The following is a 57671-nucleotide window of genomic DNA, read 5'->3' on the forward strand; positions in this document are numbered from 1 at the left end:
AAAAAGAGGAAACCTTGGTATATTCTGACTATAAAAAAGTTGGAAATCTGGCAATGCCTTTCAGAATAGAGTCTTCTAGTGCCAAAAAAGACGGTGATTATGTTATGTTAATCAACAGAATTGACATTAACAAGGTATTTCCGGCAAATACTTTTAAATTTTAATCCATTGCAGATCAGCTGCAAAATAAATAATCTAACATGAAAAAGATTTTTTTACTCATGCTTTCATTTGTAGCTTTTTTACAAAGTTGCATGAATCAGAAAAGTGAAGCGTCTAAAGCTAAAACCACCGAACTTATGGGAAAAACAATATACGACTTTAAAGTAGAAAGCCTTGATGGAAAGGAAATTAACTTTGCAGATTTTAAAGGGAAGAAAATCCTTATTGTAAACACGGCGTCAGAATGTGGATTTACTCCTCAGTATGCTGATCTGGAAAAGGTTTCTGAAGAGTATAAAGATAAAGTAGTGGTTGTAGGCTTCCCTGCCAATAATTTTGGGGGTCAGGAGCCCGGAACAAATACTGAAATCGGTGCTTTTTGCCAGAAAAATTATGGAGTTACTTTTCCTTTGGCAGCAAAGGTATCTGTAAAAGGAGATGATACTGCCCCAATCTTCAAATATTTAACTGAAAAAGAACTGAATGGCGTAAAAAACACAACCATTCTTTGGAATTTTACAAAATTCCTGGTTGATGAAAACGGTAAATTGATCGATACTTTTGTAAGTACAACAAAACCTACGGATAACGCAATTACGAAGTATTTCAAGTAGAAAATATAATAAAATAATTGCTTCAACAGGCTCAGCGTGACTTCCTATATTAATTTTAAAGTTAAAACGGGGTCAAGCTGAGCCTGTCGAAGCATTATTATAGTATTTATTATCACGCATTAGTTTTCTCAGCAAAGCAAAATATATTCCCCAGCTTAATACTGGAATAGCCATTGCTCTTAATTTTGGAAGAATTAATCATTGCTTTAGCTAAAATATCGGTAGGAAGTGGCTTCTGACTTTCCAAAAGGCCTAATTTATTTGCAAATTTTATGATTCTGCTTCCTAAAACTTCTCCAGTCCGGTCAGAATCTTTTCTTTCCAGCATACCGGGTTTAAAGATGGTTATTTTGTTGAAATGTAGCTGTTTTACAGCTTCTTCCAATTCACCTTTCATTTTGGAATAGAAAATTTTAGAACCTGGATTGGCCCCATAGGCAGATACTAAAATATAATCATCCACCTCATTTTCTTTGGCTGCTTTTGCAAATTCATATTGGTAATCAAAATCAACTTTTCTTTGGGCTTCTTTACTTCCTGCAGTTTTCAGCGTTGTTCCCAGGCAGGAAAATGCGACGTCACCCTTTACAGAAGCTTTCCATTCTTCAGGTTTTTCAAAATCTACAACATGTATTTTTAGTTTCTGATGATCGATATTTAATGGTTTTCTTACAAAAACATCCACCTGCTCGAAATCTTTATCGTTAAGTAATTGATTGACTAAATCTTTTCCTGTAGCACCTGTTGCGCCGATTACCAAAGCTTTCATAATTTATTTGTGATTTTGGTTTAAATAATTCAACAATTTGTCTCTTAAATTTACAAAATTTTAATAATATTGATACTTCTAATTTTTAAACTAATTAACAAAACATGGACACAAATGAAATTCTGGATTACTGCCTTGCCAAAAAAGGTGTTACTGAAACATTTCCTTTTGATAATGAAACACTTGTAATGAAGGTTGATACGAAAATGTTTTTATTAATGGGATTAGAAAGACAACCTTTAAGCATTAACGTAAAAACAGATCCGGAATGGAGTGCCGAACTTCGTGAAAGACATCCGCAGATCACAGGCGCTTTTCATATGAATAAGACTCATTGGAATTCCGTATCAGTAGATGGTTTAAAAAGAGAACTTATTCTGAAACTCATTGATCACTCTTACGATCTCGTTTTTAAATCCTTAACCAAGAAAGTTCAGATTAAAATTAATAACTTATAAAACAAACTTAAATTAAAATATGAGGAAAGTACTTATTTCCGCAGTCTACTTTTTGTCTGTAAGCGCTTTCGCACAAACAAAAGACCATACTAAAACCTGGGAACTATTACTGAATAATAAAAGAGATGAAGCCAGAAACTTTTATGACAAATCTTTAAAAGAACAAAAATTAAAAAACTTTGAATCCCTTTTTTTGGATGCTGTTATTAATCAGGAACAGGGTGAGATTATTTTTGATGAAACCTTCGTTAAAAATTTCATAAGCATTACGAATGATGAGACGTATCTGTATCCTGCTTTACGGGAAAAATTTATGCTCGGTGATACTGATGAAGAGGGTGTAGATGATTATACTTATAAAAAAGTCGATCTTTTATATGACAGCAGCTTTGGTAATCAGAATGCTATTATCGAATGTAAGGCTCATTTTGATAATATAAGAAAGAACGAACCCGGAAATCTTGCAGCCTTGTCAAAACTGGCAAGAATTGATAAATGGCAGTTTGCCGGAGTTTTTGAAAATTTAAATGGCAGTGGTCTCGATAATGAATATGAGCCTGAAACCTATGCTAAAAATGATAAATTATTTAATGCCAATAGTTTCGGAAAGGTAGGTTGGTATAATAGGAGGTATAGTGATAATGACGGATTCAGTTTTTTTCTGAATGAAATGGAATATGGAAGGGGAATTATTTATGCCCAATCTTTTATAGAAAATCCTGCAGAAAGAAAAATATGGCTTGAAGTTGATGCGAATAATGAGCTCAAAGTATTTTTAAATGATGTAGAAATTCTTTCCAGTACCAAGGATGGTTATACGTCTACGGGATCCCACCTCGTGGAAGTAACTTTACCGAAAGGAATGAACAGGCTGCTTATTAAAAATGATTCGCAGACAGGAAAAATGGCTGGTTTTATGGTTGTTCCATATGATACCAATTATCAGAAGATTACAGATCTGAAATATTTTGATACTTATAAAGAGTACTCAAAAAGTACATTTGCACAGCTTCAGCCTAAAGAGTTAGAATTAAGATTTGAAAAAAAATTAAAGGAAAAAATTGCTCAGAATTCTGATAATTTTGTGTACGAATATCTTTTAATATTAGGTTATCTTAATAATCAGCAATTTGAGAAGGCGAAAGAAAAAATAGATGTTTTTACTCAGAAATACCCGAAATCATCTCTCGTTCAGACCCTTCTGTCACGATATTATACAAGTATTGAAGATAAAGAAAAAGTATCTGAAGTACTGAAAAATATAGAAATGAATGATCCTCAGTATTATATTGTTCCGGTCTTAAAAATGGCGGATGATGAACTGATAAAAAATATGAGCATTCAGGAGCTGGAAAAGTATAAAGCTATTCTGGTAAAAACGAAGGCGAAATCTATGGCTGAGATTTTTGATATGATGATATCTGCCAGAAATCATGATATAGATAAAATGAAAACGCATATCAATAATTTAAAAAATACTTTTGCAAATAATGAGAAATTCTTCGTTCTGTTCAGCTATCTGGAAGATGTGGAGAAAAAAGATCAAAGCGGGATCATAAAAAAGCTGGAAGATTTTCTGGATAAGAAAAACAACATAGACGTTATGTCTTCACTGTTAGGTTATTATGAAAATGCAAACAGGGTAGAAGATCAAAAAAAACTGTTACAAAAATATATCACACTCTATCCATCTGTAAATATTTTCAGAAGTAAATATATTGCTCTCTTACAGGAGAATCCCAAGGATCCGGAAATTAGCCGCCAGCTTGATGAAGGGTTGGGTAATTTTCCGTATTCATATTCTTTAATGGCTTTGAAAGCGCAGATTGCTGCTTTACAGAGTAACAAGACAGAGGCTGTGAAATTTGCCAAGGAATCTCTTTCCCATAATACGGAAAACGAGCAGATGCATAAGCTGATCAAAGATTTAGATAAAACTCAGGACGAAATTGATCAGGTTTCTATTAAAGACCTTCATAAACTGGTTGCAGAAAGAAGAAATAAAAGCATAAAAGGTAAAAAGGGAGTAACAACACTTCTGGATGAATATATTGTGAACGTCTATCCTGAAGGAGGTTTGAAAAAAAGAAGCACCTATGCCTATGAAATTACTTCTGAAAAAGGAATTGAAGAAATAAAAGAGTATTATGTCAATTATTACGATCAGGTACTGAAATCTGAAATTATAAAGCCTAACGGAAGTATTGTTCCCGGGGAAAAATCTGAGGATCAGATTGTTTTCACTAATTTGGCCGTTGGAGATGTCGTTCTTATTCAAAAAGAAAGTCTGGAGAGAAATGGAGGAAGATTTTATAAAGATTTTAATTTAAGTTCGTATTTTAACTCTGAATATCCTGTTGTTGAGTCTATTTTTACGGTTATTACTCCTGAAAATTTAAGTTATCAGGTTAAAAGTAACAATAAGGAAGTTTCATCAACAAAGAAAAAAATCGGAGACAAATTATTTCAGACGTGGAAACTGAATGATCTAGCCGAAGTAAACCTGGAAGAATATTATGCACCAAGTTATTACGATGCCACTATTTCCGTCACCGCCAATTCTATTAAAACATGGCAGGAAATTGCCAATTGGTATGCTGATCTTACCAAAAAAAGTCTTGTTTCGGATGGGGTTGTAGAAAAAGCTTTCAAAGAAATATTCCCGAATGGTACTGCAGGGATCAATGATATCCAGAAGGCAGAAAAAATTTATAATTACATAGAAAAAAATGTTACATATAGCTCTGTAGATTTCCGCCAAAGTGGTTATATTCCTCAAAAGCCATCAAAAACGTTGGTTACAAAGCTGGGAGACTGTAAAGATCTATCGACATTATTCTTGATTTTAGGAAATCAGGCGGGTTTAAAATCGAATCTTGTGCTGGTTCAGACCAATAATAATTCTTCACAACGTCTTTTACTTCCGAATCTTAGCTTTAATCATTGTATTGTAAAGGTAAATCTGGACGGAAAAGATACTTTCCTGGAAATGACAGATAAATATTTACCGTTTAATTCAGCCGTTAAATCCAATTATAAGGCAAAAGGTTTGGTAATTAATACGGATAAAAACAGTGGTTCTACAGATTTAATTGATCTGTCGATTGATAATAATGTTAAAAGTATCTATAAGACCATCAGTGATGTAAATATTAACGGAGAGAATCAGAATTTTTCAACCAAGCAGTATGTGATGGGAGAAACAAAGAGTTATTTCAACGATTTCTTTCAGGACAACCAGTCAGACGACAACAGAAAGAAAAATATGGAAGAGCAGTATGGTTCCGTACTTGATAAAGTGATCAGTGTAAAATCTGTAAAACTGATTGATGGTAAAGATCTTACGTCAAATCCTCTAACCTATGAAGTTCAGTTTAATGTCAATGATAAACCTCAGTCTGTCGGAAGTTTAAAAATTATGAAAATTCCTTTTGTGACGAAGCCTTTTACAAAAGAGATTGTAGCCACAGAAAACAGAAATACCGATATTCAGTATACAAAATACGAAAAACAGAACGAATATGTAGAAGAAGTATATCTGAACATTCCAGAAAGTATGAAGTTTATAGAAATCCCGGAGAATAAGGCGTTGGCTTATAATAATTTCAAATATTCGATTAATTATGAGTTGCAGAAAAATAATAAGCTTAAAATTACACGAATAGCCAATACACCTTGGGATAATATTAAAAAAGAACAGTATCCTGAATTTAAAAAATTCGTTGAAGATGCTATAAATACTGAAAACCAAATTTTAGGTTATAAATAGACCAAAAGAAAAGCTTACAGATCTCTGTAAGCTTTTTTTATGTTAAAAATTAAACGCCTGCGTTAATTTTTTATCCTCATCAAGTCTTTCAATCAGTTTTTCAAGACCTTCAAATTTTATCTCATCATGAAGAAAATCTCTGAATTTCACTGTGATCTTTTCATCATAAATATCTCCTTCAAAATCAAGGATATAAACCTCGACCGTTAATTTTTCTCCGTTTACAGTTGGGTTTGTTCCTACACTCAGCATTCCTTTATACTGTTGGTCTTTTACAAAAACTTCAACAATATAAGCACCTTTTTTAGGTAAGAGTTTAATAGATTCAGTCTCAATATTAGCAGTCGGATATCCGATTGTCCGTCCGATTTTCTTGCCGTGAACAACAGTTCCGGAAACAGAGTAGGAGTAACCAAGCATCTCATTGGCTTCCTGAATATTACCTGTTAAAAGAGCATTTCTTACTTTAGTGGAACTGATATTATTTTCGTGAATATTAATGGCTTCCATTTGTTCAACCTCAAAATCCAGTTCTTTTGATAATTTTTGAAGCAGTTCAAAGTTTCCGCTTTTATTTTTTCCGAAAGAATGATCGTAGCCAATGATTAAATATTTTACATTAAGTTGATCCACTAAAATCTGACGCACAAATTCTTCCCCCGTTAAGTTTCTGAATTCTTCATCAAATTCTTTAAGAAATAAATTTTCAATGTTATATTTTTCCATCAAAAATTTCTTCTCATCTATGGTATTCAGAAGTTTAAGATCCTCATTCGGATTAAAAACAAATCTCGGATGTGGCCAAAAAGTAAGTACGGCAGTCTCCAAATTGTTCTCGGAACCTACTTTAATTAATTCATCAATAATACTTTTATGACCAAGATGTACTCCGTCAAACATGCCTAAAGACAACGCTAAAGGCTTTTGAGAAGTATAATCTTTAAAATTTTTGAAAACTTTCAAAACGAAAAAATTTTGACTGCAAATATAAAGCCTTTAAAATTATCTATGATTATATCCTGAGAGTTATTTTTAAGTTATAATTTTTTACATGATCTATCATATTAGGATGCTTATTAATGAAAGTGTATCTTTGAAATGCATTATTATATTAAAATCAAAGGAAAATTCAAAGAAATTAACATAAAAATTTGCATTTAAAATTCTTCAAAAAGCATGATAAAAATCTTTTTTTTACCAATTGCGGGTTAATGAAGAATCATTATATTTGCACCAAGAAAAAATTTAGCAATGGCAAACCAAATTAAAGGTAAAATTTCTCAAATTATTGGTCCGGTAATCGACGTTGTCTTTACAGATGTTGAATCTGTTCCAAGTATTTATGACGCGTTAGAAATTACAAAAGAAAACGGTGAAAAAGTAGTTTTAGAGGTAGAACAACATATTGGAGAAGATACTGTAAGATGTATCGCAATGGACGCTACTGATGGTCTTAAAAGAGGGCAGGACGTAATCGGATACGGAAATCCTATTACAATGCCAATCGGTGAGGCTGTAAACGGAAGACTTTTCAACGTAGTTGGGGATGCTATCGACGGACTTCAAAATATTTCTAAGGAAGGTGGTCTTCCAATTCACAGACCAGCTCCAAAATTTGATCAACTTTCAACTTCTGCAGAAGTTTTATTTACAGGTATTAAAGTAATCGACTTAGTTGAGCCTTATGCAAAAGGAGGTAAAATTGGTTTGTTCGGTGGTGCCGGTGTAGGTAAAACAGTATTGATCCAGGAGTTGATTAACAATATTGCAAAAGGACACGGAGGTCTTTCAGTTTTTGCCGGAGTAGGTGAAAGAACGAGAGAAGGAAATGACCTTTTGAGAGAGATGTTGGAATCAGGAATTATCAAGTATGGTGATGATTTCATGCATTCTATGGAAAATGGAGGTTGGGATCTTTCTAAAGTAGATTTAGAAGCTATGAAAGATTCAAAAGCTGCATTCGTTTTCGGACAGATGAACGAGCCACCTGGTGCAAGAGCGAGAGTAGCACTTTCTGGTCTTACACTAGCTGAATACTACAGAGATGGAGGTGAAAGCGGACAGGGTAGAGACGTACTTTTCTTCGTAGATAACATCTTCCGTTTTACACAGGCTGGTTCTGAGGTATCTGCACTTCTTGGTCGTATGCCATCTGCGGTAGGTTACCAACCAACGCTTGCTTCTGAAATGGGTGCGATGCAGGAAAGAATTACTTCAACTAAAAATGGTTCAATTACTTCAGTACAGGCGGTTTACGTACCTGCGGATGACTTAACTGACCCGGCTCCTGCAACAACGTTTGCTCACTTGGATGCAACAACAGTACTAGACAGAAAGATTGCTTCATTGGGTATTTATCCAGCGGTAGATCCATTGGCTTCTACGTCAAGAATCTTGGCTCCGGAAATTATCGGTGAAGAACACTATAACTGTGCTCAAAGAGTAAAAGAAATTCTTCAAAGATACAAAGCGCTTCAGGATATCATCGCGATTCTTGGTATGGAAGAACTTTCTGAAGAAGATAAATCAGTGGTTTACCGTGCTAGAAAAGTTCAGAGATTCCTTTCTCAGCCTTTCCACGTAGCTGAACAGTTTACAGGTATTCCAGGATCATTGGTAGATATCAAAGATACAATCAAAGGATTCAACATGATTATGGATGGTGAATTAGATCACTTACCGGAAGCTGCTTTCAACTTGAAAGGAACGATCGAGGAAGCTATCGCAGCCGGACAAAAAATGTTAGCTGATAACGCTTAATAAAATTAATTAGACACAAGATGTCAGATTCTAGACATGAGACTGTTATGTCTGAAATCTGAATTCTGAAATCTTTAAATCTAAACTAATGAATATAAAAATTTTAACACCAGAATACGTAGTTTTTGAAGGGGAAGTAGAATCAGTATTATTGCCTGGAAAGAATGGTGAATTTCACATCATGAAAAATCACGCAGGAATCGTTTCTTCTTTGATCGGTGGTAAAGTAAAGCTTTTTGCTAAATCTATTGATGAAGCTTATGCTAAGAACTTAACTAAAGAAAATGAGAAAGACTCAGTTTTTTCTTATTCTATCAAAAGCGGTGTTGTAGAATTTAATCATAATAAAGGAATCATCCTTTGTGAATAATTAAATGAAAAGCTAAATATATTTTCAAGAAAGTGTAACTTTGGTTACACTTTTTTTATGCATGTAAAAATCTGATTTTATGAGGGATAGTATAATCATGTTGTTTACAATTTTAAGCGTCTTATGCAATGCTCAGATTATTAAAACTAAAAGAGGTATTGTAAGCCTTGACGGAGTGCATGTGGCGAAGATTTCCAATAAGTCAAATGTATATACTTTTATGGATTTGAAGGAAACTCCGATGTACACAATAGAATTTGTTGATAAAAGTATTGTTGATTCTGTAAGAGACAGCTATATCAGACTCAACAGAGTGTATAATAGGGATAAAGTTTTAGAGCTTGACTATATTTCTCCATCAGCATTTTCAGGAGATGAAAAATCGGCTGTTTACACTTGTATAAAAGGGCTTAAAATCATTGATAATAAAGGAATTAATATCAAGTCACTGGATGAACTTTTTAAAAATGTTCCTAAGCGGAAGCTTGATACAAAAACAAAAGAGGCCTATACCACCAGAAGTAAAATTGATAAGATGAATATTACGGTGAATAATGTAGGTGAAATTTTAAGTAACGGAAAGCCTGTAGGATATTTTACTAATTTACCCGTAAGTTTTGGATCTGATAATACGATTTCTGAGAAAACATTTGTTGATATTGAAATATATGATGCCAACAGTAAGTATATTGGAAAGTATATTACGACAACAAAACAACTGAAAACAGCTGGTGGGAAAACGTTTACGATTTACAAAGAAATGTCAGGACGTGCATCTATTTTAAAGTTTCCGACCTATCAGGCCATCGCAGAAAGAATGGCTATAATGGATCCCAATTTCATCAAAATCCAGGAAAAAGTGATTGTAGGTGAAGTCACAAAAGATAATGCTCAAAAATAAAATCATCAATAGGCATAAAACCCGCTTACAGAAAGATATAAATTCAAATGGCTCCAGCCGAAAAATATAAAAAATCTCCTGAAATTTATTTTTCAGGAGATTTTTATTATTCTATGTTTTTAAAAATTTGTCATTCTGTAGAAATCTTCACATAGTTTTGCTAAAATTCCAGCTTAGGTTCCTACGGAATGATAAACTGAGTGGGAATTTTTTTGAGTATAAAAAATCGTAAAAGAGAAATTTACAGACTCAAAATCACGCCATTTTCTTTCAACTGTTGGATTGGTTTCGAAAACCAGAATAATTCAAAATCTTCAAAATTTTCCTCAAAATTTGTCTTAAGTTGTTGGAGAGTCATTTTTTTAGATTGATCTGTAGAATTTTCTTCAAACATTTTCATCAGCCAGCCAGCCTGTTCCTGTTCCAAATCGATGCTGACAATATTGGTTTTTAAATGGATTGTAATTTTAGTGTACGGATAAATATATTTCTTTTTTGTTTTTACGCGATTCTCAGCGATTACGTTTTTTGTTAAAAAAATGATTTTTGAATTTCCTTTAAATTTAAAATCATCATCATCTAGCAGAGAGTCATGAATATAATCCGGATGAATTGTAGTTCTTGGAATTTTAAAATCAAACCATTCCTGAAGAGACAGTTCAAAATTAATTCCGTGCATATAATTGAAAAGTGATTTCTTTAATCCAAAACTAAATTGACTGTGATCGATTCCGGTTTTATCTGTAAAATCGATATCATTGTGGGCAAATAAAATTTCCTGCTTGATCGGAGTCACTCCAAATTCTTCAGGATTGATTCCGACAGGAGAGTGAGCGGTCATCGCAAACTGATGCCAAAATCCACTTTGTAAAATTCCCATCTCAAATAATTGACGAACCATTTCTAATGAGTCAATTGTTTCCTGAACAGTCTGTGTCGGATAGCCATACATTAAATAGGCATGAACCATAATTCCGGCTTCTGTAAAATTCCGGGTGACTTTGGCAACCTGATCTACAGAAACTCCCTTGTCTATCAATTTTAATAAACGATCGCTGGCTACTTCAAGTCCACCAGACACGGCGACACAACCTGAAAGTTTCAATAAAAAACATAAATCCCGGGTAAAGCTTTTTTCAAAACGAATATTCGTCCACCAGGTTACGACAAGATTTCTTCTCAAAATCTCCAAAGCTACTTCGCGCATTAAGGCAGGTGGTGCTGCTTCATCTACAAAATGGAATCCTGTTTCACCCGTTGTCTGGATCAGTTCTTCCATTCTGTCGACCAGAATTTTTGCGGAAATTGGTTCGTAAATTTTTATATAATCTAAAGAAATATCACAAAATGTGCATTTCCCCCAGTAGCAGCCATGGGCCATTGTCAGCTTATTCCATCTTCCATCGCTCCATAAGCTGTGCATAGGATTCGCAATTTCGATTACAGAAACGTATTTATCTAGTTGTAAATCAGTATAATCGGGGGTGCCGACTTCTGCTTGTTTATAATCGTGTCTTTTAGAATTATTTTTATAAGTAACTTTTTGATCTTCAATTAAGAATGTTCTTTTAAATTGCGACTCGTTATTTTTCTCAATATGAAAAATATTTTCATACAGCAATTCGATCGGAAGCTCGCCATCATCTAAGGTAATAAAATCGAAAAACTCAAAAACCCTTTTATCTTTGATTTCCCTTAATTCTGTGTTTGGAAAACCACCGCCCATTGCTGTTTTGATGTGAGGATAATTTTCTTTAATAAATTTTGCACAACGGAAAGCGGAATATAAATTTCCTGGAAAAGGAATAGAAAAGCAGACCAGTTTTGGCTGCACTATATCTAGTTTTTCCTGAAGAATTTTTAAGGTAAAGTCATCTATAAAAGTTTGATTTTCTGATAACTTTGAATGTAATTCATCAAAAGAATTGGCACTTTTTCCCAGCCTTTCAGCATATCTGCTGAACCCAAAATCTGAATCTATATTTTCAATAACATAATCAGACAGATCTTCTAAATATAAGGTTGCCAAATGTTTAGCCTTATCCTGTAATCCCATATTTCCAAAAGCGAACTCCATATCATCCAACTGATTGAACCTTGATGCTTCAGGTAAGAAATTCATGGAACAGATTTGTCTTGCCAGTGTTGGATTTTTTCCCTGTAAAAAAGAAATAACCTGATCAATCGTTTTTATATATTCGTCCCTTAACGTAAAAATTCTTTGAGAATTTTCCGAAATGTTTTGAATAATAATTTCTTTGTCAAAAATTTTCTGAATTCCTTCTTTAGAAAATAGTGCTAAAATTACTTCTATCCCCAGATCAATTTGATAGCTTGAAATATTTTTGGTATTTAAAAAACCTTTAATATAAGCAGTTGCAGGATAAGGAGTATTGAGTTGGGTAAAAGGCGGAGTGATAAGAAGCAGATCTTTCAACAGAGAATTTTTATAATTATTTTAAAATGAGTTTTTATTAAAACTCGTGTCAAAGATATAAATTTTTCAGCTATTTGTTGGTTTGTTATTCTCCGTTTTAAATTAATTTAGAATTAAAAAAAGATCTGTAAAATTGCTTTAAAACTGCCTGTTCAGGGGTATTTTTTGGAAAATAAAAAGAAATCTATTTTTATTGAATATTTATAATTTTATCAATTTTGATATTTTTTTATTAAAATAATTAATTAAAAATTAAATTTATATTAAATAAATCACTATCATTGCAATAGTAATATTTCATTATGTGAAGAATTATGATACTTGGTATATTTAAAAATTTGACAGGACTCAACATTTTACTGTGTAAGTAATATAAAAATAAAATAAGGAGTTTATGAAAATAAAGAGAATATATAAGTAAGGTAAACCGAAACCTAAACATCGGTAAAAAAAATTAATAACAAATTCAAATTTTAACACCATGAAAAAAGTTTTCTTAACCATTGCTATTGCAATGACGGGATTAGTTGCACAAGCTAATACAACAGTAAATACAATTTCTACGCCGACAACATTAAATGATGACATCAAGAATATTGATTTGGAAAAAAATATGGTAACGTCCAAAACAAAACTTCCTGAAGCAGAAGTCGCCGCCAGAAAACTTGTATACCTTGGACTTTATAATGTGTATTTAAATGGTCAGTATATTGGGACATACCATGTATATTTAATTACAAACTAGAAATAATTCAATTAAAATAGCTGGCATAATATTGTAATTTTATTACATATTATGCCAGCTTTTAAATTATACAGGTAATGAATAAATGTATACTTTTCCTAACAGGAATATCTTTTTTCACTTCTAATGCACAGTCATTAATGGTACATTATGAAGAGAAAGCCAATATAGAAAACCAGTTAAAACATGTAACAGATCCTCAGATAAGAAAAAATGTTTCAGCTCATTTGTCTCAACCCAGAAATTTTATCCTGTATTACAAAGATGGAATCTCATTATATCTTCAGGATAATGAACTGATAAAGGTTAGCGGACTTAGTCTGGAAGAAATGGGAAATACCAGAAAAGCGAATATTGATCAAAACAGCGGAGGGTTATATAAAAATCATAAGACTGGTGAGTATGTGAGTGAAGCAGATATTTTCGGTAAAAAATTTCTGGTCATAGATCGTATGAAAAAATATGATTGGATACTCACGAATGAAGAGAAAAAAATAGCTACATATAAAGTAAAAAAAGCCAGTGCTATGATCAATGGCGAAAATATAACTGCATGGTATACTGAAGAGTTACCGATAAAAGAAGGCCCTGAAGATTATTATGGCCTGCCGGGATTGATTATTGAAGTGAGTACCAATAATAAAACCTATATTGCTGTTGACTCGAGTACAGTAGATCCTAAATTTAATATTACCAAACCCTCACAAGGAGAACCTATCAGTAAAGAGAAATATGATAAATTAGTTAATGAAACAATCAACCGACTTAAACAACAGGGAATGGGAAAACCTCCGGGAAATTAGGTGAAAAAATATAAAAAAAGAGACTGTCTTGAAAACAGTCTCTTAATTTTTTATTATAATGGTTTAAAACTTAAACCTTGTTCTGCCAGTAGTTTTTGCTCCTGCTCTTTGTAATAACCATTCACCAGTTTATCGTGAATAGCTTCAAATGCAGCAAGCGTTTCATTGATTTCAGAATCTGTATGCGATGCTGTTGGAATTAATCTTAACAGGATCATTCCTTTTGGAATCACAGGATATACCACAACAGAAGTGAAAATTCCGTAAATTTCTCTTAAGTCTTTTACCAAAAGCGTAGCTTCTACAGGAGTTCCTTGCATCATTACCGGAGTTACGCAGGTATTGGTATCGCCGATGTTGAAGCCTCTTTCTTTAAGACCATTTTGTAATTTATAGGTATTTTCCCAAAGTTTTGCCTTGATTTCAGGTCTTGATCTTAACAGTTCAAGTCTTTTTAAACCTCCGATTACCATTGGCATCGTTAAAGATTTAGCAAAGATCTGAGATCTTAAGTTGAATTTCAGGTATCTGATAATATCCTTATCTCCAGCCAAAAATGCTCCAAAGCCAGCCATAGATTTTGCAAAAGTAGAGAAGTATACATCAATCTGATCCATACAGCCTTGCTCTTCACCTACACCGGCACCTGTTTCACCAAGTGTTCCGAATCCATGAGCGTCATCCACTAAAAGTCTGAAGCTGTATTTTTCTTTAAGAGCGCAGATTTCTTTAATTTTTCCCTGCTGACCTCTCATTCCGAAAACCCCTTCAGTAATTACTAAAATTCCACCTCCGTTTTCTTCTGCTACTTTAGTTGCTCTCTGAAGATTTTTTTCAAGACTTTCAATATCATTATGTCTGTAGGTAAATCTTTTTCCTGCATGAAGTCTTACACCGTCTACGATACAGGCGTGAGAATCTACGTCATAAACGATAACATCATTTCTGCTTACTAAAGCATCGATGGTAGAAACCATTCCCTGGTATCCGAAGTTCAATAAATATGCTGAATCTTTTTTTACGAAATCTGCTAATTCTCTTTCCAGCTGCAAATGCTGATGAGTTTCCCCGGACATAGCTCTTGCTCCCATAGGGTAGAACATTCCGAATTCAGCAGCAGCTTTGGCATCAGCTTCAATTACTTCAGGATGATTACAAAGTCCCAAATAATCATTAGCACTCCAGAAAATTACTTCTCTTCCTTGAAACTGCATTCTCGGGCCAATAGGTCCTTCTAATTTTGGGAAGATAAAATAACCTTCACCATAATCTGCAAATTGTCCAAGAGGTCCCGGATTTTCTTTTATTCTTTCAAAAATATCCAACATTTTTCTAGTAATTTTTTAAGTAAAAAAGCCTTTTATGATCTACAAAAAAGGCTTGATTTGTATCGTGATTTAATTAATTCTATTTAATAAATTCTGTCTTGAAAACTTCATCGTAGTTGTGAACACAGTTATTCACAAAACCTTGCTCAGCCATCCACTTGTCACTGTATACTTTTGTAATATACCTTGATCCGTGATCCGGATAAATCAAAACAATCATATCATTTTCTGAGAAAGGATGAGCCTGGGCATACTGAATCAGTCCCTGGGTTACAGCTCCTGTAGTATAACCACCCATAATAGCTTCTTTCAAAGCGATTTCACGGGTTCTGTATGCTGACATTTCATCATTTACTCTTACAAATTCATCTACTTTATCAAAAAGAAGGGCCGAAGGGATTAAATTTTTTCCCATTCCTTCTATCTGATAAGGGTGAACATCCTCTTTGTGAATCTCACCTGTCTCATGATAGCTTTTAAGAATTGATCCGTCTGCATCCACTCCGATGATCTTGATGTCCGGATTTTTTTCTTTTAAAAACTTTGCTGATCCCGATAATGTTCCACCAGTTCCAGTACAAGCAAAAAGGTGAGTGATCTTACCTTGTGTTTGTTCCCAAATTTCAGGACCCGTGGTTTGGTAGTGTGCATCAATATTTAGCTCATTAAAATACTGATTGATGTAAACTGAATTTGGTGTTTCTGAAGCGATTCTTTTAGCGACTTCATAATAAGACCTTGGATCATCTGCAGGTACATTTGCAGGGCAAATATACACGGTAGCACCCAATGCTTTAAGGTAGGCAATTTTCTCTGGTTTGGTTTTATCACTTACCGCAAGGATACATTTATATCCTTTAATGATGCAAACCATTGCAATTGAAAATCCTGTGTTTCCTGAAGTAGTTTCTACAACTACGGAATCTTCTTTTAATAAACCTTTTTTCTCAGCGTTGTCTATAATATGAAGTGCGATTCTATCTTTAGTGGAATGTCCAGGATTATATGATTCTAACTTGGCATAAACGGTTGCAGGAATATCTTTTGTAACAGTATTTAGCTTCACCATAGGAGTGTTCCCTATTAGGCCAAGGATATTATCGTAAACATTACTCATTATTTGTTATTTTTCAATAAAAATCTGACCGCAAAAATACAAAAAAATAAATAATTACTAAACTTTTGTTTGACTTGTACGCTATGAATAGATAAAATTTATTTTTTTCATGCAATCTCAAGGACGAAAGTTTTCAAAAAACGCGCCAAAATTTTTAAATTTTGTTAAAAACAGCATGAAATAATATAAAAGCCTTATTTTCGCGTAATTGATATTAATACTATGAAAAATTGGACTTTCAGGCAATGGAACACCGTCGTAGGATGGGTGGTTTTTGTCATTGCATTTTTCACGTACTTGTCCACCATTGAACCCAATTTCAGTTTTTGGGATTGTGGCGAGTATATCTCTTCTGCGGTAAAACTTGAAGTAACGCATGCTCCCGGAGCTGCATTGTTTCAGATTGTGGGTGCTGTGGCAGCCATTTTTGCTTTAGGGAAGGGTGAAAATTATTCTGTCGTAATCAATGCAATGTCTGCATTGTTTAGCGCACTTACGATTTTGTTTTTGTTCTGGACGATTACACATTTCGTAAGAAGACTTTTAAACAAGGATTTCGAAGATGTTACCAAGCATCAGGAGATCTCAATTTTGTTTGCCGGAGTAGTCGGCGCTTTGTGTTTCACATTTTCGGATACTTTCTGGTTTTCGGCAGTGGAAGGTGAAGTATACTCGATGGCTTCTATGTTTATTGCACTTTTAGTCTGGTTGATCACAAAATGGGAAAACGAATACACAGCTCCGGACAGCGAAAGATGGATTATCCTTATCTTTTTCATTCTGGGACTTTCAGTAGGAGTTCACATGATGTGTATGCTGGCGATTCCTGCAGTATGTCTAGTGTATTATGCGAGAAACTACACTTTTACATGGAAGAATTTTATCTGGGCAAATTTGATTACGCTGTTTATTTTAGCAATGGTTTTCAAATTTATTTTCCCATTCATCATGGCGATGTTTGGTAAGCTTGAAATTTTCTTTGTTAATGGATTGAATTTACCTTTCCACTCAGGAACTATTGTAGCATTTATAATTCTGGTAGCTGTTTGCTATTTCATTATTAAATATGCAAGAAAAGCCCAAAAGAAAGTATATCAGACGGTTGCTCTTTCGCTGGTTTATATGATTATCGGTTTCTCTTGCTGGATGGTAATTCCTATCCGTGCGAATGCAAACCCGCCAATGAACTTAAATGATCCTGATAACGCCATCGGTATGTTGGACTACTACAACAGAGTACAATATGGAGACTGGCCTACAGTTTACGGGCAAAACTATACTGCTTTCCTTGATGCCAACGGAATTGAAAAAAATGAAGACGGAAGTTTCAAGACTGACAAAACCGGGGAAGTTTACGAAAAAGATGAAAAAACAGGAAAATACCTGAAAACAAATGACAGGTTCAACTATGTCTTCAGCAAATCTCAGGTAAGCTTTATGCCGAGAATGTTTAATGAGGATAAAAGTGTAATGGCGAACTACATTTCAATGTATGGCGCTCCTGATTTTACATTTAATTATGATAACGAGGATGTAGCTGACAATCCTCAGGCTAAACAGATTTTTGAGGAATTAAGAGGTAAATATGAAGATAAGTCAATTACTGCAGCTGATTATCTGAAGGTAAAACCTTACAATCTTATTAAAGTTCAGAGACCTTCTTTAGCTCAGAATATGGATTATTTCTTCACCTTCCAAAACGGATATTATTTTGTAAGATATCTGATGTGGAACTTTGTAGGAAGACAGAATGATCTTGAAGGAAATATGGAAAGTACAAGAGGTAACTGGGTTTCAGGGTTCTCTTTTATAGATAATACTTTATGGGGAAATCAGGATAAGATGCCTGCAAAATTCCAGAATGAAAGTACTGTGAAGTTCTTCTTCTTACCATTAATTTTAGGATTAATCGGATTTTTCTTCCAGCTGAACAGAGACTTCGGCAGATTTTATGCCTTATTATCACTATTTGTTTTAACGAGTGTAGGAATTGTTTTCTATACAGGGGTGAAACCTTTCGAGCCAAGAGAAAGAGATTATGCAATGGTAGGTTCATTCTATGCTTTTGCGATATGGATCGGTTTGGGAGCAGGAGCTATTTTATGGTTTCTTCAGTCAAAAGTAAAATCAAACGCAGCAAATATTGTTGCCGGAGTTGTTTTACTTGGAGTTCCTTTCATGATGGGCTTCCAGAATTATAATGTACACGACAGAAGCAACAGATATACGGCTTATGACTATGCATATTCAATGTTGAAATCATTACCAAAAGATGATATTCTTTTTGTATATGGTGATAACGATACCTATCCGGTTTGGGCAATTCAGGAGACTGAAAGATTCAGAGATGACGTGAAAGTAGTTAACTTTACGCTGGCCTCAACTCCTTGGAATATTGATCAGGTAAAGAGAAAAACGTATAATGCGAACGCAATTCCAAGTCAGTTAAATCATGATGATTACAGAGATGGGGTAAACGACCAGATCTATATGATGAAAAAAGATGACTGGGAAGGAGTTTTCTCTATGTTAAAAGAACAGGGAGCTCCTGAAACTGAATTTGCTGAGTTCAGAAAATACCTTACTCAGGATTCTATGACATTAAAAGAAGCGATGAGCTTCATTAAACATAAATCTCCTGCAAAAGACGAGCTTTTAAAGATGTATTTCGGTGAAGAAAAGTATGAAAAATATAATATCCTTCCGGTAACGAAATTTATCCTTCCTGTCAATAAAGACAATGCTTTAAAAGCAGGAATTATCAGTCAGGCAGAGCTTTCAAGCACAGTGAACCAGATTATGATTACTTATAAAGGAAATACACTTTTCAAAAATAATCTGATTTTAATGGATCTGTTGGCGAATTTCGACTGGAAAAGACCAATCAATTTCTCTTCAGGAGGAATATACGACAGCGAAAATATTTTCTATCTTGACGAATATCTTCAGTTTGACGGTTTCAGTTATAGATTAATTCCTATTCATACCCCTCAGACTCCGGATGGTGAGATGGGAAGAGTAGATGCCAATTCATTGTATAATGTTGTTAAAAACTTCAGATGGGGTAATTTTAAAAATCTTAATGTACATTTTGATGAAACAGCTACTTCGAACATTATGAGCTACAGAAGTTCAGCAAGCAGAGCTGCTGCTGCGTTGGCAACAACGGGACAAAAAGCAAAAGCAGTAGAATTATTGGATCTTGCAGCAAAAGAAATTCCTGCTGAAAAATATAATGACCCTCGCTCTTTAAGTTCAATGGTTTACGGATATATCGTAGCAGGACAGGAGCAGAAAGGTCTTCAGTTGGCGGAAGTTCTTAAAAAAGGAATTTTTGAAGAATATGACTATTACGCAGGCCTTACAAGAGAAGAACAAAACTATCTGAAGAGACAGATGAGATCCAAGCCAATGGAATACTCTCTGGTAGTTTCAGCTGTTACAGATGCTTACAAGAGACTGGGACAAAATGATAAAGCATATGCTTATCTTGTAAAATCCATTGAGCCGATTGATAAAAAGTTCAATGTCTTTATAAAAGATCTTCAGCAGATGGGCAAGGATAAAGCCATGAAGGAATCTGAAAACGTTCAGAAGATCACACCATTCTACCAATATTTATTTGATATTATGGCGCCTTTTGATTCTACTTATTCGAAAGAAAAAGAAAGCCAGATTACCAATGCGATTATCAACGCAACAAAATAAAAATTAAACGGAACTTCGGTTCCGTTTTTTTATTGGGATTCAAAAATTTTAGAATTATATTTGTGCAACATAAATAGGCACGATGGCTGAAACGAAAAATAACAAAATCCCAATCTATGCTGTAAGTTTTACAGTTCTTTTTAAACTTCTTTTTTTATTAACGCATTATATTCAGGAAGATGCTTTTATCACCTGGCGTGTTGCTCAAAACCTTTTGGATTACGGAGTAATAGGTTTTAACGGCGATACTAAAATTTCTGCTTCTACTACCCATCTGTATGTGTTTGTTTCCTATTTATTTAATCTGGTTTTTGGAAAAGAACATTTTATAGAACCTATTCTTATTTTCAATTCAATTCTTTTTACCATAGGAACACTGTTTTTATCTCATTTGGTATTAAAAAATCCATGGCATAAAGCTATTTTTATATTTTTAATCGGAATTTTACCGCCGGCTATTAAAATTTCTATTTTAGGAATGGAATACGGAATTCTTTTCTTTTTAGAAATGGCCTTGCTGTATTATGGCTTTAAAAAAGAAAAAAAATGGGCATTCATCCTATTGCCGATACTTATATTATTCACAAGGATAGACACGGTTATTTTCCTTGGTATCGTATTTTTAGTTGACCTGTTCTGGACAAAGAAAATCAAATGGAATTATATTATCGGAGGAATTTTGGCTGTTTTATTTACCGTTTCTTTCAACTGGTTATACTTTGGGGAACTTGTTAATAATACAATTGTTGCTAAAAAACTTTTGTATGATCACAATTTTACATTCATGCAAAGCCTGGAATATTTCGGGGTCAACTTTGGGAATTTCTGGGGAATGCTGAAGCTTCCGGGAGATTTTAATCCTTTAACAGTACTTTTGTTAATTTTTGAATTGCTTTGTTTCATTTATTTAATCAGACAACGCGAAAAGAGGAATTATTTCTTATGGATGATCTTTATGTTCGGATGGGTAAAACAATTGATTTTCCTTTCGCAGAAAAGTCTTTTTGACTGGTATTACTGGGTTCCGCAATTACTGCTTTTTGTTCCTGTTTTAATTTTTATTTTAGAACAGAAAGAAAAAAGAAATCTTTGGCTGTCTTTGCTGATTGTATTTTATATTGCTCCAATGCTGGCTTTCCAGACCGTACATTCTATAGCAACCGGAAATGGTGAATGGAATTACAGAAGAACAATCGGACTGTTTTTGAATCAATATGAAAAAGATAAAAAACAATGGATCCTGTTGGAGCCTGCAGGTTATGTTCCTTACTTTTCAGGATTGAAAACGATCGATGAAGTAGGCTTGGTTGATAAAGAAGTTCAGTCAGAAATCGCAAGGGATAAGACAAATTACTGGGTGAATACCGTTAAAAAGAGAAAACCTAAATATCTTCTTTCTTACGATGATCTGTTCGAAAGAAAGGATGCAGAATATTATAAAGTTCATTACAAGTTACTGAAAGAATTCCGTGTAAAAGATCATCTGAAAAGTAACAATAAAATTTTAGAAAAAATCTATATTTTAAAACCTTCAGGAACGGATTATAACTTGTATGAACGGATTGATTAATTACGCCGAAAGATGGAATCAGGAGGTTGGAAGTTTACAATTTTGCGTATATTTTTCTAGCTGAATAAATATAAGATAAAGACTCTCAAACTCTAAAATAAACTCATAAAAATGAAATACTGTGCTTTTCTTCGTGGAGTCAATGTAAAAGGAACTAATATGAAAATGGCTGATGTCTGTCAGGTTTTCAAAGATGCCGGTATGGAGAATGTAGCGTCGGTTCTGGCTTCCGGAAACATTGTTTTTTCATCGGGTAAAACTACGGACGAATTAAAACAAATCCTTGAGAAAGCAATGTCAGAGCATTTTTCTTATGAAGCTTTCATATTTATAAAATCCCAGCAAGAAATAGAAAACTTTTGGAGCTCAAATCCTTTTGAAAAAAATGAAGATCTTCATTCCTATACATTTGTGGGAAATGAAGGAATTGAAAATATTTTGATGCAGGAATTCGAGAATGCTACAAAAACAGAAAATGAAGACGCAAAAATTGTGAATAATATTTTCTATTGGCAAGTTCCGAAGGGAAATACATTAGATTCTACTTTTGGGAAAATTTTAGGTAAAAAAAGCCTGAAAGACCAGTTTACAAGCAGAAATATCAATACGTTTGAGAAGATTCTAAAGAAAATTTAAATTAAATTTTATACGAAACAGAGATGCTTCGACAGGCTCAGCATGACAATGTTATCAATATACTACAAAGTAGTTAGTATTAACGATGTCATACAGAGTCTGTCGAAGTATTTTTAATAAACAGGATTTAAATAAAATCCAAAAGACTATAACTATCGTAACAATACTCATCAAAGCCATTAAATAATTTCCAATTCTAAAACTTTATAAGTATTTTTACTGAACTTTTAATTTACAATAAAAATGATTCAATATTTAGATAATATTCACCACAAAGACTCAAAAAACTTTTTCTTAATCGCAGGACCTTGTATTATTGAGGGCGAAGATATGGCATTGAGAATTGCTGAAAAAGTAATTGAACTGACCAACAAATACAATATTCCGTATATTTTCAAAGGAAGTTTCAAAAAAGCTAACAGAAGCAGAGTAGATTCTTTCACAACAATTGGTGAAGAAAAATCTTTGGAAATTCTGAAAAAAGTAGGGGAGACTTTTAACATTCCTACCACTACAGATATTCATGAGAACGAACATGCTGCTTTGGCTGCTCAGTATGTTGATGTATTGCAAATTCCTGCCTTTTTAGTACGACAGACTGACCTTTTGGTGGCTGCGGCTCAAACAGGAAAATGTGTAACCTTGAAAAAAGGGCAGTTCCTTTCTCCGGAATCGATGAAATTTGCGGTTCAGAAAATTACAGATTCTGAAAATCAAAAAGTGGCGATTATTGAAAGAGGAAATTCTTTTGGTTATACCGATTTAATTGTTGATTACAGAGGAATTCCTACGATGAGAGAGTACGCTCCGGTAATTCTGGATGTTACACACTCATTACAACAGCCGAATCAAAGCTCAGGAGTGACAGGAGGAAGACCGGATCTAATTGAAACGGTAGCAAAAGCAGGCATCGCTGTTGGTGCAGACGGTATTTTTATCGAAACGCATCCAACGCCTGAAACAGCATTATCCGATGGCGCCAATATGTTAAGACTTGATTTATTGGAAGATTTATTGCAAAAACTGACAAGAGTCAGAGAAGCCATTCTATAATTTTTAAGCAGATCATCAATAAGACCTATTTAAATTTCTATTTAATATCATCAGATAATTTTTATAACTTTTTTCTTATTTCTTAAGGAATGCACAAAAGTTATGAAATACAATGAAATCATTTTAATAAATGTTAAATAAAGTTTAAATAAGTTAAAATAAAATGTATATATTCACGTTTGAAATTTTAAAACATTTCTTTTGAAAAAACTAGTTTTACCGCTGAGCCTTATGGTTCCCATGTTAGTGTTCTCTCAGACCAAAAAGAAAGACACGACAAAAGTCACCGATATTGAGGAAGTTGTTTTCCAGAAAAAAATAGTAGGAAAAACAACAGATCTTACCAATGTGAAAATTTCTGCAAAAGATGCAAAAAATGCAGCAACTATTTCAGGAGGTATTGAAGGTGTTCTTAAAACTCTTCCCTCTGTAAACTCAAATACTGAGCTTTCTTCACAATATATGGTGCGTGGTGGAAACTACGATGAAAACCTTATCTACATTAATGATATCGAAATATACAGGCCTTTCCTGATCAGAAACTCTCAACAGGAGGGGATGAGTATTATCAATCCTGACATGGTATCTACAGTCAATTTCTCCGCAGGAGGTTTTGAACCGAGATATGGGGATAAAATGTCTTCTGCATTAAATATCTATTACCGCGAGCCTGAAAAATTTGAGCTTTCGGGGGAAGGAAGTTTGATAGGCGGAAGATTGACGACCGGTTTTGCCGGTGGAAAAACAGTTGATGACAAAAAAAGATTTACGGCACTATTCTCAGGAAGGTATAGAAATACCAATCTGGTTCTTAATACTTTAAAAGAAGATACCAACTTTAATCCTACCTATTGGGATTTTCAGACGTATTTAAATTATCATATCAGTCCTAAATTTTCACTTTCGTTCATCGGATATTATTCCAAGAATGATTATGAAATGATTCCTAAAAGTCAGAGTGTAGATTTCGGAAGTCTTCAAAGACCTCTTAATCTTACTGTCTTTTATAATGGAAAGGAGGATGATAAGTATAAAAACATGATGGGAACTTTCTCCATGAATTATAAACCTTCAGATAAGTGGAGATTTACATTAGACAGCTTTTCCTATCAGAACCGAGAAAGAGAATATTATTCAATTGCCTCGGCTTATATTTTACAGACTTTTGACCCTATTACGGGAGCTCCAATCACTTCTTATGATACAGGAGGACAGATTGAACATGCCAGAAATGATCTATTTGTAAGAACTTACGGAACCCAGTTCAGAGCCCGTTTTTCACCTGATGTGAATACCGATATCGAAGTAGGTTTTAAGTATGAGAAAGAAAATTTAAAAGATCTTACCAACGAGTGGAAACTTAAAGATTCTGCGGGCTACAGCATGCCAAGACCAATTGATGATCCTAGATTCGGAACACCTGGAGATCTTGATCTTTTATATCATATTTCTGGAAACAATCATATCGAACCAACAAGAATGTCGGCTTACGCGCAGTATTCTAAAAAGTTTTTCTGGGGAACCAACAAAGTATTTGTGAATGCCGGAGCCAGAGTTTCAAACTGGAGTTTCAATAAAGAAACTATTTTCTCACCGAGATTTCAGGTTGCGGTGAAGCCGGATTGGGATACAGATATGCTATTCAAGCTTTCCGGAGGAGTATATTATCAATCTCCTTTCTATAAAGAAATTAAAGATCTTGAAGGTAATTTTAACCAGAATATTAAATCTCAGCGTTCTTTGCAGATGATTTTGGCTAATGATTACGAATTCGAGATGTATGACCGACCGTTTAAATTGACTACGGAAGCCTACTATAAAAAGATGGATGATCTGATTCCATATTATATGGATAATGTCAGAATCCGTTATTCAGGTCAAAATAACGCTTCTGGATATGCTTACGGACTTGATACAAGATTATACGGAGAATTTGTTCCCGGAATAGATTCCTGGCTATCTGCAAGTTACGCGAGGGTTTATGAAAATATTGACGGAAGAGGAGATATTCCAAGACCTACAGATCAGAGGTTCAGATTTGCTATGTTTTACCAGGATTATATGCCGGCTTTCCCCCAGATGCGTGTCAATTTAACTTTAGTGTATGCGATGGGATTGCCTACAGGAGCACCGGTTCTTACCGATCCTTATCAATATCAGAAAACACTGCCTTCCTATAAAAGGGTGGATTTAGGTCTTTCCTATGCATTCATAGATCCTAAAGAAAAAAATAAGGCCTATGGTTTTTGGGGCAATTTTGATGAATTAACTCTTGGAGTTCAGGTTTTCAATGCATTTAATATTAGAAATACCGTTGCTAATCAATGGATCACTGATGCGAATACCAATTTGATGTATCCGGTTCCGGTTCGATTGACAGGGCGTTTCTTCAATGTGAAATTAGAGTTTAAAATTAAATAAAAAAGTATTATAATTTGTGGGATAGTTTCATTCTGCAGGTTACCATAATAGATAAAGCTCCTGAATTTCTCAGGAGCTATTTTATTTCCTAATTTTATAACAACAATACAAAATTCTGTAACATCTGTATCAAAGATATTTTTAACTTTGTCCTGTAATGAAAAAGATTCTGGCCATACTGTTCTCTATTTTCTACTTCGGTTTTTCTTCCGGAGCAGTTTTTAGCGTTCACTACTGTATGAAGGAATTGGTTTCAGTGAGCCAGAAAGTTGATGATATCTGCAGTAAATGCGGAGTCAAAACAAAAAAAGACTGCTGTAAAACAGAAATAAAAATTGTAAAAGTTGATGATTCTCAAAAATCTGATTTACTTAAAATTGATTTTTTGCAACAGATTTCCGGAATTCAAAATCAGGAATTTTTCTTTATAGATAAATCTTTTTCGACTACAAAATTTACCCAGATTCAAATTAACGGTCCTCCGGAAACACGGTCGGTTCCGATCTTTATCAATCATTGTAATTTTAGAATTTAGAATTCGTCAGTCGTTTAATACCGTTATTATTACGGACGACATGTGCTGTCGCATGATGCGATATTATTTAACAAATTCTTTATTAATTCTAAAATATAAAACAATGAAAAAGTATATCATTACAGCAGTTTTCTCTGTATTCTCAATCATTTCACTTTCTGCACAATCCAAAAAAGATGCACAGGTTACAAAACTGTATCAAAATTATATCGCTATAAAGTCTGCTTTAGCTTCTGATGATGCGGATAAAACCTCAAAAGCAGCTACAGAATTTATAAAAACAGCCTCTGCGATTGATGTAAAATCAGTTTCTGAAGGCAATTTAAATATTCTCAGAAAAGATGCCACAGCAATTTCAGAAGCGAGAAGCATCAATGCTCAGCGAGAGACTTTCTATAACCTTTCGGACAATATGATTGCTTTAACGAAAGAGTTTAAACTTTCTGAAAATCCGATTTATGTTCAGTATTGCCCAATGGCAGACGGAAACTGGCTAAGCGACGAGTCAAAAATCGTAAACCCTTATTACGGAAAATCCATGCTTTCTTGTGGAAATGTAAAGTCAACGATTAAATAATCTAGGATAAAAGAATAAGCATATTCTATTTCAAATTCATAAGTTATATAGTTTTATTAGAATTAATTTTAATTTTTCAAGAATAATCTAAACTATACAACTTAAAAAAACTTCGGAATATTATGAAAAAAATAATAGTATTTCTGATGTTTTTATTCTCTGTTTTCAATTTTTCACAAGTAACAAAAACATATTTTACATGTCCGATGGATCCGGAAGTTGTGTCTTCAAAGCCCGGAGATTGTCCAAAATGCGGAATGACGCTAAGGAAAAAAACGGTAGTCATAAAGCCAAAGGTTATTGCAAAACCTGAAGTGAAACCTATCCCAAAAACAGAAATAAAATCAAAAGAAAATAAAAACCAGATTAAGGCTAAAGCTAAAGTTAAGAAAAAAGAGACTGTTAAAAAGATAAAGAAAGATAAGGAATCTGATCAGGTCAAGACTAATTCGAGTTCTATTAATACAACTCAAACTTCATCTAAGTCTCAATCCCAACTTCAAAAATTAAAATATAGCTGTCCTATGCATCCGGAAGTTATTTCCGACAAACCCGGAAAATGTCCGAAATGCGGAATGGATTTAGTTGAAATTGAAAATAAGTCTGAACCTTTATCTGAATCTCAAAATTCTGTTTTAAAGAGAAATTCAGAAAACGGAAAACTAAGTTTTGGCGGAAAAACGGTTCGCTATGATTTATACGTAAAAGATACGATTGTAAATTTTACTGGGAAAAACCGCCGTGCTATTGCTGTAAACGGGAAATTGCAGGCTCCGACTTTATATTTTACAGAAGGAGATACCGCAGAAATTTATCTGCATAATGGGCTGAAAGAAAATACAGGATTTCACTGGCATGGTGTGATTTTACCAAATGAGCATGACGGAGTTCCATATTTGACGACAAAGCCTGTAAAGCCCGGGGAAATACATTTATATAAATTTAAAATTTCTCAAAACGGGACCTATTGGTATCATTCTCATGAAGGTTTGCAGGAACAGATCGGAATGAATGGAATTTTGGTTTTCAATAAAAGAGAAGGTGAGCCCAAGGTGAATTATACAAAAGAAATTCCTGTATTATTAGGTGATTGGAGCGATGAAGATCCTATGCAGATTGCCAGAAGGCTTCACATGGCCAATACAGATTGGTATGCGATTAAAAAAAATGCTGTCCAGAGTTATTGGGAAGCCATAAAATCCGGAAACTTCGGAACAAAAGCTTTAAATGAATGGAAAAGGATGGAAGCAATGGATGTGAGTGATGTATACTATGATAAATTTCTCATCAACGGACAGCCGAGTTCAGAATATGCCGGTTTAAAAGCAGGTGATAAAGTAAGGCTGAGAGTTGCAAATGGAGGCTCGTCCACTTATTTTTGGCTGAATTTTGGAGGCGGAAAAATAAAAGTTGTAGGGAATGACGGAAATGATGTTGTCCCGGTGGAAGTCGACCGTCTGATTGTCGGTGTTTCTGAAACCTATGATATTGAGATAACAATTCCTGAAAATAAGAGTTTTGAATTTCGGGCAACCTCAGAAGATCGAATCGGACACGCCTCGCTCTGGCTGGGTTCAGGTGAAAAAATTGAAGCTCCGAACCTACCGAGATTAAAGCTTTTTGAAGGCATGAAAATGATGAATGGTATGATGGAAATGAGCGGAAACATGAAACCGATGAATATGACGATGAGCAATCAGATGATGGATATGAATGAAGTTATGTATCCTGAACTTCCTGAGAGTCAGAGAAAAATGACTATGAAACACATGAATGAAATGATGGGAATCAAAACTAAAGAAAATGAAGACCATTCCAATCATTCAGAAATGAATATGCAGGAAGAAAAATCCATTAAAAGATTATCTTACAGTATTTTAAAATCTCCTGAAAAAACAATTCTTCCAACGGAAAATGTTCGCGAATTGAAATTTACGCTGGAGGGAAATATGAACCATTATCTATGGACTCTGGATAATAAAACAGTTACAGAAACAGATAAAATACTGGTTAAAAAAGGGGAGGTTTTAAGAATTACCATGTATAATAATTCGATGATGAGACATCCGATGCATCTTCACGGTCACGATTTCAGACTGATCAATTCAAAAGGTGAATATTCGCCATTGAAAAATGTGGTAGATATTATGCCAATGGAAACCAATACGATCGAATTTGTAGCTAATCAGGATGGAGACTGGTTTTTTCACTGTCATATCCTGTATCACATGATGGCTGGAATGGGAAGAATTTTCAGTTATGAAAATTCAAAACCCAATCCTCAGCTTCCAAACAGAAAGTTAGCATGGAAAGATTTTATGAAAGACAACAGAATGATCAGCTCAATGGCCATGCTTGATATTCAATCTAATAAACTGCATGCAGAAACGATGACGATGTTTGGACCAAGATGGGCAAATCTGAATGAATTTCATTCGAATTGGGACTTCAACCATTTTGACGGAAATTTTAAAGTTGGAAGGTTTTTAGGGAAATTTCAATGGGCTTTACCTTATGCAGGTTTTAGAATTCAGAAAAATCATGAAATTATGGAAAGACAAATGGCAGAAGATATGGGAATGGAATTTCATGGTAAGAAAACCTGGTTTGGACAGCAGAAAGCTTCTAAAAACAGAGCCGCATTTATTGTCGGGATGCAGTATCTTTTACCGATGTTGGTGACTGCAGATGCAAGTGTAGATCAAAATGGGAAAGTCTTACTGGAATTAAGCAGGGAAGATATTCCTCTTTCCAGAAGATTAAGAGGAAATTTCAGCGTTAATTCTGACGGTGAATTTACCACAGGATTACGATATATTTTACAAAAATGGCTATCCGTTTCAGGAAATTATGATAATGAAATGGGATGGGGAGCCGGACTTACTTTGACTTATTAAATAAAAAGACTGTTTCAATTTTGAAGCAGTCTTTTTTATTTTCACCCACAGATTTTCACAGATGTTTATGTTTAATTTTTACAAAATATGCGCAATCATCTGTGAAATCTGTGGGAAAATAAATCAAATTTCCAATTTTATAACTTTTTCAACCATCTTCTGATGTATGCTTTCAGGAACTAATCTCATCATCAAATTTCTTAAACGAGTTCCTTTTTCCCATTGAGAAAATTTTCCGAGTTTCCAGCTTGTGTCTACAACATGATCAACTTTTTTCTTTCTTATTTGTTGAAATTCTTTAAAAATAGTATTGAAATCCTTATTATCTCCTAATAATTTTCCAATAATATATGAATCTTCAATCGCCTGACAGGCTCCTTGTCCGAGGTTAGGGGTTGTAGCATGTGCTGCATCACCGATTAGACAAAGGTTTTGAGTATGCCATGTTGGAATGGGAGAAAGGTCAATAATATCGTTGAAAATAATATTTTCCTCTAAAGTAGATTCAATAATTTCAATAATTAATGGATGAAAACCTTGAAAATTTTCAGATAAACTATGATAACGTTTATGTCTTCCTTTATTAATGACCGCGTACCAATATATTTTCCTATCCGTCATTCTTACAAAACCAAAACGTTTTCCTTTTCCCCATGTTTCAATAGCTTCCTGATAGAATTTCTCAGGCAAATCAAAATCTACCAATCCCCGCCAACACATTTGTTGGGTATGACGAATTTCCCCGGTTTTAAAGATTTGATTTCTGATTTTGGAATGAATTCCATCTGCTCCGAAAATTATTTTACTCTCCACTTCATTTCCGTTTTCAAATTGTAAAAGATAATTTTCCTGCTTCTTAATTTCTTTTAGAGAATGGTTCAGTTTAATGTTTTCGAAACCAATTTTTTCGGCTAAAATCCTTTGTAAATCAGCTCTGTGAATAGCTACATTACAGGAATTGTATTTCTTTTCTAGTTCGAGTACGTTAGTTTTTGAAATAAGCTTCAGATTTTCATCAGTAATAGAAATTCCATGAATTTTATTTCCTGCCTTTTCTATTTTTTCTTTTAGACCTAAGGTGTCAAAAACCTGCATCGCATTGATCGCCATCATAATTCCTGAACCGACAGGTTTTATTTCAGGCGCAGATTCGTAAACCGTAAAATCGATATTGTACTGTTTTAAGATATTTCCAAGCGTTAAACCTCCAATTCCTGCTCCAATGATTGAGATCGAGTTCATTATTTTAAATTTTTCAATTCGTTCAATAATTGATTCTGTTTCTTGATAAAATTCTCTAAACTATCTGTTTTCAAAGGGTGTGCATTTTGATATTTTTCAATTTCGGGAAGGGTTTTTCTGATTTTAAAGATTATATAAGTATCACGAATTGTTTCTCGATTCTTATTAATTTTCTCTATGATATCTTTTGTTTGCTTTGTTTTTAATTTGTATTTCTCTGAGCTGGTTTTAATAACTTTTTCTATTTCTTTTTTCGATATAGAATCAGCAACTGATTTTGCCAAGGATTCAGCGTCATTATAATAAGTATCAGATTTATTAATAATAGACTCGTATTCAGATACTGCTTCATTGGTTTTATTATATATATCATTTACTTTATGATCAAGAACTTGAAGGGCTTTGTCGTTTTTGATAATTTCATTATAAATCTGATGAACCAGATCGGGTTCTCTTGAAGAGAGTCTTGTATTTTTTGCAATGGAATTTGAAACGGATGACTCCACGTTATCAACAGCATTTTCTACAAGTGGCTTATTTTCAGATTTATTTTCCCCACAAGAAGTAAGCATTAAAAGTAGAGTAGAAGCAATAAGTAATTTTTTCATGGTTATTATTTTTTATGAATGAGGGTATTTTAAATATTCTTCCAGATCAAAGTTTTTATCTTTTAAATTTAAGTATATTTTATAGTCTCCCTCTATAAATACTTCATTAAAAGTTCCTTTTATTTCCAACCGATAATTAACTTTTCTTTTCGATTGATAGGTAAATCTTTTGAAAACACCTGGAAATATCTCCTGACTTTTTCCAATCTGTATTGTAGATTTGTTATGCGTAAGAATAAAAATTTCGTCATCTAAAAAGACAATATTTGATTTTCTGTATAATAGCTTGGTATTGATTTTAGAATATCTTTCAATATCTGTTTCTACTTTATCAATTAAGATATAGTTTCTGTTTTTGATATAGTTGAAAAATTTTTTATGCTGATTTCTAAGATAAAAATAAAGAACAGCGTTGACCGAAATAAAAACGGTGACAAACCCAATGATTAAAATATAAAAGTCATTCATTGTTACAAAAATAAAAAAGCGGAGCCTGAAAATCAAGCTCCGCCTATAAATTGTTTCGTTAAAATTATTTACCTAAATAAGATTTCAAAATCTTACTTCTGGTATTGTGTTTCAATCTCTTGATCGCTTTTTCTTTGATCTGACGAACTCTCTCTCTTGTAAGATCGAAAGTCTCACCGATTTCTTCAAGAGTCATCGGGTGCTTTCCGTTCAGTCCGAAGTATAATCTTACCAGGTCAGCCTCTCTTGGAGTCAAAGTATTTAATGCTCTTTCGATCTCAATCTGAAGAGATTCAAGCATTAAATCTTTATCAGGACTTGGAGATTCTCCTGAACGCAATACATCATAAAGGTTAGAATCTTCACCTTCTACCAAAGGTGCATCCATAGACAGGTGTCTACCGGAGTTTTTCATAGATTCTTTAATATCCTCCTCGCTCATGTCAAGAACTTCAGCCAATTCTTCCGGAGAAGGTGGTCTTTCATTTTCCTGCTCAAGGTGAGCGTATGCTTTGTTGATTTTATTGATTGATCCGATTTTGTTCAATGGCAATCTTACAATTCTTGACTGTTCTGCCAAAGCCTGTAAAATTGATTGACGGATCCACCAAACCGCGTAAGAGATGAATTTGAAACCTCTTGTTTCATCATACCTTTTTGCCGCTTTCATTAGTCCTAAGTTACCTTCATTGATCAAATCGGGTAAAGAAAGACCTTGATTTTGGTACTGTTTAGATACAGATACTACGAAACGAAGGTTGGCTTTGATTAATTTCTCCAGTGCTGCTCTGTCGCCCGCACGTATTCTTTGTGCCAATTCTACTTCTTCGTCCGCAGTGATTAGTTCTACCTTACCAATTTCCTGCAAATACTTGTCTAATGAAGCAGTTTCCCTGTTGGTAACCTGCTTAGTGATTTTTAATTGTCTCATCTATTTTTTCCTCAAAAAAGAGTTACTATACATTATACGTTTGAAAAGATAAAAAGGTTACACAGGTTTTAATTATTTTTTATTTATTTAAAATGAAATTGAAAAAATAGTTGTAAATTATAGCTCTCACGCTACAGGGGCATGATTTTTCCTATTCCGTGAATTCGAACAAATTTTTGAAAAAACTATTTATAGAGGCCTTTTATATGTTGAAAACTTTTCAATTGGAGCTTGATCCTGCTTTTCACTATATCTTTTTGGCTGCGGCTGGAACGAAGTGAAAGCCGCAGCCAAAAAGGATGCCGTTTCAATCAGGGCTAGGATCGCGATCTTTTACTTAAAATCAAAACCTATGAGGTTTGCATAAAAAAAGCGAAACCGAAGTTCCGCTCATATAATTAATAATGAATGATTAAAAATTAATTTAAAATATGACAATCAACAAAAACTGTCAACCACCAACCAAATTAAAACAAATCATTCAAGAATTTCGCCAGTCTCAAACCTCCGTAAAGAAGCTGTCTTTCCATAGTATCATTGAATCTGTACTGATAATCGAAAGATAACTTTGAGTCATTGGGAGTCTGTGCATAAATTTTGTTTGCAATTTTGTGAGAATCATACAACCAGTCTTCTAAAGTTCCTGTCTGAATCTGCTTTACTTCGTCATTTGATTTGATATCAAGAAGTTTTGCATATTCTGTATAGCTGTATTTTTGAGAATCTACCAATTTTCCATCCCAAACTGAGTGTAGGTTTGTTTTTTCTCCAAAATAAGTAACATTAATTTTGTTTCCACCTAAATCTTCAGATCTACCAACGTGTAAAGGCTGTGCAAGATCTCCCATAATGTGAATTAAGAAAATTAAAGCGATTTTTCTGTCTTTTTCAGAAGTTTTTTCATCTTTGATCTGGCTCGATAAAACTTTTGCCTGAGTATATAAACTCGGACCTGCCTGGGCTTCCAGATTTTTCTCAAATGCTTTGAAATCTGTCTGTGGATCGATGTTTACATAGTGCCACGCTGAAGCCTGCTTCCATACTCCTGTGGTATCAGACTTGATGAAATCCGGCCAGTTCGCCCAGTACGCAAGACGCTCTTTCCCCATAATCTTTTTGATCTCCCTTCTAGCCTTTCCCGAAAGGTGGTTTTCTGCAATTTCTGCAATAATTCTGTGCCCCGTCAATCCCCATGCATACGAATAAAGCGAAGATGTAATGAATGCTAAAATCAGAATTTTAGAATAAATACTTTTCATTGTAAATAACATTTTCAAGGTGCAAAGATACGGTTAATTTAAAGTTCAGATTAATGTTAAGGTGAGGATTTAAAAAATTAACTAAATCTTAAAACCAGACGTAATTCCAAACTCTAAAATATATTAATTACCGTATTTTTACGGTTTTTGCTGAATATTATTCTTTTTAATGTTAATAAATTAGTATTTTTAGAATAAAATTATTGAGAAAATACTTTTTCAATAATTAGAGATATATTACCTTTACAAGCCAAATCGCGGAAACACTATGTATGAGAATAATATTGTAGAGATGAATTACAATAAGCTTCAGACCGACTTCAGGGCAGAAGCTGTGGCAGTTAACCTTTTGAAATATCACAGGGCAGTCAGTAATATTTTTATTGAAAGAATAGGAATAAATGACCGTGCTTATCTGAAAGATATCAAGAGTATTTCGAGTAATTTTCTGGGCTTTGATGAAGAAGTTTTTACGATAGAAACATATCGGGAAGGTATTTACGACTATCTTCCGGAAGGCTTGTTTCATCCGCCTTCATTAGGAGCTTCGAGAAAAAACGTAGATACGGTTGTTCGTGAAATCCGAAAACAGAAAAGGGTAGAAGAAGATGCCCGGAAATTTTTCCGTCCTTTTGAACTGGAGATTTTTTTTACAGAAATCAGTGCATTGCTTAAAGAATTTGATTTTGAAATATCCAGTGATACCGATGCATTGCTTGACACGATAAGCGAACTCTGGCCTCTGATAAAAATGCTTGATCAGCAGAATGCCTACATATTTATTTATATATTACCGTTTTTTCATCAGATAAGAGGAGATAAAGAATGGTTTGAACGTTGTATGAGTGCTTTTTTGCAGGTGCCTGTAGAAGTTACTTTTGCCCCTAATATTATCGATGGTATTGAAGAAAATGACGATTCCCTGTTATTGGGAAACTCAAAATTGGGCGTAACGTATATTCCAAGCGGAAGACACATGGACGGGCTGAGAAACTGGGTCATTAATATCGGACCTATTCCTTATAAAGATATGAAAAAGTATATCGACGGACATCCTTTCCGAAAAGTTCTTCAGGCATTATATGATTATTTTTTACCTGTAAATGTAGATGTGGAAGAAAATTTTATCACCGAAAAGAAAGAATATTCATTCGCTCTGGAAGATGATGAAAGAAATGCCAGCCGCCTCGGTTACTCTACATTTCTGTAAAATATTTTGCTATATTTACAAACACCAATAAAATATAAATTTGAAAAAAGACAAATGGAAATTTCTTCAGTAAAAGGTATCTTTTTAAGGTATATTTTAATGCCTTTATTTGCAGTGATCATGATGGTGATTTTAGGATTCATCAGAAGGAATAAACCTGCCATAAAAATCAAAACCATTATCATATACGTGCTGCTTTGCAGTTTGTGTCTTGCAATTCCCGGAATTTTCGGATTTGCCGGAAATCTTTTTAATCCTTACTGGTACCTGATTGCGCAGATCGTGTATCTTATTTTAGGAATTATTCACGTTAATTTATTAGATATTTATTTCAAAAAACATTTTGAATCGCAGTCTAAAAGCATATTATTCGAATCTGTTCTTACCATAACATGCATTGGCTTCGGAGGTTATCTTTTTTATCTCATATTCAACTGGATGAGTAAAGGGATGGGGTATCCTATCATGGCGGCAACCAGTATGTTTATCTTTGTGGTTCCCATGGTATTCCATTACTGCTATATTCAGTTTATCAGTATCCCTGTTGATATTTATAAAACGTGGCGATACTCTCCAGAGCAGAGGCTTCCGGATTTTGAAGGTGCCGATTTCGACAGATTAATGGTTTTAAATGTTGAATTAAGCAAAAATCTTGAAGATACCAACAGATTTAGAATTAAAGCAAAAACATTACCGACAGGAGTGACTTACGGAGACTGGTTTTACAGAGTGGTAGACGACTACAATCATAAAAACCCCAATTCGATTATTCATCTTTCAGATCAGGAAAAAGAACCATATTACTGGATATTTTACACAAAAAAATCGTTTTTCAGCTTCCGGAAATATATTGATTTCGATCAGGACATTTCAGCAAATGATATTTCAGAAAATGAAGTGGTTATTTGTAAAAGAGTGATCCAACATGAGGAAGAAGGACTAAGAAAAGCATAATCACACAAATTTTAAAAAGTATTACTATGATACAGTCTATTAAACATTTTGCAATCAACTGGGTAGATGGGATGAAAGTTTCCCAGCGCCATTTGAATGATCAGGATAATTTTTTAATCGATACCATCAGAGATGCCAATTCATTGGGAATTGCAACATATAATTACGGATTATTACCTATTTCAAACGAATTTACGGACAGAACTATTTTTGATGTTCATAATACCGCAACGAATGATGTTCAGCTGGTGATCAAACACTGCAGTGCTGTTACGATGGCCGGTTACAGAATTGAGCTTAATGACAGGAGGGTAAGCGTAAAGTCATTGGCAAAATCCATGAATGAAGAGCAGGCAGACGGAGACTATTACATCTTAATTTCTGTAAACCCTTTTGATAAAGTGCCTTTTGGAGATATTGATCCGGAAGAAATTCCGCCGCGTCATCCGAATACACAATCCAATCACCATATTGAATTACTTCCTGTAACTTCTTTAAACAGCAGTTATTCAGGAGGGAATTATCTGATTATCGGAAAGGTGGATTTACGCGGAAATATAGCTCAGGTAGATTCTAATTTCATTCCTCCATGTACCTCTATTCAAAGTCATCCTGCACTGTTGGATTTTTATAATAGTTTTGCAAAATCTATTGGGAACCTGCAGCAGTATGCTTTTAAAATTATTCAGAAAACATCTCATAAAAACCAGAATACGGCTTTAGCACAGAACGTTAAGTTTCTATGCAATACCATGATCGATACATTTGGTGATATGTATTTTCAGTTCAGAAATGTTACTCCGTATCAGCCGCCGATTTTTTTGATTGAATCTTTTGCAAAACTGGCTCTTCGTTTATATAATGCAACCCAGGTGCTGGTTCCTGCCGAATTGGAAGAAATGTTGAATTACAGTCTCGAGTGGAGTGAAATTGCTCCCCATACTTTATTGAATCAGCTGTCGATTGTTGCTGAAACTAATTATGACCATCATAATTGTGGTGAGCCATTGATGTATATTCAGCAGATGCTTAGAAGTCTGGAAACTATTTTCTCAAAACTGAGCGAGCTGGATTATATTGGTCAGAGAAAAGAGAATATCATTGTTAATGAACAGGAAGTTTCTTCAAACAACAACCCGAAAAGAGGCTGGAGTGTTTTAGATTAATATCAAGCTTAACGCAAAATAACCTTAATTCAGGTAAAAAATATAAATCCCGCTATCGAAATTTCGGGATTTTTTGTGTAAAATTGTTTTAAAATCTATAAATAAAAAATGAACTTAGATAAAATAAGACAGGATATCAGAGGATTGGAAGACGGTAAAATATTCCTGAACAATGCAGGATCTTCATTGATGTCAAAAGTTGTGGTAGATTCAATGGTTGATTATTTACAGCAGGAAGAACAATCCGGAGGATATGAGGTAGCCAACAGAAATGCGGATCTTTTAGAACAGTTTTATGATGAAACAGCTCAATTAATCAACTGTAAGTCATCGAATATCGCCTTTGCAACCAGTGCTACAGATGCTTATGCAAAAGCTCTGTCCAGTATTATTTTCAAGGAAGGTGACTACATTATTACAACAGTTGATGATTATATTTCCAATCAGATTGTATTTATTTCGTTACAGAAAAATCTGAATGTAAAAGTCATTCGTACGAAAAATCTTCCCGATAACGAACTGGATCTTGAAGATCTGGAAAATTTAATCAGGAAATATCAGCCAAAATTGGTTGCAGTTACTCACATTCCTACCAATTCCGGATTGATTCAGAATGTTGAAGCAGTAGGTAAAATCTGCAGGCAGCACAATGTTTTATATCTGGTGGATGCCTGCCAGTCTGTTGGTCAAATGGTCGTAGATGTTGAACAAATAGGCTGTGATTTTCTTACGGCAACAGGAAGAAAATTTATGCGGGGACCAAGAGGAACAGGATTTTTGTATGTTTCAGACAGAGTATTAGAACAGAATTATGCTCCTTTATTGCTGGATATGAGGGGTGCTCATTGGTCGGAGTACGACGATTATGAATTATTTAAAACTGCAAAAAGATTCGAACACTGGGAAATTTCTTATGCTTCATTATTAGGTCTTACGGAAGCTACAAAATATGCAAATACTGTAGGAATGCAGAATATTGAGGACTACAACAGAAAACTATCAGAAAATTTAAGGCATAATCTACAGAATAGTGGTTTTCAGACCTGGGATATTGGAACCCACCTGAGCAGTATTATTACTTTTTGCAGTCCGGATGGAGATCTTGAAAAGATTCAGAAAGTTCTTAGAGAAAATAATGTGTTTTTTTCAGTAACCTATAAAAATTCTGCTTTAATAGATTTTACAAATAAAAATATCAATGGAATTGTCCGGTTATCACCGCATTATTTCAATACGTTGGAAGAAATTGAAAAGGTTTCTCAAATACTCAAGTCAGTATAAAAGTAATGAATCCCGGACATTCTCTGCCCGGGATTTTTATTCAAGCTGAGATAAAATATCGATAGGAATTTCTAATCCCGACTTTACATTATCCATTGAAATTAATGTTCTGAAATGCTTAATATTCTCATTATTATAGAATATTTTCCGGGTAAGCTGTTCGTAGTCTTTCATAGATGATACGATGATCATTAATATAAAATCAGATTCTCCGGTTACATAGTAGCATTGCTGAACTTCAGGAGCAGCGATGAAGACTTTTTTTACGTTATCAATTAATGCAATCTTATCACTTTCTAGAAAAACTTCTACAATAAGTGTGATTGAATGTTTAATTTTCTCAATGTCAATAACTGAAATATCAGCTTTGATTACTCCTGTTTCGCGCATTCTTTTAATACGTCTCTGAACCGCAGCGGCAGATAAACCGATTTTTTCACCAATATCTCGTTGTGGCGTCATATTGTCTTTCTGTAGGATCTTGAGAATGGAAATATCGAAATGGTCTAGATTTTTCAAAATTTTTTAAACTGAATAATTAATGAAACAAAATTGCAAATTACAATTCAAATTTCGTAAAAAAACAACAGCTTTTTAATGCATTTTTGCAAAAAAAATAAATCATCAATTTTATGCAGGCTGGTATTTTAAAAGGTTTCTTTCTTGCGGTTGCTGCCGCTTTACTTTGGGGAGTTTCGGGAACATTCGGTCAGTTCTTATTTCAGCAGAGAGGTATTAATATCGAATGGATGATTACCGTCCGTATGTTGATTTCGGGTATTTGTTTATTGCTTTTTGCAAAATTCGGTGAAAAGCTTGATCTTTTTGAAATCTGGAAACACAGGAAAGATGCAATCCAGTTATTTATTTTCAGTATTACCGGAATGCTGGCCGTTCAGTATACTTATTTTGCAGCAATTAAGCATTCCAATGCTGCTACAGCAACAGTTCTGCAATATGCAGGACCTGTTATTATTGCAGTTTATCTGGCCTTTAAAAATAAAAAAGTTCCTATTCTTATTGAGTTTTTAGCCATTATCTTAGCGGTTCTGGGAACATTTCTTTTAGTGACTCACGGTAAAATTGATACGCTTTCTATTTCTGCTACGGCATTATTTTTTGGAATAGCTTCCGCTGTTGCATTGGCTATTTACACTTTACAGCCTGTAAAACTGCTATCAAGATACAAGTCTTCTATTGTCATAGGCTGGGGAATGCTTTGTGGAGGAATTGTTTTCAGTTTTGTAAAAGCACCTTGGAATATCGAAGGAACCTGGGATTTCCAAACATATTGGTACACAGGATTTATTGTTATTTTCGGAACTTTAGTAGCATTTTATGCTTATTTAACAGCTGTTCAGATGATTGGAGGACAGAAAACAAGCCTGCTGGCTTCGATGGAGCCTCTTTCAGCGACAATTTTGGCTGTACTTTGGCTTAATGTTTCCTTTACCACAATCGACTGGATCGGAAGCGCTTTTATAGTTTCAACAGTATTTCTACTGAGCACGGCGTCAAAAAAGCCAAAATCCCAGAAAATAGAAATTTAATATGATGGACGGAAAAAATTATTTCTTAACCAGAATTTTTTCCGTTGCCTTTCTGCTTAAAACTTCCTGCTTACCATCTACTTCCACTGTGATAGATTTGTCAAAATTCTCTATTTTAACGACTTTTATTTTAGTGTTTAATAACAATTTTCTTTCTGTCAGATAGTTTAGAAACGCATCATCAGAAAGGGTAACGGAAGCAAAGATGACATGTTCGCCCACTTCACAATTGCTCAGTTTTTGTAAGTCCTGGGCAATAATATTTCCGTCTTTATCAGGAATAGGCTCTCCATGAGGGTCAAATTTCGGATAATCTAAAATTTCATCCATTTTGTCAAAGAAAACCTGAGAATGTACATGTTCCAGCTGCTCGGCGATCTCATGAACATTTTCCCAGCCAAAGTTCATCTTTTTTACCAGAAACATTTCTGTAAGCCTGTGTTTTCTTACTACCAAAGAGGCTTCCCGTCTTCCTTTTTCAGTGACAATGAGAGGTTTATAGGTCTCGTAAATAACCCAGCCTTTTTCAGCAAATTTCTTCATCATATTATTAACGCTCGGCATTTTTACATTTAAAAATTTGCTGAGTTCATTAATCGTTACTTTCCCTTCATTATCAACCAAATGAAACAAAGCCTTCAAATAATTTTCTTCTGTAAGTGTTGTTCTCAAAATGTTAGATGATTTTCATTACAAATCTAACAAAATATTATTAATTATTAATGCTTGTTCGTTTAACTTTTTTTAATTTTACTCTATGAAATTTTCATTTAAAAACGACTATTCAGAAGGTTGTCATCCCAATATTTTAGAAGCACTTTTACTTCATAATCTTGACCAGCAGGCAGGTTATGGTGAAGATGAATATTCTTTACAGGCTAAAGAATTAATTAAACAAAAAATTAAAAATTCAAACTCAGAAATTTATTTTGTATCCGGAGGAACTCAGGCCAATTTGATTGTCATTTCTGCTGTTCTGAGACCTTATCAGGCTGCAGTTTCAGCTTCTACTGGACATATTTTAAATAATGAAACCGGTGCGATTGAGGCGACAGGACATAAAGTTTTAAGTATTGAAAAGGAAGATGGGAAGCTCACACCGGAAGATATTATTCCTGTGTTGGAAAATCATCGAAATGTTCCGCATCAGGTAATGCCGAAATTGGTTTATATCTCGAATTCTACTGAGTTGGGAACTATTTACAGTCTTAAAGAATTAGAAGAATTGTCAGCATTTTGTAAAAAGAATCATCTTTATCTTTTTATGGACGGGGCAAGAATGGGGCATGGACTGACTTCAGAAATCAGCGATTTGACTCTTGAAAAAGTAGCGGAGCTTACTGATGTTTTCTATTTGGGCGGAACCAAAAACGGAGCATTGATTGGCGAAGCCATTGTTATTAATAATACGGAACTTCTGCAGGATTTTGCTTTCAATATAAAGCAGAAAGGGGCATTGCTTGCAAAAGGCAGGTTACTGGGCATTCAGTTTTTAGAGCTGATGAAAAATGATCTTTATTTTGATCTTGCCAGACATGCCAATCAGCAGGCAATGAAAATAAAAAATGCAATGAAAGAAAGGGGAGTGGAGTTTCTTGCAGATACGTATACCAATCAGATTTTCCCGATTTTAAATAATGATTTAATAGAGATACTGTCTGAAAAATTCGAATTTTATGTTTGGAAAAAAATTGATGAAGATTATTCCGCAATACGTTTAATTACTTCATGGAATACCAATGATACTGCTGTTAATGAGTTTAATGAAATTATCAAAACTCATATAGCATAAAAAATCAGCCCGTCAACGGGCTGATTTTCTATTTAATATAAATACTACTATTATTTTAATGCTTTTTCAACAAGTTTACAGTCGGCAGTTTTGTATTCGCCTTCATATTTTATGTTTTTTGGATTGGCGTATTTTGTTCCTGTTTTATCCTTTTCGCCATAGCCTTCCCATAAAGAATTATTTTTCTCAAGGAAATTGATCTCCAGCTTATTATCCTGTGTCCCTTCTGCAGCAAAAGTATACACCAGCTTTAAGGTGTCGCCTGATTTTGTACCGGATAATGTTCCTTTTGAATTATCTTTTTCAAAAAACTTATCATACATTTTCCCGGTGATTACTCCCTGTTTATCGGTAATTGAAATAAACATACTGTCTTTTCCCATAGCTGATAAATAACATTTTGAAGATGTTGAAGCATCCTGTTTGTTTTCGGCAGGCAACGAGGTAGAATCTTTGGAGCTATCTGTGATTGTTGTTGCTTCTTTTTTACTGCAATTCATTAGCAATAATGAGAATGTACTTAGCAGAATAATTTTTCTTGTCATTTGTTTAAACTTTATTTAATACCAGAGGACTAACAAGTTTTGAGCCATTGATAGCAGAATAAAAAAAAAACAGCCTTAGAAGACTGTATTTATAATGTTATCGATTATTTTTTACTTTAAAACTTTAGAAACCACTTTGCAGTCAGCCGTTTTTAAAACTCTTCCGCCATCGTATTTTACTTTGCTGTCATTGGCATATTTTGTTCCCGTCTCCTGATCTCGTTCACCTATCCCTTCGCTTAGACCATCTTTTGTCTGAAGAAAATAGATGTCATTTTTATTTCCTGTTTTACCTTCAGCAGCAAATTCATAAGTCAACTTAAGCGTATCACCTGATTTAAAACCCGATAAATCACCTTTGTTACTGTCTTTTTCACTGTTTTTAGTAGCCATTTTTCCGGAAATTGTTCCCAGATTATCATCAATACTTACAAAAACGGTGTCTTTTCCTATAACTCCCATATAACAGAATGATTTTGGTCCCAATGTGTCTACAACAGGTTCTGTTGCAGCAAGGGTATCAACATCGGGAGTTTCTTTTTTAGGAGCTTCCGTTTTTTTATTACAGCTCATTACAAAAAGAGATAATGAACCCAATAAGATTAATCTTTTCATACCTTATTATTATGTTAAATCAAATTTCAGTTTGCTAAAATAACAATACTATTTTTATATGAAAGTAAATTTTATGTAAATAAAAAATAATTTTTCTATTTAAGATAATTTATAATTTTAAATTTTTGATTGATGTTTTATCTAAATTTTATTTTATTAAATTATTGAAAATAAATTGATTTTATTAATTCGACAGGCTTTTAACATGAGCATAAAATAAAATTTAGGCATGAAAAATGATAAACTATTCTTCAAACAATTCACAACTATGAAAAAGTTACTTAAAATTACTTTTTTTGCTTTCTTTATTTTAGGATTTAATTTCTCAAAGGCTGAAACTCCACAGAACTATATTTATACATCCTCGGGAGATCTTCAGAAAATCGAAAAGATGATAACCCGAAAAGATATTGGCGGCGTTCAGATTGTTTATAACTGGAGGTCACTGGAAACAGCGAAAGATACTTATGATTTTTCAAGAATAGAAAAAGATCTTGAATATCTTACAAAGTTAAACAGAAAACTGTTTATTCAGCTTCAGGATCGTTTCTTTGAACCTCAGGCCAGGTATATTCCTGATTACATTCTTAATGGAAAAGAGTATAACGGCGGATTGGTACCTCAATACGACAATCCCGGTGAAAATAAACCGGTTGGAAACGGATGGGTAACCCAGCAATGGAATCCTGCAGTTCGGCAAAGGTATCAGAAGCTGATTGAGGAGCTTGCTAAAAAGTTTGACGGTAAAATTCAGGGCATCAATTTGCCCGAAACAGCGATTGATATCGATATGAAGCGTGATAAAACGGGCTTCAGCTGTGATAAATATTTTCAGGCTGAATTGGATAATTTAAAATTTGCAAGAAACGCCTTTAAAAAATCATATGTTTTACAATATGTCAATTTTTTTCCTTGTGAATGGGAAAATGATCATCAATATATGTCCAGACTTTTTGATTTTGCCAACAAAAATAATATAGGATTGGGAGGACCGGATATTGTTCCGGATAAAAATGCTCAAATGAAAAATTCCTATCCATTTTTTAATAAATATAAAGGAAAACTTCCATTGATCGCAATGGCTGTTCAGGAACCTACACTAACCTACAAGAATCCAAAAACTAAAAAACCCTTTACCAAAGAGGAATTTGTAAACTATGCGGAAAATTATCTTGGCGTAAATATCATATTCTGGAGTGTAGAATCTCCATGGTTAAAGCAATCAAAGTAATTGATTTACGATAAAATTTTCTCTTTCGGATTTGACACATAGAGCGGATGTTTCACTTTTATAAAACTTATTCATAATCATCTGCTTTATCTGTCAAATCCGCGGGAGTAATAAAAAGGGTCATAAGCTGTCTTATGATCCTTTATTTTTTATACTTTTAAAACCCCTCGAAATCCTCTGGCTGCATAATAGGAATCTGCCCCGTTGTGATACATGAAAACAGTATTATACCGCCTGTCACAGAATATGGCACCTCCGAGTTCCCGTATATTTACTGGAGTTTTCACCCAACTTGAGGTTTTAAGGTCAAACTTTCCTAATTCCTGGAGTTGTCTGTATTGATCTTCTGATAACAGCTCGATTCCCATTTCTGAAGCTTTATCAATTACATTATTTTCAGGCTTATTGGCTTTCCTGGCTTCCCAGGCTTGATAATCGTAGCAGAGACTTCTGCGTTTTGGGCTCTCCGCGGAGCAGTCAAAGAAGATATATTCGTCCGTTTTTTTATCATATCCTACCACATCAGGCTCGCCCTCTGTTTCTTCCATCTCATTTAAAGACCAGATCTTGTCGGTATTTTTCTCCAGTTTAGTCTGAATTTTTTCCCAGTCTAAGTCTTTATGACGATTCATATTTTTTTCAAAACGGGCTTTTAAAACTTTTAAAAGTTCTGTGCTTTGTTCTGCGGTCAGTTTCTTTTTGCTCATATCAAATTTTGTTTAAGGTTTGGTAAAATTAATTCAAATTTTTCTGTCTGCAGGTCGAAAATACCACGAAATGATGACTAAAATTAACAATAAAACTGCCGGAAAAGTCTTTCCAATCGGATCTCCGACAATCAAGTGAGAAATTACGGCTCCGGACATCACGAAAAAAAATCCTGCATATGCCCATTCTTTTAACAAAGGTAATTTTGGGATAAGAACAGCAATGACTCCCAATACTTTCCAGATTCCTATGATGGTCATTAAATAAAGAGGATATCCCAAAGTGGTAAAATTGGCAATCTCATCTTTATTTTTCATTAATTGAACAATGGCTGTTGAGACCATTCCCAATGACATCCATAAGGTAAAAACCCAATAGATGATTTTATTTCTTTTCTGTAATTTATTTTGTGTTTCCATGATAATGTATTAATCGTTTATACCTTTGCCTTCTAAGATATCGGGAATATGTTTTTCTATTCTGGCTTCTTTTGTTTTTGTCTGTTTAGCTGATGAGAAATAGAGTAGGTAAGCCCTCTGTCTTCCGGGAGTTAAGGCTTCAAATGCGTCTTTTAATTCTGAATTTTCGTTAAGCTTATTTTGAAACTCTGCCGGTATTTCAAACTCTCTGGTCTTTTTCATCTGAACTTTAGCACCAGATTCTTCAATTTCAACAGCCTGAAATATGTATTCCTTAATCTCTTTTTCTAAATGAGTAATCTGTTGTAAATCTGTAAACCGAACCTGCCTTGCTGCCTGTACATTTTCAGTTTGTTGAATTAAAATATTTTCGGGATCTTTCATTAAGGCGCCTTTGAAAAAGAGTAGTGCACAATATTCTTTAAATCCATGAATTAAGAAAATATTTTTTCCTTCGTAGGTATAGCATGGACATCCCCATTTCAAATCTTCTGTCAATTCTGTATCCAGAGCGATTGCCCTTAATTTTTCAAATTCTTTTTGCCATTGATTGGCTTTATCAAAGAAAAAATCAACTTTTGTGTTCATAGCTTAAGTGAGTAATAAGTAGTTGGAAATGAGTGATATTTGTGTCATTTAAAAACTAAAATCTAATTTCTAGCTTCTAATTTCTGAATAATTTCCTGTAATCTATTGTGAGCCATATTGATACCTTGTGCAAAAGGTAATTTCAGCATCTGATCTCTGAAATCTACAGATTTATAAATCGTATGAATGGTAATTCTGCTGGTTTCATTAGTCAGTTTTTCAAATTCCAAAAACTCCATCTGTGCGGGGAAGGGTGTATTTTCCATCTGAAAAGTTCTTATAATGCTCTGATCGGGAATAAGCTCATGAATTGTTCCGTTTGCACTGAAAACAATGTCTCCCTGAGGATTTGAGGTTTCAAACTTATAGCTCCCATGTTGTTTGTTTTCGAATTTTATCACTTTTGTTCCCATCCATTGTTCAAAAAGTTCGGCTTCCGTATAAGCTTTAAACAAAAGATGAACAGGAAGATCAAATTCTCTGATAATAAAGATTTCCTGCTTTCCGTCTTCAGCATGAATTTTTGTTTTTAGTTCCATAATTTCTATTTTTTTGATTGGTATTTTTTCATAATATCTTCAAGTTTATTGAACCTGTCATCCCACATTTGTCTGAAAGGTTCGATGAAGTCGGCGATTTCTTTCATTTTACTCGGGTTTAAGTGATAAATAATTTCTCTACCGTTTTGTTCGGGTTTTAGCAATTCACATTCAGTGAGAATCTGCAAATGCTTTGAGACGGTGGGTCTTGCGGTATCAAAATTCGAAGCTATTGCACCGGCAGTCATTGACTGAGCTGCCACCAGCATAAGAATAGATCTTCTTGTAGGATCTGCAATTGCCTGAAAAACATCTCTTCTTAAATTCATTATGTAGTTATTTGACTACAAATTTAAATGAAGTTATTTAACTACACAAGTTTTAAGTGAATTTTTTAATAAAAAAGCCTCCTTAAAAAATTGCAGGAGGCTCAGAATATAGAATTATGGTTTTTTCTTAATAGAAATAAAGGTTTGCAAAATGACTGAAATCATAATAATAAGAAGACCTATATAAAAGGAGAGATTAACCTGCTTGCTTTCATCAAAAAACAAGAAAGCCATGATAATTGCATAGACAGGCTCCAGATTAAAGCTTAAATTTACAGTGAAAGCGGGGATTTTCTTTAAAATTTCAGTAAATATAACATATAGTCCGACTGTACAAAATAAAGCCAATAAAAGCAGATAAAAAGCATCTTTTGTAGTAGGGATCAATGTTTCAGAGGGGAAGAAGTATAAATAAACTGGTAGGAGAGCACCAAGACAGAGAGTTCCAGCCAGCATTTGATAATAATTAATGATTTTGCTATCAAAATCATTGACCAGGCGGCTGTTATAAATGGTATAAAGTGCCGCAAATGCCGATGAAATCACGCCAATTGCAATTCCGACCTGATAAGAAGTGTCAAAATGAAAGATTAAGCTGATTCCGGCTAATGTAAGAGTGCTTAAAAATAATTCCGATAGCTTAAATGGCTGTTTGTCGATTAATGGTTTAAAAATGGCCGTAAAAAAGCTTGTCAGACAATAGCAAACGACGCCGATGGAAATATTGGAATATTTGATGCTGGCATAAAACAAAACCCAATGCATGGTTATTAATAAACCAACTTTTCCGATTTTCAGTTTTTCTGTACGGTTTGTTGAATCATTAGTTTTAAATATTTTTAGAACAAAAAATAAAATAACTGCTGAAAAGAAAACCCTATACCAGGTTAATAAGCCTTCATTAAGAGAAATCAGTTTACCGAATACGCCTGTGAATCCAGCCAGAATTACGGCAAGATGTAATAATAAGTATGATTTTTTCATGTGAGAATGAACTGTATGTATAAATGATTTGTAAATAATATTATATCGAAATCTGAAGCATTAGAAAATAACCGATAAATAAATTTATCAGTATAAATACTTCAAACGAATTTGAAAATATTAAATCATTGGTGGAGAAATACAGCTCGCTTGGATCATAATTATTTTGAATAGACTCAAATATACTAAAAAAGACAGAATTATAAGGTATATTCTCTCTTTCTTGTAAAAACATAAAAGTCCTATAATTTATATTATGTTAAATTGAATATCTACCAGTTTTTCTTTTTGAAGGGCTTTCTAATTTAGACTATGATAAAAAATGCCCTGTCAGTCTATCTGCAGGACATTTGGAAAGATATATTTTTTATTTGTGCCTTAAGTATAACTTTTGTTTGATTTCCAATAATTTCCAGATTATTTTAATAAAACTAAAGTGAAGCCATTTTGCCCGATATTATTACGGCTATTGTAAGTTGAACAGCCACCTCCTCTTCGAACAAGCATATAATAAGTTCCTGCCTGTAAGTAGGCAATACTTGAGGAATATATAAAATCGAATGCGCCAACACCTCCTGGGAAATGGGCATCTAAGGAATATACAAGGTTTGTAGGAGTTGAAGGGCTTGTACTTAGATTATAAGCGACAAGAGGGCTACAGCCAACCGGTGATTTGTCTCCAATGAATCGAGGGCTTATAGCATAATACCCCGGTATTGTAACAGTAGCATTAGCTCCCAGATATGTTGCTGTAGTACCTACAGGAAGTAAGCTTCCCGCATTAGAATCAATGACTATAGCCGGGGAAGTATTTTGCCAGGTACCGATTCCGTTTGCATCTGATACAAGTATTTTATTGTTTCCCTGGGTGCCATCTGAAATTTTTACAGCCCCTGAAGTTGATCTAAATATGTCTAATTTCGTAGAAGGATTAGTAGTACCTACCCCTAAGTTTCCGTTTAATGTAACGATTAGATCATTAGTTTGTTGGGATGCTGTCGGACTTCCGGTATTCGGATTATCTCTAGCAGCATCAATATGAAAAGGACCTTGAGGATTTCCTGTTTGAACGCCAACCTGACCCAATATAACAGTAGAACATAATAATGCCCCTAAAATAACAGTATTTTTCATGCTTTTATTTTAGTAAAGTTAGGGTAAAACTGTTTTGTGATGCTGTATTTCGGCTTACATGTGAGGTACATTGTGAAACTGCACCATATCTTACCAGCATATAATAAGTTCCGGCATTAAGATAAGCTACATTGGTAGAATATATAAAATTATTGTTACCAATCGTAGATGCAAAGTGAGCTTCCTGTAATGGAAATGCCGGATTGACCAAACTTGTTGTACTGGTACTCAAATTATAGGCGATAAAACCAGAACAGTTGGCCGGAGCGAAATCTGTAATCAATCTTGGACTGATCAGATAATATCCCGGAATCGTTACTGTAGCAGCAGATCCCAGCCAGACAAGATTTCCTCCGATTGTTACAGCACTACCCGTTGTAGAAGTAATAACAACCGATGGTGAAGTATTTTGCCAAGTAGCTACTCCATTAGCATCTGATACTAAAATCTTACCATTACCTTGTGTACCGTCTGTTATTTTGAGTGCTCCGGGAGTAGAACTTACAATGTCCAGTTTTGTAGAAGGAGTGTTTGTGCCTATTCCTAGATTTCCAGTTGACGTTACAACTACATCATTAGCCTGTTGCGAAGCAGATGGTATTCCTGTAGCAGGATTGTCTCTGGCGCCGTCGATATGGAAAGTAGCTTGTGGATTGGATGTTTGGATGCCAATTTGTGCGGTCAAGTTTTTACTTCCAAGAGCTAATAGAAATAGTGTAATGATTATTTTTTTCATGTAGTAGTTATAAGCTTATTTGCATTATTGTATAACTTTTATACAATTTGCTCTAAAACTAATTTCAGTATATAGTTTTTTACGCGGCAAATATAATTATAACTATTGAAAAAAAATCATTAAAAAATAATTTATGTATTAATATTTTTGTTAAATGTAGTTAATATATGAAATTTTTAAATAATGTAATCGATTGTTATTAATCATAAATTTAAAAAAAAATAAAAAACCTTCTTTAACTCATTTAAAGAAGGTTTTTGTAAAATTTAATTCTATTTTAAATTCTCACTAAAGAAGCTTTCCAGTTTATCAAAAGGAATAATATCAACTTTGTCATATAAGTCTACGTGAACAGCTTTTGGAATAATCATTAATTCTTTTGGTTCGGCAGCCATTTTGTAAATATCTTCACTAAAATATCTTGAATGAGCATTTTCTCCGGCAATAATCAAAATTGGTCTGGGCGAAATTTCTTTAATATAAGTCAGAATTGGCATATTCATTAAAGAGAATCCGCTGGTTGCCGCCCAGGCTCCGTTTGAATTGACGGAACGCTCATGGAAACCTCTCGGAGTTCTGTAATAATCAAAATAGTCTTTAATGAATTGTGGCTCATCTCCTTTCAATTTTTCTGCATTGGAGCGAGGTCCCGAGGCGGTTGTTCCGGATTCTGCATCTTTCCAACGTTGCTGGCTCATTTGCTCCAATGTTTTTGTACGTTCTTCCAAAGTGACTTTGTCATAATATCCTTTCGAAGCAACTCTTGGAATATCGTACATGCTTGTGGTTGCCACTGCTTTTACACGTTTGTCGACCGCTGTTGCATTCAAAGCAAAACCTCCAAAACCACAAATTCCGATGATCCCGATTTTATTTCTGTCTACGTTTTTCTGGAGTCCTAAAAAATCCACCGCAGCACTAAAATCTTCTGTATTAATATCTGAAGACGCAATATTACGAGGTTCTCCTCCACTTTCTCCCGTGTAAGACGGATCGAAAGCGATAACAGCAAAACCTCTTTCCGCCATCTGATTGGCATACAAACCCGAAGACTGTTCTTTTACAGCTCCAAAAGGTCCACTGATTGCCAAAGCTGATAATTTCTGATCACCTGCATTTTTCGGAAGATATAAATCTCCGGATAATGCGATTCCATAACGGTTTTTGAAGGTAACTTTCTGACGACTCACTTTGTCGCTTAATGTAAATGTATAATGTTCTGCGGTATTGCTCATTTTTACTGATTTTGACTGACTAAATCCCTTTTGTGAAAATAAAAGCATCGCAGTAAGTGATAGTAATTTTATGTTTTTCATTTTAATTTTTTAAATACTCCAAGCATCACTTCCTTGTCTACAGCATTCATTTCTACAAGTTTTAATGATTTTACCATTTTTAAAGTTGTTGTTTTATAGTGTTGGAAATGAGAAGATTGCAAGTGGGAGTTATAGGTAGTTTTATCAGCATAAATTTCAACGATGCGTATTTGTAAGGGATTTTCCTGTTGGTACATCGGGAAAATTGCAATGACTCCTTTTTCTTTTTCTACAGATGCTTCGGCATTTTCTTTCAATATCCTTTTGTATTCTTCAAGATATTCAGGAACGATTTCGATTTCAGCGATGCGAACCATCATATCAGGTTCTGTAATCGATTTTAAGGGTTTAGAAATAATCTTACGAATTGTATTTGCCTGCGTTTTACTGACCGTATTTTCAATTAAATCGGCAGTCTGCACCAATTGTTCTTCTGTAATTCCCATATTTTTTCCAATGCCGATATGCGACTGTAGTTGTGCTTCTACCCCATCTAATGAAGCCAATGCAGAGATTGTGACCAATTCTCTTTGCTTAAAATTTAATACATCACTCGCGAAAATATCTGCGAACAGATGTTCCTTCAAAAAAACATCAATTCGTGGTGCAAATTCTCCAAATCCCGGAGCAGGCTTGGCTTGAGGAGTTTTTGTTAATGCTTCCAAAACCTTTCTGCCTTGTTCATATTTATCCGGTGGATTGTTTTCTACAACAATTTTCTTTCCTTCTTGGTCATTAATTCCTTTTGCTTTTCTTTCTTCTAAAACCTTTTTAAAAGTATTGATCGCATTCAGACTTCTTGGAAAACCGCAGTAAGCGTAAAGTTGAGTCAGCATTTCTTTAATTTCATTGATGCTTAAACCATTGTCCAATCCTGCATTCAGTTGAATTTTAAGGTTTTCAATATTTCCTACAGCTGTCAATGATGAAATTTTAACAACACTTTGTTCCTGAGGATTTAACTCCATTCTATTTTGTGCATTCATACCGGGTGTCATTAAAGTGAACACAAAAAATATAATTCTAAGTTTCCACTTATTTATTTTCATTATTTCTTGATTTGGTTGTTGGCTTCATTGTAAATCTCGTCGGTAACGGGTTCAAGCCATGTATTTTCATTGGTTTTCGGATTGCCGGTTGTTGCAAGATGTGAGAACCAGCTTTTTGAAGTTGCGCCGTGCCAATGCTCCACATTAGGGGCAATTTCTACGACATCTCCCGGTTTTAAATGTCTGGCAGGCTTTCCTCTTTCCTGATACAAACCCTCACCGCCCACGACGATTAATAGCTGTCCTCCGGTATGGCTGTGCCAGTTGTTTCTGCTTCCGGGCTCAAATGTGACGTTTGATAAAGGAACATTCAAGTCACTATTTTTAGTTAACGCAGCAAGCCATGATTTACCTGTAAAATATTGAGCATAACCTACGTTTTCCTCTCCTGTAGGAAAATCACTGATGTTTGGAATTTCTGTATTCATTTTATTTTGACTTTTTAAAGCGCTGCACAACATTAGTGAAGAAAATAAGACACCAATGAGTGTAGCTTTTGTTAAATATTTTGATTTCATTTTTTATTTATAATTTGATGGTTTTGATGATTTTTGCGGGAATACCACCAACAATAGCATGGTCAGGAACATTTTTGGTAACCACTGCTCCAGCCGCAACAACGGCGTTTTCGCCAATCGTAACTCCCGGTAAAATAGTTGCATTAGCGCCAATCCATGCGTTATTTTTAATGTGAATCGATTTTCCGATTAATCCTTTTCTAAGGTTTGGATCTAAAGGATGATTTTCTGTAATGAGACTTACTTTTGGACCGATTAAAACGTCATCTTCAATGGTAATCCCTCCTAAATCAAGGAATGTACAATCAAAATTGATGAATACATTTTTTCCGATGCTTAAATTCTTCCCGTAATTAATATAAATTGGCGTGAACACCGTAAAATTTTCTGTTTCACTCCCAATTATTTCATTGAATATTTTTCGGACATCTTCATTATCCGAAGATTGATTCATCTTAATAAGTAAATCTCTGGTTTTGTAAGAAGCTTCCCGCAAAAGATGAATTTGGGAGTCATCCGGTAATATGGTTTCGCCATTTTTCAGCCTTTCAAAAATTGAACCCTCTTTCATTTTTCCTTTATTTTCTGATACAAAGTTAAAATGAAAGCCTTGCAATGATCTTTCTGCGAGGCTCAAATTAGTTTTCTCAAAAGCTCAGATTCCCAAATAAAAGTTAAATTTCAGAAGGTGCAAAGCCATATTGCTTTTTGAATGCAGTAGAAAAGTGAGAAGGATTTTTAAAACCGACTTCAAAATAGACATCATGAACTTTTTTACCGTCTTCTTTTAGTTTAATATAAGCCATTTCCAACCGTTTTTTCATCAGCCATTTTTGTGGAGTTAAACTGCTTACTTTTTTAAAATCTCTTTTAAAAGTTGCCAGACTTCGCCCTGTAAAAGATGCAATTTGCCCCATGGAAAGATCATCTGTATAATTGTCATTCAAAAACTCGAGAATATCGACTTTCCAGGGTTCTGCAAAATCAAATAAAATCGGGTAAAACTGCTCATTGCTATTTAATAATGCATAAATTCCTTCCAAAAGCTTCAGTTTTGTAATACTTTCCGTAGGTTTTATATTGCTGTCAAAGTATGGATTTAAAGATTGAAAAAGACTTGTAATCGCAGTGTCAGGATCTATTTTAAAAACATTTTGATCTGAGATTTTTACATTTTCAGGAATATCGGTTTTATTTAAATTACTGTAAAATTCACGTAAAATACTTCGTTTGAAAGTAAGAGAAATACCTTTGTATAAGTCTTTTCCTTTACCGTTTTTGTACATTTTAAGCCGATGATCCCGTCTTACCAAAGCGCAGTCTCCTGCTTTCAGTTTTATGGTTTTATTTCTGTCTTCAATAATTTGCTCTCCGGAATACAGATACACCAAAACATGCTCCGGAGTCGAATGGATACATTTTGTGCTCTCTTCTGAAAAGCAGGAAAGAAAAATCCCTGAATAACTTATTGTTTTTAAAGCTTCTATTTGTTCCATTTTGAAGTGATTTGATCTATTAAATTTAACAAAAATAATGATTGGATGGTTTTGGAACCTTTCTCTAAGGCTCAAATATTAATTGTTTTTTCAAAATATAAAACCGCCTTCTTTTACAAGATCAAAATATTTTTTATTAAAACGATATAAAACAGGCGATTTATAAGCTTGTCCTGTCTTTCTGATCCCCATTTTATCCAATATTTCCAATGACATCATTTTTCTGTAAAAATTTCCTCTAATCATTGGTTTTCCTGTAATAATTTCACAAACACTTTGCAGTTCCGGCATGGTAAAAACAGAGGAAAGAATGTGAAACAAAACCGATTCATGGGAAATATCTTTTTTGATTTGATTTAAAGCCGATCCAATAATAAAATACTCTTTATTTATAATGCTTTTCAAGTTTTGATCAACTCTGCTTACATTTTCTTTATCAAAATATTTTTCTTCTAAAAGCACATAAAAATCAGCAATAATTTCCTCGTTATTTATGGAATGAAAAGACATTTCTACAAGTTTATAAAAGTCTATTTTTTTAGTTGTGAATTTTGATAATAATCTATTAATTGTATCTTCAAAATTTTCATTTTCAAACAAATAATCTTTCAAAAGAATTGTATGAATGGTATTATCAAAATACGTAAATACGCTACATCGGATTAAAATTTTAAACTTTGAGATTTGCATTAATGTTTTAATCTAAAGATTCTTTCCGAAGAAATCCACGAGTTTTTTTACGGCCTGATTTACATATTCGGGCTTCCAATAAGTTTGTATGTGAGTTGCTCCGTCAATCACAAAAAGTTCTTTCGATTTGGCGTTAACAGCCTTTGGAAAAGCTTCACCCGTCATGTATTTTGTATCGGCTTTGCTTCCTGCGATCATTAATAAAGGCTGATTAATCAGATCCATATTCGCTGTGGCATCCCAAGTCATCAAGTCCAGCAAACTGCTCATGGTATACAAAAAAGTAGAATTCGGATGCGCATGGGTTTTGTAATAATAAACATAACCTTCCCTGTATAAATCGGTCGATATTTTATCAATATCTTCATCTTTAATATTGGCAACGCCTGCGTAGATCATTTTTCCTCCCGCAGCTTCCTGAGCACGAGCGTCCGAAGCCTGTTCCAATCGCTCCTGAATGGTGTTTAATGCTGAATTCTGAAAACCATTTCTTCGCACTTCACCGGAATTGAACATACTTAAGGTAGCAACTGCCTTCAATCTTTTATCAGACTGAACTGCTTTTAACGTATAACCGCCACCGCCGCAAATTCCAAATGCTCCCAAACGGTTGGCATCAACACCCGGATATCCGGAAATAAAGTCTGCCATTCCATGAATATCCTCAATTCTGAAAAAAGGCTTGTCAGTGTGACGCGGCTCACCGCCACTTGCTCCCTGATAGGCTGCATCAGCGGAAATACTGATATATCCGTTTTCGGCTAAACGCTGTGCATACAATCCGGCAGTTTGTTCTTTAACACCACCATTCGGGTGTGCCACAACTATTGCAGGATATTTTTTAGATGGATCATAATTGGCAGGCGTATAAACATTGGCTGAAATATCAATCCCATTGAGTTTGTAGGTAACCGGATGAATATTGACTTTCCCATTTATATTTTCTTTAATGGCATCAGCGTAGACCAAATCAAAAGGATTTTTTGTCTGAGCTGAAATTATCGTATTTGTAGTCATAATAATTGCTGTTAGGATTAATTTTATACTTTTCATATTCATTAATTTCAAAAAATTAAATTATTTTTTTTGTAAAGGCGCTTCTACATTTGAGTATTGTAAAACGGCTGCAGGCAGTCTTTCGCCTGATATTTTTATGGTATTCAATTCTTTATTGAATTCTTTCCATTCATCTGCTGAGAGTTTTACCGTTTCAGCTTTAGAATTTTCTAATAAATGCGCCATCTGGGTCGTTCCTGGAATGGGTACAATCCAAGGTTTTTGAGCTAAAAGCCAAGCCAATGAAATCTGTCCCGGTGTTACATTTTTCTTTATTGCCCATTTTTTAAGCATTTCAACTAAAGCCAGATTATTCAGTAGATTTTCTTTTGAAAAACGGCTTTCCACACCCCGGATATCTCCTGATGCAAAGTTGGTATTGGCATCTATTGCTCCTGTTAAAAATCCTACACCAAGAGGACTCCAGGGAACAAAACCAATTCCCAATTCCTCACAAAGCGGAATGATAGTTTCTTCGGGACCTCGCCATAACAATGAATATTCATTCTGAATCGCTGTTACCGGATGAATTGCTTGGGCTCTTCTTACCGTTTTCGCACCTGGTTCTGAAAGTCCGTAGTGCAAAACTTTTCCTTCATTGATCAAATCTTTAATTGTACCCACAACATCTTCAATCGGAACTTCCGGATCAACACGATGCTGAAAAAGTAAGTCGATACGATCGGTTCGGAGACGTTTTAACATCCCTTCCACAACGATTTTAATGTGATCAGGTTTGCTGTTCAGACCTGGCAAGCGTTTTCCTGTGCTCTGATCGATATTCCAGCCGAATTTTGTTTCAATAACAATTTCATGACGGAAAGAAGCGACCCCTTCACCCAGAATTTTTTCCACTTCAAATGGTCCGTAAGCTTCAGCGGCATCAAAAAGTGTAATGCCGTTATCAAAAGCTTTCCTTATAATATTATGCATTTCCGTACGGTTCGGAATTGTCGTCTGATAGGTACGGCTCATATTCTGAACGCCCAATCCGATAGCAGAAACTTCCAGCGATTTTCCAAGCTTTCTGCGACTGATTAATGTATCTTTATTAGTCGTATTAAAATTTTGAGTCGCTGCTTTAGCAAAAGAATCAAACGGCAACAAAGCTGTTCCGGCTGCTGCCAATCCAACAGTTTTTAAAATGTCTCTACGGTTCATATTAATGTATTTTGAGTGAAATTGTGAGTGTCTTAATCTAGTTTCCTTTCACTTAACCATTTTACCATATTGGGATCTCTGTGATCGAAAAACAGACTTGCATTGGTATCAAGGGTTTGAATGGTCTGCACATCTTCTGCGGTCAGTTTAAAATCAAAAATGTTGAAATTCTCTGCCATTCTTTCTTTACGGACTGATTTTGGAATGGCGATAACATTTCTTTGAATTAACCAGCGTAAAATAACCTGAGCGACTGATTTATTGTATTTTCCAGCAATCTCCGTTAATATTTCATTGTGAAAAATATTATTCTTTCCTTCCGCAAAAGGTCCCCACGATTGAATCTGCACTTTATTTGTCTCCAAAAACTGCTGAGTCTCGATTTGCTGATGAAAAGGATGCGTTTCTATCTGATTAATTGCCGGAGTAAATCCGCTGTTGGCTATCAGATCTGCAATTCTGTCCG

Annotated in this window: 55 protein-coding genes (2 of these 55 running past the window's edge); 24 read left to right on the top strand and 31 right to left on the bottom strand. The window is 34.3% G+C overall.

Annotated features, from left to right (window positions below):
* Positions 1–164: the 3' end of an outer membrane lipoprotein-sorting protein gene (locus tag M2373_RS01075; RefSeq protein WP_259106546.1), read on the top strand. The gene continues 499 nt to the left of window position 1, outside the view; the window shows 164 of its 663 coding nt (coding positions 500–663); its start codon lies off the left edge, out of view; it ends in the stop codon at positions 162–164.
* A 36-nt stretch (positions 165–200) separates the two neighbouring features.
* Complete coding sequence (locus M2373_RS01080) at positions 201–776, top strand: glutathione peroxidase (protein WP_259106547.1); 576 nt, start codon at positions 201–203, stop codon at positions 774–776.
* A 112-nt stretch (positions 777–888) separates the two neighbouring features.
* Here M2373_RS01080 and M2373_RS01085 read toward each other — a convergent pair whose 3' ends face one another.
* Positions 889–1545, bottom strand: a complete 657-nt coding sequence (locus M2373_RS01085; protein ID WP_259106548.1) for an NAD(P)H-binding protein — start codon at positions 1543–1545, stop codon at positions 889–891.
* A 104-nt stretch (positions 1546–1649) separates the two neighbouring features.
* Here M2373_RS01085 and M2373_RS01090 point away from each other — a divergent pair, with 104 nt between their 5' ends.
* Positions 1650–2003, top strand: coding sequence for an MmcQ/YjbR family DNA-binding protein (locus tag M2373_RS01090; protein WP_259106549.1), 354 nt, complete (start codon positions 1650–1652; stop codon positions 2001–2003).
* Positions 2004–2022: 19 nt separating this feature from the next.
* Positions 2023–5772, top strand: a complete 3750-nt coding sequence (locus M2373_RS01095) for a DUF3857 domain-containing protein (RefSeq protein ID WP_259106550.1) — start codon at positions 2023–2025, stop codon at positions 5770–5772.
* A gap of 42 nt (positions 5773–5814) precedes the next feature.
* On the opposite strand, the gene M2373_RS01100 is transcribed toward M2373_RS01095, so the two are convergent.
* On the bottom strand, positions 5815–6735 hold the full coding sequence (locus M2373_RS01100; RefSeq protein WP_259106551.1) for a bifunctional riboflavin kinase/FAD synthetase: 921 nt from the start codon (positions 6733–6735) through the stop codon (positions 5815–5817).
* A 288-nt stretch (positions 6736–7023) separates the two neighbouring features.
* On the opposite strand from M2373_RS01100, the gene atpD reads away from it, so the two are divergent.
* The 3 genes from atpD (at position 7024) to M2373_RS01115 (ending at position 9803) form a co-directional block, all read left to right on the top strand.
* Positions 7024–8532 (top strand): F0F1 ATP synthase subunit beta, encoded by a 1509-nt coding sequence (gene atpD, locus M2373_RS01105; RefSeq protein WP_259106552.1) that lies wholly within the window; start codon positions 7024–7026, stop codon positions 8530–8532.
* An 88-nt stretch (positions 8533–8620) separates the two neighbouring features.
* Positions 8621–8902, top strand: coding sequence for a F0F1 ATP synthase subunit epsilon (locus tag M2373_RS01110; protein WP_259106553.1), 282 nt, complete (start codon positions 8621–8623; stop codon positions 8900–8902).
* A gap of 79 nt (positions 8903–8981) precedes the next feature.
* On the top strand, positions 8982–9803 hold the full coding sequence (locus M2373_RS01115; RefSeq protein ID WP_259106554.1) for a hypothetical protein: 822 nt from the start codon (positions 8982–8984) through the stop codon (positions 9801–9803).
* A gap of 241 nt (positions 9804–10044) precedes the next feature.
* Here M2373_RS01115 and M2373_RS01120 read toward each other — a convergent pair whose 3' ends face one another.
* Complete coding sequence (locus M2373_RS01120; protein WP_259106555.1) at positions 10045–12240, bottom strand: radical SAM protein; 2196 nt, start codon at positions 12238–12240, stop codon at positions 10045–10047.
* A gap of 481 nt (positions 12241–12721) precedes the next feature.
* Here M2373_RS01120 and M2373_RS01125 point away from each other — a divergent pair, with 481 nt between their 5' ends.
* Together M2373_RS01125 and M2373_RS01130 are read left to right on the top strand one after the other, a co-directional pair.
* On the top strand, positions 12722–12985 hold the full coding sequence (locus tag M2373_RS01125; protein WP_259106556.1) for a hypothetical protein: 264 nt from the start codon (positions 12722–12724) through the stop codon (positions 12983–12985).
* Between the two features lie 77 nt (positions 12986–13062).
* Positions 13063–13788, top strand: a complete 726-nt coding sequence (locus tag M2373_RS01130) for a GLPGLI family protein (protein WP_259106557.1) — start codon at positions 13063–13065, stop codon at positions 13786–13788.
* Between the two features lie 53 nt (positions 13789–13841).
* On the opposite strand, the gene M2373_RS01135 is transcribed toward M2373_RS01130, so the two are convergent.
* A complete protein-coding gene (locus M2373_RS01135; RefSeq protein WP_259107584.1) occupies positions 13842–15113 on the bottom strand; it encodes a pyridoxal phosphate-dependent aminotransferase family protein in 1272 nt (423 codons plus the stop codon).
* Positions 15114–15195: 82 nt separating this feature from the next.
* Positions 15196–16233, bottom strand: a complete 1038-nt coding sequence (locus tag M2373_RS01140) for a PLP-dependent cysteine synthase family protein (RefSeq protein ID WP_259106558.1) — start codon at positions 16231–16233, stop codon at positions 15196–15198.
* Between the two features lie 222 nt (positions 16234–16455).
* Between M2373_RS01140 and M2373_RS01145 the strand changes: the two genes are divergently transcribed.
* The 8 genes from M2373_RS01145 to M2373_RS01180 all read left to right on the top strand — a co-directional run bounded on the left by M2373_RS01145 (position 16456) and on the right by M2373_RS01180 (position 29630).
* A complete protein-coding gene (locus M2373_RS01145; RefSeq protein WP_259106559.1) occupies positions 16456–19941 on the top strand; it encodes a DUF2723 domain-containing protein in 3486 nt (1161 codons plus the stop codon).
* 82 nt (positions 19942–20023) lie between these two features.
* Positions 20024–21511: a hypothetical protein gene (locus M2373_RS01150; RefSeq protein WP_259106560.1), complete on the top strand. Its 1488-nt coding sequence runs from the start codon at positions 20024–20026 to the stop codon at positions 21509–21511.
* 111 nt (positions 21512–21622) lie between these two features.
* Entirely contained in the window at positions 21623–22147 is a 525-nt protein-coding gene (locus tag M2373_RS01155; protein WP_259106561.1) for a DUF1697 domain-containing protein, read from the top strand.
* 243 nt (positions 22148–22390) lie between these two features.
* Positions 22391–23200, top strand: coding sequence for a 3-deoxy-8-phosphooctulonate synthase (kdsA, locus tag M2373_RS01160; protein ID WP_259106562.1), 810 nt, complete (start codon positions 22391–22393; stop codon positions 23198–23200).
* Between the two features lie 201 nt (positions 23201–23401).
* Complete coding sequence (locus M2373_RS01165) at positions 23402–25621, top strand: TonB-dependent siderophore receptor (protein ID WP_259106564.1); 2220 nt, start codon at positions 23402–23404, stop codon at positions 25619–25621.
* A gap of 157 nt (positions 25622–25778) precedes the next feature.
* Positions 25779–26156: an HYC_CC_PP family protein gene (locus M2373_RS01170; RefSeq protein WP_259106566.1), complete on the top strand. Its 378-nt coding sequence runs from the start codon at positions 25779–25781 to the stop codon at positions 26154–26156.
* Between the two features lie 103 nt (positions 26157–26259).
* Positions 26260–26733 (top strand): DUF3347 domain-containing protein, encoded by a 474-nt coding sequence (locus M2373_RS01175; RefSeq protein ID WP_259106568.1) that lies wholly within the window; start codon positions 26260–26262, stop codon positions 26731–26733.
* A 122-nt stretch (positions 26734–26855) separates the two neighbouring features.
* Entirely contained in the window at positions 26856–29630 is a 2775-nt protein-coding gene (locus tag M2373_RS01180; RefSeq protein WP_259106570.1) for a multicopper oxidase domain-containing protein, read from the top strand.
* Positions 29631–29753: 123 nt separating this feature from the next.
* On the opposite strand, the gene M2373_RS01185 is transcribed toward M2373_RS01180, so the two are convergent.
* From M2373_RS01185 to M2373_RS01205, 5 genes are all read right to left on the bottom strand, one after another.
* On the bottom strand, positions 29754–30872 hold the full coding sequence (locus M2373_RS01185; RefSeq protein ID WP_259106572.1) for an FAD-dependent monooxygenase: 1119 nt from the start codon (positions 30870–30872) through the stop codon (positions 29754–29756).
* On the bottom strand, positions 30872–31480 hold the full coding sequence (locus M2373_RS01190) for a hypothetical protein (RefSeq protein WP_259106574.1): 609 nt from the start codon (positions 31478–31480) through the stop codon (positions 30872–30874). The genes M2373_RS01185 and M2373_RS01190 overlap by 1 nt, the downstream gene beginning before the upstream one ends.
* A gap of 12 nt (positions 31481–31492) precedes the next feature.
* A complete protein-coding gene (locus M2373_RS01195) occupies positions 31493–31948 on the bottom strand; it encodes a hypothetical protein (protein WP_259106576.1) in 456 nt (151 codons plus the stop codon).
* A gap of 64 nt (positions 31949–32012) precedes the next feature.
* Positions 32013–32879: an RNA polymerase sigma factor RpoD/SigA gene (locus M2373_RS01200; RefSeq protein ID WP_002979276.1), complete on the bottom strand. Its 867-nt coding sequence runs from the start codon at positions 32877–32879 to the stop codon at positions 32013–32015.
* Positions 32880–33346: 467 nt separating this feature from the next.
* Positions 33347–34138 (bottom strand): S1/P1 nuclease, encoded by a 792-nt coding sequence (locus tag M2373_RS01205; protein WP_259106578.1) that lies wholly within the window; start codon positions 34136–34138, stop codon positions 33347–33349.
* A gap of 268 nt (positions 34139–34406) precedes the next feature.
* Here M2373_RS01205 and M2373_RS01210 point away from each other — a divergent pair, with 268 nt between their 5' ends.
* From M2373_RS01210 to M2373_RS01225, 4 genes are all read left to right on the top strand, one after another.
* Positions 34407–35348, top strand: coding sequence for a type VI secretion system baseplate subunit TssG (locus tag M2373_RS01210; protein ID WP_259106580.1), 942 nt, complete (start codon positions 34407–34409; stop codon positions 35346–35348).
* Between the two features lie 54 nt (positions 35349–35402).
* A complete protein-coding gene (locus M2373_RS01215; RefSeq protein WP_259106582.1) occupies positions 35403–36302 on the top strand; it encodes a TssN family type VI secretion system protein in 900 nt (299 codons plus the stop codon).
* Between the two features lie 26 nt (positions 36303–36328).
* Positions 36329–37468: a hypothetical protein gene (locus M2373_RS01220; protein WP_259106584.1), complete on the top strand. Its 1140-nt coding sequence runs from the start codon at positions 36329–36331 to the stop codon at positions 37466–37468.
* 108 nt (positions 37469–37576) lie between these two features.
* Positions 37577–38749, top strand: a complete 1173-nt coding sequence (locus tag M2373_RS01225) for an aminotransferase class V-fold PLP-dependent enzyme (protein WP_259106586.1) — start codon at positions 37577–37579, stop codon at positions 38747–38749.
* A gap of 36 nt (positions 38750–38785) precedes the next feature.
* Here M2373_RS01225 and M2373_RS01230 read toward each other — a convergent pair whose 3' ends face one another.
* Entirely contained in the window at positions 38786–39268 is a 483-nt protein-coding gene (locus M2373_RS01230) for an Lrp/AsnC family transcriptional regulator (protein WP_259106588.1), read from the bottom strand.
* Positions 39269–39381: 113 nt separating this feature from the next.
* Between M2373_RS01230 and M2373_RS01235 the strand changes: the two genes are divergently transcribed.
* Entirely contained in the window at positions 39382–40299 is a 918-nt protein-coding gene (locus M2373_RS01235) for a DMT family transporter (RefSeq protein WP_259106590.1), read from the top strand.
* Between the two features lie 18 nt (positions 40300–40317).
* Here the strand turns inward: M2373_RS01235 and M2373_RS01240 are convergent, their stop codons facing one another.
* Positions 40318–40971, bottom strand: coding sequence for a metal-dependent transcriptional regulator (locus M2373_RS01240; RefSeq protein WP_259106592.1), 654 nt, complete (start codon positions 40969–40971; stop codon positions 40318–40320).
* A gap of 85 nt (positions 40972–41056) precedes the next feature.
* Here M2373_RS01240 and M2373_RS01245 point away from each other — a divergent pair, with 85 nt between their 5' ends.
* On the top strand, positions 41057–42091 hold the full coding sequence (locus M2373_RS01245) for a low specificity L-threonine aldolase (RefSeq protein WP_259106594.1): 1035 nt from the start codon (positions 41057–41059) through the stop codon (positions 42089–42091).
* Positions 42092–42141: 50 nt separating this feature from the next.
* Here the strand turns inward: M2373_RS01245 and M2373_RS01250 are convergent, their stop codons facing one another.
* Together M2373_RS01250 and M2373_RS01255 are read right to left on the bottom strand one after the other, a co-directional pair.
* Complete coding sequence (locus M2373_RS01250; RefSeq protein WP_259106597.1) at positions 42142–42636, bottom strand: hypothetical protein; 495 nt, start codon at positions 42634–42636, stop codon at positions 42142–42144.
* A gap of 111 nt (positions 42637–42747) precedes the next feature.
* Positions 42748–43251, bottom strand: a complete 504-nt coding sequence (locus M2373_RS01255) for a hypothetical protein (protein WP_259106600.1) — start codon at positions 43249–43251, stop codon at positions 42748–42750.
* A 268-nt stretch (positions 43252–43519) separates the two neighbouring features.
* On the opposite strand from M2373_RS01255, the gene M2373_RS01260 reads away from it, so the two are divergent.
* On the top strand, positions 43520–44482 hold the full coding sequence (locus M2373_RS01260; protein ID WP_259106602.1) for a hypothetical protein: 963 nt from the start codon (positions 43520–43522) through the stop codon (positions 44480–44482).
* 149 nt (positions 44483–44631) lie between these two features.
* Here M2373_RS01260 and M2373_RS01265 read toward each other — a convergent pair whose 3' ends face one another.
* From M2373_RS01265 to M2373_RS01345, 17 genes are all read right to left on the bottom strand, one after another.
* Positions 44632–45189: a DUF4256 domain-containing protein gene (locus tag M2373_RS01265; RefSeq protein WP_259106604.1), complete on the bottom strand. Its 558-nt coding sequence runs from the start codon at positions 45187–45189 to the stop codon at positions 44632–44634.
* A gap of 33 nt (positions 45190–45222) precedes the next feature.
* Positions 45223–45609, bottom strand: coding sequence for a DoxX family protein (locus M2373_RS01270; RefSeq protein WP_259106605.1), 387 nt, complete (start codon positions 45607–45609; stop codon positions 45223–45225).
* 9 nt (positions 45610–45618) lie between these two features.
* On the bottom strand, positions 45619–46197 hold the full coding sequence (locus M2373_RS01275; protein WP_259106607.1) for a YdeI family protein: 579 nt from the start codon (positions 46195–46197) through the stop codon (positions 45619–45621).
* A 62-nt stretch (positions 46198–46259) separates the two neighbouring features.
* Entirely contained in the window at positions 46260–46736 is a 477-nt protein-coding gene (locus M2373_RS01280; protein ID WP_259106609.1) for an SRPBCC domain-containing protein, read from the bottom strand.
* A 5-nt stretch (positions 46737–46741) separates the two neighbouring features.
* Positions 46742–47065 (bottom strand): helix-turn-helix transcriptional regulator, encoded by a 324-nt coding sequence (locus M2373_RS01285; RefSeq protein WP_259106611.1) that lies wholly within the window; start codon positions 47063–47065, stop codon positions 46742–46744.
* 114 nt (positions 47066–47179) lie between these two features.
* Positions 47180–48049, bottom strand: a complete 870-nt coding sequence (locus M2373_RS01290; protein WP_259106614.1) for a DMT family transporter — start codon at positions 48047–48049, stop codon at positions 47180–47182.
* A 417-nt stretch (positions 48050–48466) separates the two neighbouring features.
* Entirely contained in the window at positions 48467–49183 is a 717-nt protein-coding gene (locus M2373_RS01295) for a hypothetical protein (protein WP_259106616.1), read from the bottom strand.
* Between the two features lie 4 nt (positions 49184–49187).
* Entirely contained in the window at positions 49188–49919 is a 732-nt protein-coding gene (locus tag M2373_RS01300) for a hypothetical protein (RefSeq protein ID WP_259106619.1), read from the bottom strand.
* A 272-nt stretch (positions 49920–50191) separates the two neighbouring features.
* On the bottom strand, positions 50192–51154 hold the full coding sequence (locus M2373_RS01305; RefSeq protein ID WP_409013177.1) for an alpha/beta hydrolase: 963 nt from the start codon (positions 51152–51154) through the stop codon (positions 50192–50194).
* Positions 51155–51231: 77 nt separating this feature from the next.
* Positions 51232–52221, bottom strand: coding sequence for a carboxymuconolactone decarboxylase family protein (locus M2373_RS01310; RefSeq protein ID WP_259106623.1), 990 nt, complete (start codon positions 52219–52221; stop codon positions 51232–51234).
* 62 nt (positions 52222–52283) lie between these two features.
* Positions 52284–52712 (bottom strand): cupin domain-containing protein, encoded by a 429-nt coding sequence (locus tag M2373_RS01315; RefSeq protein WP_259106626.1) that lies wholly within the window; start codon positions 52710–52712, stop codon positions 52284–52286.
* 97 nt (positions 52713–52809) lie between these two features.
* Positions 52810–53373, bottom strand: coding sequence for a DapH/DapD/GlmU-related protein (locus M2373_RS01320; RefSeq protein ID WP_259106628.1), 564 nt, complete (start codon positions 53371–53373; stop codon positions 52810–52812).
* Positions 53374–53476: 103 nt separating this feature from the next.
* Entirely contained in the window at positions 53477–54298 is an 822-nt protein-coding gene (locus M2373_RS01325) for an AraC family transcriptional regulator (RefSeq protein ID WP_259106630.1), read from the bottom strand.
* Positions 54299–54388: 90 nt separating this feature from the next.
* Positions 54389–54898 (bottom strand): NrtR DNA-binding winged helix domain-containing protein, encoded by a 510-nt coding sequence (locus M2373_RS01330; protein ID WP_259106632.1) that lies wholly within the window; start codon positions 54896–54898, stop codon positions 54389–54391.
* A 102-nt stretch (positions 54899–55000) separates the two neighbouring features.
* Positions 55001–56041, bottom strand: coding sequence for an alpha/beta hydrolase (locus M2373_RS01335; protein WP_259106635.1), 1041 nt, complete (start codon positions 56039–56041; stop codon positions 55001–55003).
* A 24-nt stretch (positions 56042–56065) separates the two neighbouring features.
* Entirely contained in the window at positions 56066–57205 is a 1140-nt protein-coding gene (locus M2373_RS01340; protein WP_259106637.1) for an aldo/keto reductase, read from the bottom strand.
* 32 nt (positions 57206–57237) lie between these two features.
* Positions 57238–57671, bottom strand: the 3' portion of a protein-coding gene (locus M2373_RS01345) for an aldo/keto reductase (RefSeq protein ID WP_259106639.1). The gene runs 415 nt beyond the window's last position; 434 of the gene's 849 nt are visible here — the last part of the coding sequence; its start codon lies beyond the right edge, outside the window; it ends in the stop codon at positions 57238–57240.

The sequence above is a fragment of the Chryseobacterium sp. JUb7 genome, assembly GCF_024806495.1.
In the GTDB taxonomy this organism is placed as follows: Bacteria; Bacteroidota; Bacteroidia; order Flavobacteriales; family Weeksellaceae; genus Chryseobacterium.

Bases quoted from the DNA above. Each gene is read 5' to 3' on its own strand.
- M2373_RS01080 (WP_259106547.1), top strand. From the start codon at position 201: ATGAAAAAGATTTTTTTACTCATGCTTTCATTTGTAGCTTTTTTACAA.
- M2373_RS01085 (WP_259106548.1), bottom strand. From the start codon at position 1,545: ATGAAAGCTTTGGTAATCGGCGCAACAGGTGCTACAGGAAAAGATTTA.
- M2373_RS01090 (WP_259106549.1), top strand. From the start codon at position 1,650: ATGGACACAAATGAAATTCTGGATTACTGCCTTGCCAAAAAAGGTGTT.
- M2373_RS01095 (WP_259106550.1), top strand. From the start codon at position 2,023: ATGAGGAAAGTACTTATTTCCGCAGTCTACTTTTTGTCTGTAAGCGCT.
- atpD (WP_259106552.1), top strand. From the start codon at position 7,024: ATGGCAAACCAAATTAAAGGTAAAATTTCTCAAATTATTGGTCCGGTA.
- M2373_RS01110 (WP_259106553.1), top strand. From the start codon at position 8,621: ATGAATATAAAAATTTTAACACCAGAATACGTAGTTTTTGAAGGGGAA.
- M2373_RS01115 (WP_259106554.1), top strand. From the start codon at position 8,982: ATGAGGGATAGTATAATCATGTTGTTTACAATTTTAAGCGTCTTATGC.
- M2373_RS01125 (WP_259106556.1), top strand. From the start codon at position 12,722: ATGAAAAAAGTTTTCTTAACCATTGCTATTGCAATGACGGGATTAGTT.
- M2373_RS01130 (WP_259106557.1), top strand. From the start codon at position 13,063: ATGAATAAATGTATACTTTTCCTAACAGGAATATCTTTTTTCACTTCT.
- M2373_RS01140 (WP_259106558.1), bottom strand. From the start codon at position 16,233: ATGAGTAATGTTTACGATAATATCCTTGGCCTAATAGGGAACACTCCT.
- M2373_RS01145 (WP_259106559.1), top strand. From the start codon at position 16,456: ATGAAAAATTGGACTTTCAGGCAATGGAACACCGTCGTAGGATGGGTG.
- M2373_RS01150 (WP_259106560.1), top strand. From the start codon at position 20,024: ATGGCTGAAACGAAAAATAACAAAATCCCAATCTATGCTGTAAGTTTT.
- M2373_RS01155 (WP_259106561.1), top strand. From the start codon at position 21,623: ATGAAATACTGTGCTTTTCTTCGTGGAGTCAATGTAAAAGGAACTAAT.
- kdsA (WP_259106562.1), top strand. From the start codon at position 22,391: ATGATTCAATATTTAGATAATATTCACCACAAAGACTCAAAAAACTTT.
- M2373_RS01170 (WP_259106566.1), top strand. From the start codon at position 25,779: ATGAAAAAGATTCTGGCCATACTGTTCTCTATTTTCTACTTCGGTTTT.
- M2373_RS01175 (WP_259106568.1), top strand. From the start codon at position 26,260: ATGAAAAAGTATATCATTACAGCAGTTTTCTCTGTATTCTCAATCATT.
- M2373_RS01180 (WP_259106570.1), top strand. From the start codon at position 26,856: ATGAAAAAAATAATAGTATTTCTGATGTTTTTATTCTCTGTTTTCAAT.
- M2373_RS01185 (WP_259106572.1), bottom strand. From the start codon at position 30,872: ATGAACTCGATCTCAATCATTGGAGCAGGAATTGGAGGTTTAACGCTT.
- M2373_RS01190 (WP_259106574.1), bottom strand. From the start codon at position 31,480: ATGAAAAAATTACTTATTGCTTCTACTCTACTTTTAATGCTTACTTCT.
- M2373_RS01195 (WP_259106576.1), bottom strand. From the start codon at position 31,948: ATGAATGACTTTTATATTTTAATCATTGGGTTTGTCACCGTTTTTATT.
- M2373_RS01200 (WP_002979276.1), bottom strand. From the start codon at position 32,879: ATGAGACAATTAAAAATCACTAAGCAGGTTACCAACAGGGAAACTGCT.
- M2373_RS01205 (WP_259106578.1), bottom strand. From the start codon at position 34,138: ATGAAAAGTATTTATTCTAAAATTCTGATTTTAGCATTCATTACATCT.
- M2373_RS01210 (WP_259106580.1), top strand. From the start codon at position 34,407: ATGTATGAGAATAATATTGTAGAGATGAATTACAATAAGCTTCAGACC.
- M2373_RS01215 (WP_259106582.1), top strand. From the start codon at position 35,403: ATGGAAATTTCTTCAGTAAAAGGTATCTTTTTAAGGTATATTTTAATG.
- M2373_RS01220 (WP_259106584.1), top strand. From the start codon at position 36,329: ATGATACAGTCTATTAAACATTTTGCAATCAACTGGGTAGATGGGATG.
- M2373_RS01225 (WP_259106586.1), top strand. From the start codon at position 37,577: ATGAACTTAGATAAAATAAGACAGGATATCAGAGGATTGGAAGACGGT.
- M2373_RS01235 (WP_259106590.1), top strand. From the start codon at position 39,382: ATGCAGGCTGGTATTTTAAAAGGTTTCTTTCTTGCGGTTGCTGCCGCT.
- M2373_RS01245 (WP_259106594.1), top strand. From the start codon at position 41,057: ATGAAATTTTCATTTAAAAACGACTATTCAGAAGGTTGTCATCCCAAT.
- M2373_RS01250 (WP_259106597.1), bottom strand. From the start codon at position 42,636: ATGACAAGAAAAATTATTCTGCTAAGTACATTCTCATTATTGCTAATG.
- M2373_RS01255 (WP_259106600.1), bottom strand. From the start codon at position 43,251: ATGAAAAGATTAATCTTATTGGGTTCATTATCTCTTTTTGTAATGAGC.
- M2373_RS01260 (WP_259106602.1), top strand. From the start codon at position 43,520: ATGAAAAAGTTACTTAAAATTACTTTTTTTGCTTTCTTTATTTTAGGA.
- M2373_RS01265 (WP_259106604.1), bottom strand. From the start codon at position 45,189: ATGAGCAAAAAGAAACTGACCGCAGAACAAAGCACAGAACTTTTAAAA.
- M2373_RS01270 (WP_259106605.1), bottom strand. From the start codon at position 45,609: ATGGAAACACAAAATAAATTACAGAAAAGAAATAAAATCATCTATTGG.
- M2373_RS01275 (WP_259106607.1), bottom strand. From the start codon at position 46,197: ATGAACACAAAAGTTGATTTTTTCTTTGATAAAGCCAATCAATGGCAA.
- M2373_RS01280 (WP_259106609.1), bottom strand. From the start codon at position 46,736: ATGGAACTAAAAACAAAAATTCATGCTGAAGACGGAAAGCAGGAAATC.
- M2373_RS01285 (WP_259106611.1), bottom strand. From the start codon at position 47,065: ATGAATTTAAGAAGAGATGTTTTTCAGGCAATTGCAGATCCTACAAGA.
- M2373_RS01290 (WP_259106614.1), bottom strand. From the start codon at position 48,049: ATGAAAAAATCATACTTATTATTACATCTTGCCGTAATTCTGGCTGGA.
- M2373_RS01295 (WP_259106616.1), bottom strand. From the start codon at position 49,183: ATGAAAAATACTGTTATTTTAGGGGCATTATTATGTTCTACTGTTATA.
- M2373_RS01300 (WP_259106619.1), bottom strand. From the start codon at position 49,919: ATGAAAAAAATAATCATTACACTATTTCTATTAGCTCTTGGAAGTAAA.
- M2373_RS01305 (WP_409013177.1), bottom strand. From the start codon at position 51,154: ATGAGCAATACCGCAGAACATTATACATTTACATTAAGCGACAAAGTG.
- M2373_RS01310 (WP_259106623.1), bottom strand. From the start codon at position 52,221: ATGAATGCACAAAATAGAATGGAGTTAAATCCTCAGGAACAAAGTGTT.
- M2373_RS01315 (WP_259106626.1), bottom strand. From the start codon at position 52,712: ATGAATACAGAAATTCCAAACATCAGTGATTTTCCTACAGGAGAGGAA.
- M2373_RS01320 (WP_259106628.1), bottom strand. From the start codon at position 53,373: ATGAAAGAGGGTTCAATTTTTGAAAGGCTGAAAAATGGCGAAACCATA.
- M2373_RS01325 (WP_259106630.1), bottom strand. From the start codon at position 54,298: ATGGAACAAATAGAAGCTTTAAAAACAATAAGTTATTCAGGGATTTTT.
- M2373_RS01335 (WP_259106635.1), bottom strand. From the start codon at position 56,041: ATGAAAAGTATAAAATTAATCCTAACAGCAATTATTATGACTACAAAT.
- M2373_RS01340 (WP_259106637.1), bottom strand. From the start codon at position 57,205: ATGAACCGTAGAGACATTTTAAAAACTGTTGGATTGGCAGCAGCCGGA.